Raw genomic sequence first — 57,671 nt, 5'->3', positions numbered from 1 at the left:
TTGCAACAACCAACAGAGGAAAAATGCAAAAGGGAGATAATTTATATCTGATAAAACGTGATCATATAATTGCAAATTGGGAAAACTTTCAACTAAAATATTTTTTTAGCAGATGATAGATATAAATGAAATTAAAATAAGACTGGCAAAACGTGAGGATGCTGTTGCTGTTTCGGATCTATTAAACAGGCTTGGATTAAATTTACCTAACAAGAACGAAATAGAAAAAATAAATACTCATTGGAATAGATTGTGGGATAATAATCCATATTATCAACAATTTGATGAAGATGTTTTGTATGGGTGGGTAATGGAACATAACAATACTATAGTTGGTTTTTTTGGTTGCTTTCCAAGAGTATATTATTACAACAAAAAAATTTTTCCGATAGCCATTGCAAGTCAATGGGGTGTAGAAAAGGAATACAGGACATTTACCCATCTGCTGTGTGATATATTTTTTAATCATCATCCTATTTCTACCAAACTTGTAACAACAGCAATAAAGCCTACCGGTAGGATATTTGAAAAATATAATGGAAAAAGAGTACCAGATCCCGACCTGGAGACAGTTTATATGGTGCCTATTAATTTACTTAAACTAATAACGCATAAGTATAAAGAAAAGCTGGATAATAATAGTATTTTGAAATTTGCTTTTAAAGCGGCAAATTTTTTACTTCCCTGGAAACTGCAGTATAAATTAATTGCAAAAAACAAGCGACTTAAAGAAGTTGACGTGAACACACTTTCAGTTGACTTTGATAAGTTTTGGGAAAGATATCTGCAGTCAAGCAAAGGACTTATAGCATCCCGAAGTTCAAATATTTTAAAATGGTATTATACTGGCGGAAGCAGAGGGCTTACAAAAAAGGTTTTTATATACATGTCAGAAACTGATGAGATAATTGGCTATGCTTCTATAATTGATGAACCGGTGATAGAAAATAAAGAATTAAAGAGATATAAAATAATTGACCTATTAGCAGAAAACGAAAAAGTAAAACAAAAAATCATTAAAGAACTTGTAAGATATTCTTGTGAACAAAAAATGGATATTTTAGAATTTCATCTTCCCGGAACAATCAAAAAAAACGACATACCTGTATTTACGTTAAAACGTAATGTTCCTCAGTTTCCGGTATTTTTTCAAACATCTGATACAGAAATGAATAAGATCCTGCAGGAAAAAAATGTCTGGCAAATTTTACCTTTTGATGGAGATACTTGTTTAGGATAAATTACATGTAAATTTTTCATACGATAGTTAGATAAACAATCCCTTGTAGGTTAATTTTATAGGATGTATATTTATACGTCTTTTCATCAAAAAAACAGAAATTGAAACATACACTTTTACTAGTTGTAGGCTTAATATTTACCACTTCAATTTTTGCTCAAAAAAATGTACCCGATACTGTTAGTACCGGTATTTATATTACCAGTATACATGATATAGACTTTAAACAAAAAGAATACACTATTAAGTTTTGGTTATGGCTGAAGTATAAAAATAAAGACTTTGATTTTTTGCAAAACCTGGAGGTACCACAGGCAAAATCTGTTGATAAATCTTTTTCAACAATCGATACTTCTAACGGAAGGGTGTATATTTTAATGAAATTAGACTGTGTGATGAAAGACTCCTGGAAGATCAATAATTTTCCCTTCGACAGGCAAAAACTGAGACTTTCAATAGAAAATTCGCAGTTTGATTCGAAGTCCCTTGTTTTTGTAGCAGACACTCTTGGTAAGCATTTTGATCCTCGTTTTACATTAAGGGGCTGGACCATAGACAGCTTTGATATTTCCACAGGTATTAAAGCTTATGAGACAACTTTTGGAGACGAGAGTGTTGATACTCCACACACCGAGTATAGCACATTTAAGGTAAAGGTTGGTATCAAACGTGATGCTATGGGATTATTCTGGAAAATGTTCCTGGGTATGTATGTTGCCTTTCTGATTGCCTATGTGTGTTTTTATATACATGCAGATGGTATTGACTCCCGTTTTGGATTAAGTGTAGGAGCCCTGTTTGCTGTAATAGGAAACAAGTATATTATTGACTCTTCATTGCCGGAGTCTGTTTCCTTTACGCTCGTTGATACATTACATGGAATTACGTTACTGTTTATTTTATTAGTGGTGTCTGCAACTGCACTGTCATTAAAAATGGTTAAAAAGAATAAGATCAATCAGGCACATAAGTTTGATATAACTACGGCACAAATTTTATTGTTTATCTATGTTGCATTGAATATGTATTTTATTTTGCAGGCTAATGGCTAATATTTACGGTAAAAAAATTCGAACATTTTTATCTATTGGTCGTTATATGAGATAGATCTCAACATAAAAAAAGGTATATTATGAAACGTATCAATGTTTTACTTATAATTTCCGTTACAATAAGTTTATTATTTATAGCTTGTAATAATCAGCCAAAATCAGCAACACAAAAAGAAGCAGCTGTATTAAAAGAAGAGAATACCACTTATGCCGGAGATAGTATTACCATGAATGCTTTTGTGGTTTATGATGAAAATATTAAAGGCAAACGTCCTGCTGTTTTAGTTGTGCCTGAATGGTGGGGAATGAACGAATATGTAAAAAGAAGAGCCAGAGAGTTGGCAAAACTGGGTTATATAGCCATGGCTATTGATTTGTATGGTAATGGTAAATTATTAGAAACACCAGACAGTGCCGGCGCTTATGCAGGGCAATTATATAAAGCACCCCAAAAAGCAAAGATCAGGATTGAAGCAGCAATCGATAAACTAAAAACATACGAACAGACTGATGCTGCAAATGTAGCAGGTATAGGATATTGTTTTGGTGGAGGTATGCTATTGAATGTAGCAAGACTAGGTACAAACATAAAAGGAATTGTCAGTTTTCATGGAAGTTTAATAGGTACACCGGCAAATAAAGATTTACTGAAAGCTAAAATTCTTGTTTGCCATGGAAGCGCTGATTCCTCTGTGCGTAAGGAGCAGGCGGATCTGTTTAAAAAACAAATGGATTCTATTGGCGCAAATTCTACTTTTAAAGAATATGCCGGGGCAACACACGCCTTCAGTAATCCGGATGCAACGGCCACAGGTGAAAAATTTAAAATGCCGATCAGGTATAATGCAGCAGCAGATACTGCATCATGGAATGATATGAAAATATTTTTTGAGGATCTGTTTAAAAGATGATTATAGCTTAATTAATCTTTCAACCGCTTTATACAGCGTGTCTTCTCTTTTGGCAAAACAAAAGCGAACCACGCTGTTTTCGTTTTCATTTTTATAAAATGCTGATGTAGGAATAGTTGCCACACCATATTCTTTCGTTAATCGGATGGCAAAATCTTTTTCCTTTTCTTCGCTGATATTTTTATAACTATATAATTGAAAATAACTACCATGAGAAACCAGCGGAATGAATTTGGTTTGGCTCATCAGTTGCTGAAAATAATCTCTCTTTTGTTGTAAAAAATTACCCAGTTGCAGATAAGCATCTTTCTGATCAAGATAATTGGCCAGGGCAAATTGCATTGGGCTGTTACAGCTAAAGCAATTGAACTGATGCACTTTCCTGAATTCATTCATTAGGGTTGGAGGTGCGATACAATACCCTAATTTCCATCCGGTGCAATGATATGTTTTACCAAAAGAAAAACAAACAAAACTTCTTTCCAACAGATCAGGATAACGCAAAATACTTTCGTGCAGAAGACCATCAAAAATAAGGTGTTCATACACTTCATCGCTGATAATAAAAATATTAGTGTCCTTAACAATATGCTGTAATTGCAACATATCATTTTTGCTCAACACACTACCGGTAGGGTTATGAGGAGAGTTAATGATAATGGCTTTTGTTCTTTTGGAGATCTTTTGTTTTACCATTTCCCAATCAATACTATAATCAGGATAAACAAGTGGAATTAAAACAGGAACAGCTTTATTTATTTCAATATTGGGAATATAGCTATCATATGCAGGTTCAAAAACAATAACTTCATCACCAGGTTGCAAAATGGTAGTGAGTGCTGTATAAATGGCGTAGGTGCCACCCGGGGTAACTGTAATTGCTGTATCAGGATCAATATTGGCAGTATAAAGACCTGCAACTTTTTCCGCTATTCTTTGTCTCAACAAAGGCAATCCATTCATATGCACATATTGATTATTGCCCTTGTGCATAGCCCTGTTTACCAGTGCGATCAATTCTTCACTCATCATAAAATCCGGAAACCCCTGGCCCAGATTAATAGCGCCGTGTTCAGCTGCCAGAGAACTCATTAACGTAAATATAGTAGTGCCTATATTAGGAAGTTTGCTGTTAATTATCTGCTGTTTCAAATTAAAAATTATTTATTACCAAAAGTACAATTATACAGGTGCTGCAGTAAAATATTTTATATCGATATAAAAAAACCCTTCGTTTTACGAAGGGTTAGCAAACCAATTATAAAAATTTATCGCCTTTATTTCTTTTTACCTCGGCAACATATTCTTTTATCTCCTGTTCTTTATCTTTTTTACAGATGAGTAATACATCTTTTGTATCTACCACAATAAAATCATCTAACCCCTGTATCAGTACAAGCTTTTTATTATCGGCGTGTACCATATTTTTTGTAGCATCTATGATCATTACATTATGGCCGGCAACAGCGTTGTCTAAATAATCTTTTTCTAAATTATCATAAGCACTAGCCCATGTACCCAGGTCGCTCCAACCAAAAGAAGAAGGGATAATATATACATTATCTGCTTTTTCCATTACACCATAATCGATAGAGATATTTACACATTGCGGATAAATACGTTCGATGGCGGCCTTTTCTCCAGATGTACTGAAATTACTTTTTTCTGCGTCAAACACTTCATGCATTTCCGGCAAAAATTTTTCAAAAGCTGCCAGAATATTTTTAACCTGCCAAACAAAAATACCTGCGTTCCATAAAAAATCTCCACTGGCAATAAATGTTTCAGCTAAGGCTTTGTCTGGTTTTTCTGTAAAAGTTTTTACTTTATACACATTATCACTTACAGACTGTTGCTCGTATTGTATATAGCCATATCCGGTATTAGGATGTGTTGGTTTAATACCAAGTGTTACCAGTGCTTTAATATGTGCGGTAAAATGCAAAGCATCGGTACATATTTTTTTAAACCCTTCGGGTTCAAGAATAATATGATCGGCCGGCGCACATATTAAATTAGCTTCCGGATTCATTTGGATGAGTTTATAAGAAATATAAGCAACGCATGGAGCTGTATTTTTTCTAGATGGCTCACATAAAATATTTTCAGCCGGCAATTCGGGTAACTGTTGTGCAACAATGTCTCTGTATTGTTCAGACGTAACTACATAAATATTTTCTACAGGAATAAATAAAGCGAATCGATCGAAGGTTCCCTGTATTAAAGTTCTGCCCGTATTTAAAATATCTAAAAATTGTTTGGGAAAATTTGTTCTGCTCATTGGCCAAAACCTGCTTCCAATACCCCCAGCCATTATGGCTACATAATTATTTTTGTTCATACTCATAAATTATAAAATGCCTTCTCTAACCAGATCCTGTAAATGTATAATACCAAGGTAAGCAGTATTTTCAACTACTATAAGTTGGTTGATGCCTTTTGTTCTCATAATACTCATTGCATCCGAAGCCAATACATCTGCGTCCACTGTTTGTGGATTAACAGTCATAATATCTTTTGCTTTAAGTGTATCAAAGCTATTTGTTTTAGACAACATCCTGCGTAGATCTCCATCAGTAATAATCCCTGCAATAGAATTATCATTTCCCAATACTACTGTTGCCCCTAATCGATTTTTTGTAATTTCAATAATAACCTCACTGATAGAAGCATTTTCAGCAACTACAGGTTTTTCGTTCTGCGAACTCAGGTCGTCAACTCTCAGGTAGAGTTTTTTTCCTAATGCACCACCAGGGTGAAATTTTGCAAAATCGGTTGAATTGAATTCTTTCATTTCCATCAGGCAAACAGCCAGCGTATCACCCATTACCATTTGGGCAGTAGTACTTGTAGTTGGCGCTAAATTATTAGGACATGCCTCCTGTTCAACAGTTGTATTCAACAAAATATCACTTTGCCCCGCCAGAAAAGAATCTGTATTCCCCACCATTCCGATCAATAAATTACCAAAGCTTTTTATCAGCGGTACCAAAGCTTTTATTTCTGGACTGTTACCACTTTTACTGATCAATAGTACAATATCATCCGGTTGTACCATACCCAGATCTCCATGAATGGCATCAGCACCATGCATGAATATGGCCGGCGTTCCGGTGCTATTAAAGGTTGCGGTTATCTTTTGTGCTATAACAGCACTTTTACCTACACCACTTATCACCACCCGGCCCTTAGAAGAAAAAATAGCGGTGAGCGCATTTTCAAAATCTTTATTGATAAATGCCTTTAAACCAAGTATAGAGTCTGCTTCTAACTGAATGGTTGCTAATGCGGTTTTTAATATAGCTGTGTTGTTCATTTTTCAGCCGCAAACCTACTTTAATTACCCGACAACACAAAGCCTGCATTTTTAATTAAATGATAAGCGGTTTTGTACACAAAACCGGTCTTTTCACTCAATCGGCGGTAGTAAAATGGCCAAATGCAGAATTCGCCAAAAGGCTTTGACTTTCAGAAATTAATGATTATCTTAAAGCGTAGTTAAATAAACCAGCAATTTGTAAGTAAGGTCCAGTTAAGTTAACTTTACAACCCTTAAAGAGTTTGTATGAGTTTCAGACTACGTCAGATAACACAAAATCAACTATTTACATTAATAAACTCAGTGTGAAGGAAAAGAAAGCCATGGCGACAGCAAAAACAAAATCCGGTATTGCAAAATCTGCTACCAAAAAACCAGCAAAAAGCATAACAGCTATCAGTAAGACCAAAAATCTCAATTTAACCGCCCAATTACAGGATTATTTTGGATTTAATGCATTTAAAGACCCCCAGGAAGATATTATTAAACATCTTTTAGGCGGCAATGATACATTTGTAATTATGCCCACAGGTGGCGGAAAAAGCTTATGCTATCAATTGCCGGCGATTATTAGTGAAGGTTGTGCCATTATTGTTTCGCCGCTGATCGCTTTAATGAAAAACCAGGTTGATCTGGTAAGAAGTTATAGCAGTAAAGATGATGTAGCTCATTTTTTAAACAGTACATTAAATAAAGGACAGCAAAAGATAGTTAAAGATGACCTTACCTCCGGTAAAACAAAAATGCTGTATGTAGCACCGGAAACATTGACCAAAGAAGAGAATATAGAGTTTTTTAAAGACCTGAATGTTTCTTTTTTTGCAGTAGATGAAGCCCATTGTATCAGTGAGTGGGGGCATGATTTTAGACCAGAGTACAGAAGACTGAGAGAAATGATGGAGCTGATCAGCAAGGATGCTCCCATGATTGCACTAACGGCAACAGCTACCCCAAAAGTGCAAAGCGACATTTTACGTAATCTTGGTTTACGCAATCCTAAAGTATTTATTTCTTCTTTTAACAGAGCTAATTTATACTACGAGATTTTACCAAAAGTAAAAAAGGATCAAACAGCTAAAAGTATTGTTCGCTTTATCTCACAAAACAAAGGCAAGAGTGGGATCATCTATACACTCAACAGAAAAACGACAGAAGAATTAGCGGATATGCTGATGGCCAACGGCATTAAAGCAGTAGCGTATCATGCAGGCCTGGATTCTAAATTAAGAGCAGAAAGACAAGATCTTTTTTTAAATGAAGATGTGCAGGTGATCGTTGCTACCATAGCGTTTGGTATGGGTATAGATAAGCCGGATATTCGTTTTGTAATACATTATAATATACCCAAATCAATAGAAAATTATTACCAGGAAACAGGCCGTGCCGGCAGAGATGGTATGGAAGGAAAATGCATCCTATATTATTCACATAAAGATGTTGCTAAGTTAGAACATCTGATGAGAGATAAGCCTTTAAGCGAAAGAGAAGTAGGCGCTCAATTGATCAATGAAACCGTTGCCTACTCTGAAAGTTCTGTTTGCAGAAGAAAAATTTTATTGAACTATTTTGGTGAAGAGTATGATACCAAACAGTGTAATAAAATGTGCGACAACTGTAATAATCCTAAAGAATTGATAGAAGCAAAAACAGAAGCGAATATCGTTTTAAAAATCATTAAAGGGTTGGATGAACAGTTTACGATGGAATACCTGATGCATATTATAAAAGGTAAACCTAATCCGCAGGTAAAAATGTTCAGGCATGAAGAAAGAGATTTTTTTGGTGCAGGAAAAGATAAAGACGAACATTTCTGGAATTCATTGATGCGACAAATGTTGCTGGAAAGATTATTGCAAAAAGATATTGAGGAGTATGGCGTATTAAAAATTACCCCAAAAGGGCAGGCTTTTTTAAAGAAACCAACATCTTTTAAAATTGCATTGAACAACTTATTTGAAGGAGCAGATGCGGATGATGATGAAGGAAGCCCGGCGGCAACAACCGGAGGAGCTGCCGATGAAAAATTACTGGAAATGTTGAAAGAGCTTCGTAAAAAAGTTGCTAAGGAGAAAAACCTGCCTCCATTTGTTATTTTCCTTGAAGGAAGTTTGGAAGATATGGCAACACTATATCCTACCACTATAGAAGAATTGGAAAAATGCCAGGGTGTAAGTAAAGGAAAAGCAGTACGCTATGGTAAAAAGTTTGTTGATCTGATAGCTACTTATGTAGAAGAGAATGACATTGAACGTCCGGATGATTTTGTAATGAAAGGAGTAGTAAACAGAAACAATAATAAAATTTTCATTATACAAAACGTAGATAAAAAGATACCACTTGAAACCATTGCTAAAACCAAGGACCTGCGTATTGATGAATTGTTGGAAGAAATGGAGACCATTGTAGCCAGTGGCACCAAGCTCAACCTGGATTATGCCATTGATGAATTGGTGGATGAATATGAGCAGGAAGAGATCATAGATTATTTTAAAGCCTGCGAAACCAGCAGTCTGCAATTAGCGCAGGAAGAGCTTGCTGATAGTGGCTTTAACTGGGAGCAACTTAAAATAATGCGTATCAAGTTTTTGTGCGTATATGGTAATTAGCAGAATATTTTCTTACTAAAATTGAATATTTGAGCAATATTCCCTTATTTTTGCAGCCCCGAAAGGGAACGGTGCGGTAGCTCAGTTGGTAGAGCAAAGGACTGAAAATCCTTGTGTCGCCGGTTCAATCCCGGCCCACACCACAAGTAAGAAGCTCAGAATATACGTTTGGCGTAAATTCTGAGCTTTTTTATGCCCGGAGATAACCCCGACTAGGCCTGCTGGCAGGCCGTAGCGTTCGATAAAATAATTTCGATCACCTTCCAATAACCCTCATTGTGGCACTCGTTCAAATTAAAACATGTTAACTTATTTAAGTAGATACAAGTTGATTAAGGTCGATTTTCTTTTTATGCATGTTCAATTATATACTTAAACGATGTGGCATATTCGTTAAATAAATATCAGGCTCTTATCGGATTATAACCTGTGAATGTTGCAACTCTTTTCCCTAATTGTGTAATACTAATCAATGTAAGAGTATACAACTTTACAACAGAAATAGATTTTAATGCTGAGTCATTTAATGCAGAAATAAATAACCCCATTGTATGAACACAGAAAAACAACTTACTGAAACGATCTTAAAAACAACTATGATGATAAATGAAAAATATCCGGAATTATCAAAATACATAACGGAGATGCCAGTAACAGTGCCCGATGAAGAGAGCCCGGAAATTACAATTAAGAATTTACAGGACTACTCCGATTCATTAAATAATTTAATAAAAAAATATTCTGCAACTTAATATGTTACTACAATGACACCCAAAAAATTTTTAGGTATTTGTTTGGATCATGCATTAGCTCATTTAATGGAGTTAACAACAGGCCCGATGGAAACGAAAACTATCGAATCAAAGTTTACAAATGAAGAAAAAGAAATCACGCTAAACAAAAGTGAAAAAGGAATGCATAATAAAGAACAACACCTTAATTCAACCTACTATAAGGAGTTGTGTAACATTATCAAAAACTATACAGATGTTATTCTCTTTGGTCCGACAAACGCCAAAAATGAATTAATGAATATTTTAAAAGAGGATCATTTTTTTGATACGATCAAAATTGAAATAGCACAAGCAGATAAAATGACAGAAAATCAACAACACACTTTTGTTAAAGAATATTTTTCAAAACATTAATATTTAACGGTAACAATTTTTTCTACAATCAATCCAAATAAAACTAATAGTATGAGCCAGGCAGCAAACAATTTTGGAAATGGAATTTATTTAATGGGACACACTCCTATACCATTCAGTGAAGATATTTATGATAAAAGTATCGAACAGACTGAAGTAGATTCCGAAAATATTTCTCAAAAAAAAGCGCCAAATGAAAACAATGAAATTATCACAAACACAGGTGAAGGAGATAACGAAGGTTCGGTCACTGATTTAGATGTACCCGGATCTGAACAGGACGACGAGCAAGAAGCAATTGGAAGTGAGGATGAAGAAAATAATTATTACAGCATAGGAGGAGATAATCATAACGACTTGGAGGAAGAGGCATCAGACGCTGTTATAATTTAATAAATTCTTATGAGGATTGGGCAATAATCTAATTTCTATTAAAGCCAGTAAGTATTACAGATCTAATATTTGTGGTTCTTTTTTATTCCTGCTATAAGGATAGCCGATCAAATATCTACCTCCCAAAAATTAACCACAATCAATCAAAAAACTGACTAATGTCATTCTTGTACTAACAGGTGCTGTATACTTTTATATGCACAATAGCAACTAGCAATGGAACAGGTATTTACGAAGGTTGAAGAGTTGGCTGACCATGTGAAAGAGTATGTGAATAATCATATAACATCGGTAAAACTATCTGTAGCAGAAAAAAGTTCTGCAGTGATAGCCGCAGCCATCACGATAATTGTACTATTAGTGGGATGTATGTTTTTCATTACATTAATAAGCATTGCCCTTGCATTTGCATTTGCAAAACTAACAGGTGAATATTATTGGGGTTTTTTAATTGTAGCCGGAATTTATTTACTCATTGGTGTGTTCATCTGGAAAGCCAGAGAAAAAATCATCCGGTTACCTATCATGAATGCCATGCTGAAAAAATTATTTAAAGAAGAAGAGAACGAAAGTGGAAAAGATCAATAGCATACAAGAATTAAAAAATAAAAAAGAACAATTAGCACAACGAAAAATTGAGCTGGAAAAAGCTATTAAATATGATTGGCGGGATGTAAAAGAAGCAGCGGCGCCTGTAAAAATTGCGGGGCAAATGATTTCGAAGCTATTTAGTAAAAAAGAGAAAGAAGAAAAGAGTACACTCTTTGCAGATGGCGTATCATCCATTCTCTCAGTTTTTGCAGGAAAAATGGTTGATAAAGCTGGAGCCATGATGGGCAAATGGTTTACGAAAACTAAATAAGAGTTCTAATTTTTAAAATCTTAATCATGCAACCTACATTATACTGTCAAAGCTGTACAATGCCCATTGATAATATCGAAGACAGAGGTACAGAAAAAGACGGTTCAAAAAGCAATGATTATTGTAAATATTGTTATCAGAAGGGCGCATTTAAAAAGCCTGATGAAACACTCGAACAAATGCAGTCAACAATTACTTCACAAATGCAAAAGATGAATTTTCCAAAAGACATATTAAAGAGGTCATTGGATATGCTGCCGCATTTAAAGCGCTGGCAAAAAAGCATATAACAAAAAGTATATGAGATCGTAAATGTAGATTTCTGATACCTGTTAGCGAATACAAGTAATAAATAGTTGGTTTACGTTTGTTTATATATGGAGTTGATCAACCATTCGGAAGATCAACTTTTTTTATTACTAGCGTATAATTTCTTAAAATACAGCTTTAACTGAATAAACCAAGTTGCATAGGTTTTGAAGAGATAATATGTTCGGCTTTTTCATTACCGGTAATGGTAATTACATCTGTAGCCTGGTAACGGGATGCAACAATAATATTTGTGTCACCGGCATGTTTTTTAAACAGCTCTTCTGCAAGTTGTGGTGAATTATTGTCTTTCGATAAATGTGATAATAACAAATGCGTCATAAAAGACGGCCGATGTTCTATAAACAGCTCTAACGCTTCTTTGTTAGATAAATGCCCCTGTCCTCCTCTTATCCTGTTTTTTAAATAGATTGGGTAACCTCCATTTTCCAGTAATGTTTCATCATAATTAGCTTCTAAAAAAACAGCATGGCATTGTTTGAAATACCGGATCACTTGTTTGCAAACAGTGCCAATATCGGTAAATACGCCAACAGTTATTTCATTGTGTCGTATAATAAAACTATGTGGGTCGGCGGCATCATGTTGTTTGGTAAAACCGGTGATTTCTAAATTACCAACAGTAACAGGTTGATCAGCAATAAATGGTTTAGAAAGATGTTTGATCAATCGGGGACCATTTTTTGCAGTTGCATCTGTAATGTAAACAGGCACACTGTATTTATGTGCTAAAGTAGAAACACCTTTAATGTGATCTGTATGTTCATGCGATACGAAAATGGCCTTTATTGTTTTTAAGGAAAGCCCTAATTGCTTCATACGGATTTCTGTCTCCCTGCAGGAGATACCAACATCTATCAATACAGCATCTGTTGCATTACCAACGTAATAACAATTACCATTGCTGCCTGAGTTCAATGAGGTGATATGAAGTGCCATTCAGGCAAAGAAAATCAAAAAAAAGCAAACAAAAGCAATTGCCTTTGTTACATACTTTTAAAATACATCAACAAACCGGATCAGGGTTTAATAGAAACATCAACCTTCTTTGTTTCAACCTGCACTCCTTTTTTATCCAAAATTACTGTTGTTGATTTTGCAGGAGGATCTTTTACAATGATGGTTTGTGTTGGTGGAGCCGGCGTGGCAGGAATAACGATCACATCTTTGTTAGTTTCTTTTGGATCATTTGTACAGGCCATTGCTACAACAGCCAGCGACAAAAAAGCAATTACTTTTTTCATAAATAAAATTAAACGGTTAAGTGCTGCATTTTGTTGAAGTACATTTTGTACCATGTAGCTTTCAGTATGAAGTCAAATACCATACCTCAAGCACTTAATTAACGTAACTGCAGGTTTACCGCCGTATTATATGTTATGAAGAAAACAGATAAGCATTTTTCTACCATACTGGTGTGTAAAATATTCCTCATGCATAGTTAACCACCGCAACAGAAATATATAATACAACATGAATTACCGGATCATTATATCTTCCGGCAATTCATGTTATACTTTATTTTACTGCAACAAGGTCATATCCTTTAGATGAAGCCTCATTAACATTAAAAGTATAAGTAACTACTTTGTTAGTAGAAACATTTCTTACTTCAATGGTGATTTGTTCATCTTCGTTATCAGATCCACTTTCATTAATGAACTGATATTTGCGAAGCAGTGTTTTGCTTGTACCTTTTAATTTTTCAAAATAAATGGTGTTTTCTTTGTTTTTGATAGTAATAGCAAATGTTTCAACCTGCTCATTACTAAAAGACAATTGAAATACAGGTGCATTGTTTGCCGTTCCTACGTATTTCACTGCTACGGGAATAAAATCTTTTCCTGCTTCAGCTTTTACGTTGTTAGCTGCCGTTAGCGAAAATATAAGTGCAAAGGCAACTATTAATGTGCGATGTGTGTTTTTTAACGTTTTCATAATCTTAATTTTTAAATGTTAGAAAAAAAGTCCTCTTCATTTTCATAACAACAAGTTCTCGGTAAGTACGTACAAATAATTTTTTTCTAAGCAGGCAATGGTAGGTAAACGCCTTTGTGAGTAATTTATAAACGGGTCACATTGGATTGATAAAGCAAAAGTACAGCGGCTTCAGACGCCCTGCAAATCAAAATAAGAGTCGTTTCATTGCGGTTAAAAAGTTAAAAAAATTTTAAAAGCCTTTATGGATAAGGGTTTTGTGTAATTATAAATATGATGTCCAAACATCGTATTTGATTATATATCCCCTTGTCAGAAGTGTCTTTTAGGGTTAAAAAGAAGATATCCCTTTAATAAATCTTAATTTTAATAATTATTCATACGTCAATATTTTTTATGAGATCAATTGGTTGCGTTATTATTTGCATTTTATTTTTTCAAAATATAAAAGCACAAAATGATCGGGTAAATATTTCGTTACCTGATACAACAAAAAAAATTGAAATAGTAGAAGTTTCTTGTGGGCAATGTCAATTTCATTTGCCTGGCAAGGGATGTAATTTGGCAGTTCGTATAAATAAGAAAGCTTATTTTGTTGACGGAACGAATATCGACGATCATGGAGACGCACATGCAAAAGAAGGTTTTTGTAATGCTATCAGAAAAGCGGCAGTACAGGGAAAGATTGTTAATCACCGATATAAAGTAACCTACTTTAAATTAATAGAATAATAAAAAAGTAAACCTACTTTTATCCTATAAAAAATAATATATGCTAAGCAACAATGATATTCTGAAAAAACTACGTGTGGCGCTGTCTTTAAGAAATGATGATATAATTGAGATCCTGGCATTGGTTGATTTTGAGATCAGTAAAGGAGCGCTCGGAGATATTTTTAGAAATGCTGATCACCCTGGTTATGTAGAAGCAGGAGATCAGATCCTTCGTAATTTTTTAAATGGGTTGATTATTTACAAACGCGGTAGACTTACCGAGCCCAAACCAAATACAGATAGAGATATTGATTAGATCTTTTTCTTACTCACTCAGCTTTTTTATTTCTTTCAAATAATCGTATTGCAGGTCTTCGTGCATTGTGGCTACCGCTTTGTTTATTTTCTTCAATTGATTTTGATAAATATTATTAATGACGGGATTGTTATTGATAGTACTACCTAAATTTTTTACTGACGCACAAAAGTAGATCAGTAATTCAGTTTCTACCGTGGCCGAACTGCTGTACCGAATAAATTTATTGGTGATGCGTAAAATTTTACGCAGTGTTTTTTTTACAAAGTATACATTACTTTTATTGATTATCTCAAATTCTCCGTCCATTTCTTTCTTTACACTTTGGATATAAGCGTCCGTATCATGTGCTTCAAAAAGCAAATATGTAAGCAGCTCTTTATTCTCTTTTTTAAAACGGGCAAGTCGCAGGCAAAGCTCCGTTACCTGTGTAGGCGATATATTCAATAACTCTTGTTTCAGTTCGCTGATAGTGGCTGCTTTCATCCTGCTAAAATACAGATTAGGGATGAGTTGACTCCGGTACTATTATCATCCTTTTAACAAATGTTATTGTTATGTGAAAACAGTCCTTTTGGTAAGATTATTGTACTATTTAATAGTCTATTCTTAAAAGAATTATGAATTTTTTTTACAATTAAAAAAAACCAGATGAAAACAAGTAATTTATTTATAACCTCTGCTATAAGCAGGCGTTATGCAACTGCAGTAACAGTTGCACTTTTGTCGAGTTGGTTGTTTGCCGGCTCTGCAATTGCCCAGAGAGATCGAGGCAGAGAAAGAAATGCAACAGTACGGGAAACTACCCCGAGACAGAACCAGGTAAGGGAAATGCCGCCACGTATCAGACAAAATAATGATGTGGTGATCAATAGGGGTAACAATAATCCTTCTAGAGATTTTAACCGTGGGCAGAACAATGTTAATTTTGATAGAAATAATAATCGTGGAATTAACAATACACCTGCTCCCGAAAGAAATGTTAATAGGGATATAAGTCGTGACAGAAATATCGATCGTAATACAGACAGGATCCCACAAACAAATCGTCCGGCAACAAACAATAACTTTAACAGACCCGGCAACAATAATTATAATAACAGACCTGTTATAGGCACCCGGGACAGGCCGGCTTATCGTCCTGAGTACAGGTATGATCGAAGACCAATATATAGTCCATATAACCCCGGCTGGAGATATGATTATCTGCCAAGGCGTAACAGCTATTTTTACAGTCTGCCTTCAACCTATATCAATATTAATTTTGGCGGCTTTGGCTACCATTATTGGGATGGAGTTTTTTATCGACCATATAACAATTTGTTTATTGTATGTGCTCCACCGATAGGTATTTATATTAATGTATTGCCGGTAGGTTACAGAAGAATATATGTGCGTAATTACCCTTATTATTATTTTAATGGCACTTACTACGATCAAAGAGGGGCTAATTATTTTGTCGTATCACCCCCTTTGGGTGCGATAGTAGAAAGCTTACCGGAAGGATATCAAACAGTAGTAATTGATGGCGAAACATATTATACAATAGATGGAGCCCAATATAAGCCTGTTATACAACAGAACGGAGAGATCTGGTATGAAGTGATCAAAGCAAATTAAAAAAGTTAGCGTATATGTGAATGAACCGGAAAGGGATTACCCTTTCCGGTTTTTTATTACTTGTAAAACAAAAAACCCTCATTACTGAAGGCTTTTTATTGGTAAACAGGGTTTAAGGTAGTTTCTTTTTATCACTACTTGGTCAATTTTCATGGATACGGATCTGGATATTGTTTGGTTTGGATAGTTGGATAATTGACAATACAAAGATCGGTTTGATTCAAAGGATTAAATGTCATTAAAACAATGCGATTGGGGTAGAAATTATACTATTTACCGGCAATTTGTAAAATAAAAAACCCTCATTGCTGAAGGTTTTTCTTAGAACAGGATTTTGGTAGTCTCATTTTCTACTACATCGTCAATTTTCAAGGATTTGGATTATTGCGTTGTTTTCATTTGGATAGTTGGATAATTGACAATACAAATATCGGCTTGGAACAAAAGAAAAAATGTAATAAAAATGATGAGATTGTTGTAGAAATTGTTCGACATTGTTTGAGGAAGAATTTCTGTTTAATGTATTTTCAACCACCCGGTAATACTCAGTCTGGGCTTATTGGTGATCATAACTTCGTGAGGAAGTTCATTGCTTTTGAAGAAAACTATTTTTCCGTTTTCTGGAGATATGTCTTGAAAACTATCACTATGGTGTATACGCAATTTTCCGCCGTCTTCATCCTGCCAGTTATCATTAAGATATAGTATCATTGAATATTGCCTGCTGTCATTATTTCGAAACTGGTCCAGATGTTTTTTATAAAAACTTCCCGGTTCGTACATAGTATAATGAAATTCATATCCTGTAATACCAGTGTAACAGGTACTGTTTAAAAAGGAAACAAAATTATCCATCAACTCAAAAAATTCATTCTCATACTGGTTATTATGCTTACGGTCTAACCAATAAATAATATCACTTCTCATTAATTTATTATGTACTACAGTGGTATCATTCCCGGTTCCGGCTTGCTGCAGTTGTTTTTCATTATAGAGTTTGATCAGGTTCTCTTTTAGATTACCGGCAAGCATGGCAGGTAAAAAATTTTCTGCCACCCCCACTTTATTATCAATAAAACTATCTACGAGTGTATTAAAACTATCTTTCAATAAAAATGATTGGGAAGCTGAATTTGGCAATTTGCCGGTGTTGAGGTGAAGGTAGCTGTTATTGCCGTTTATCTTCTTTTTATTACAATAGATAATAATTTATTTAAATATCTGGTTGATAGTTGTTATCATTGATATGTCAATCGATCGTATGTTATCTGCATTCAATTCACAAAAATTCAGATTTTGGGCTTTTGTATCTATGGTGCTATTGGTTTTTGTACATGGGTACAATCTCGATTTGAATTATTTACAACCCTGGACACTTCCGGGAGAACCGCTATCATTCACCACTTTTACAGAATACTGGCTGGCGAATGGATTATTTCGTTTCCGTATACCCATGCTGTTTATCATCTCTGGTTACTTATTTGCCATGGGAGATAGTAAACCTTATAAAGAAAGAACTGGCAAACGGGTAAAAACATTACTTTATCCTTACCTGATATGGAGTGCCATAGCATTGATACTGACCTATGTATTGGAATTTTTTTATTTCGGTAAAAATATAATCATCGCAACACGTATGATGCAAATAGATAACACCAGAACATTGTTGCATCAATATCACTGGTATGAGGTATTGGCACGATGGATCTTTTTTCCTGCCAGTTATCAGTTGTGGTTTATTCGGGTGTTGTTTTTTTATAACCTGGCGTATCCGGCGTTGCGTTGGTGTGTAACGCATCGTATTGCAAAATGGATATTCTTCTCCTTTGCAGTTTTAGCCTGGTTGGCCACTGTTGGTATTGTGTTTGTGGAAGGAGAAGGACTGTTATTTTTCTCCCTTGGTATCTGGATGCAGAAAACCAATTTTGATATTGATAAACCCGGAAAATGGTTACAACCGGTATATTGGTTTATTGTTTTTGTTGCGCTTTCTGTGGTAAAAACACTGCTAGCTTTTTTGCCGCATTTTAATGGCATAGAACACATTTTATTGCTTTGCCATAAAATAGTTGTTATAAGCGGATTGATCGTTGCCTGGTACGGAGGCAATGCTATGGTGAAATACTGCATGGGCAAGGCCTGGTTTGTACAGCTGACCGCATTCTCATTTATGATATATGTGCTGCATGCGCCGCTTGTTCTATATGCAACCAAAGCCATTTTCTTATATATAGATCATTATCCGGGGTACAGGCTCGTTACTTTCATTGTATTGCCATTATGTATCATAATATTTTCCATAGGTTTCGGGTATCTGTTACGGAGGTACCTTCCTGCAATTTATAGTATTGTAACCGGAGGAAGAGGGCTTTGACTAATAGGCAGAATACCCTGGTAGTGGTATTGTAAAACATATTGATAAGGAGTAACTTTATTACATGAAACAAGTGTTCTCTATCCCTGTCATTTTGCGATGTTTTTGTTGGATGGTGATCTTTGGGAATGGTCAAAATCTTTTTGCACAATCTCCTTCATTGTCTGTTGAACTTACGATGGATTCTATCAAAAGAGATTTTACAAATTATAAGATAGAGATGAAGATATGTGAGCCAAAAGTGAAAACCAATAATACAGACTGGTTCAACCATGATACGTCTAGAATCATTTTTGATTCGTTAAAAGCGGCAGATATTATGTGTGATAATTATTTTGAAAGCGGAGAAGGTATAAAAGAGCTCTCTGATAAGATAGCCTTTCAAAAATACAATAGCTTCAGATACAGTAACCAGCTATTTGCCTGGGAAAAAATACTGATTTATAAGATTGCCAACTACTCATCAAGAGCCTGGTATCCGGAAATGTACATAGTATTGCCAATAAGGTATAAATCCTTCGTTACAAAAATTAACCTTACCAGTCTTGTGTTTGAGTCCGGTAAGGTTATATATCTTGATGGAAAAAATGCGGTGCAAACTTCCGATGCATTGAATATATCCTATTCATTAAAAGATGAAAAGGGTATAGATGCGAATGAATTTTTACAGAAAGAACTATTGAACTAAGTGATATTACTTTAACAGTTTCACATTAGTAGCGCTGGCACCCTTTGGTCCCATCTCTACTTCAAAAGTCACCATATTATTTTCTTTGATAGCTTCTGATAATGCATTTATATGAACAAAAACACTTTCTTGTGTTTCTGTATCTTTTATAAAGCCATATCCTTTAGCATCATTAAAAAATGTAACTACGCCTTTTCTGATAAGGTCTTCGGGGTTAGTTGGTTCGTGTTTAGGTACACCAATCTGAATATCTTCTACATTAACAACTATCTTCTTTCTCGGATCTGGAGGTTTAGAGGTAAAATTGCCATTTTCATCAAGGTACATAAGCATACTCTCCAGACTTGTGTCGCCACTGCTGTTTTCTTTACGCTCTTGTTTCTTTTCAGCTTTTTCTTTGCGTTCTTGCTTTTTTTTCTTTTCTCTTTCCTTTTTATTCCAGGTTTCCGCCATAGTGCTTTTCTCTTTTTGTTTTAAATAGTTCCATTAATCGGAACAATGAAGTTGTTGTAAAAAACCTGTTGAAAAAAGTGCTAATTGTTTCGGCAGATTCGGTTAAAGGTACACTAAAAAATCCCGTTAACCATAACAAGCTTTTGAATGGTGTGTTTTAGCGCATTTTGCTGATGAAAATCATTGATTCAAAATCTTTTTTGCCTGTAATTTGTATTGTGGGGTGTTTTAATAAAATAGCGTCGCTTTTTTTGATAGCCATTTATCTGGTATCAGCAAATCCATGTAAGGAATTGATGAAATTACCTTTGTTGGTAGCGCATTTCTATGACCATAAGGAAGAAGATAATAAAACTAAACTCATCGCTTTTCTAATTCAGCATTACTACACCGAAAACGGAACAGACAACGATGCAAACGAAGACAATAAGTTACCATTCAAGTCAGTGGAAAATATTACTTCAGCACCAGTATACTTATTACCAGCTTTTCAGTCGAGCATTTTTTTTACTGCTATTCAGGTAAAAGATATGGGATTCTTTATACGAAATGATTCATTTATTCATTCACAATATCTGGCTGCTATCTGGCAACCTCCCCGTTATTGTTGATCTTTTATAGAACGATATTTTTTCAACAATAAAATTTTAGCAATGAATACAACACATCTTCATTTGCTGCTCAATCATTTTCCAATTATAGGAACTTTGATTGGCAGCGGCCTTCTGTTATGGGGGCTCATTAAAAATCAAAACAATATCAAAATAATTTCCTCGGTAATATTAGCATTGATGGCCATTATTGCTATACCTGTTTATTTAACCGGAGAACCAGCGGAAGAATCTGTAGAAAAGCTGCCGGGTGTAGTGAAAACCATGATCGAGCTGCACGAAGATGCAGCAACACTCGCTATCTGGTTAATGGGACTTACAGGAGTATCGGCTTTGTTGGCATTATTTCTAGAAAGAAAAAAAACAACAATGGCAAAAACGGCCTTTATGGCCACTTTTCTTTTCTCTGCTGTGTGTTTTGCGGCAATGGCTCGTACGGGTTATTATGGTGGCCAGATTCGCCACACAGAAATAAGCGCAGGTGCCGCAACAGTTACACAACAAAATGCGAATGAAAAAAATATAGAAGGAAAAGAGAATAAAAAAGAAAAAGACGACGATTAAATTGTTTTGATATAAGGTGATGATTTATGCAAATCGTCACCTTTATTATTTAATCTTCTTTACCCCCCTTCTCTCCTACAAACCAATCTTCCTTATCTTTAAATAAAACGTTGAAAGTAGTGAGAGAGCCGTAACAACGGGTAATATATTGCTGAATGTTTACTTTTTCTTCATCGCTCAGTTTTTTATTACTGTTGATATTTTGTTCGAGTACTCTTAGCCTGTCTCTGAGCATTACTATTTTGTGAAAAAAATCTTCAATGGGAATTTCTTTGGGCTTTAAGGTTTTATCCGCAGCTTGCAGCAACATAGTGCCCCCTTTCCATTTATCTCCCAACGGAACCACTTCGCTAACACCATTCCATAAACGCAATATTTTTAATAAAGATCTTTCTACATCGCTGGTAGTTTCTAATTCTACTGTCGCATTTTCAGCAATGATCTCCTCCAAGTGCGTATCCGTTTTGTCAATTTCTTTGATACCATAATTAATGAATGAGATAATGTACGTGGCATATTTTACGCCGATGATCACACCGGGCCCGTGTTGAGTATGTTGTAATCTTGTACCTATACCTAATGTTGTTTGATTCATAAAAATAGTTTCAACAAAAATAGTTCTAATTTGGAGATTTGAAAATTTGGAGATGAGGGGTTGCTCAATAATCTCCAAATTTTCAAATCATCAAATCAAATGTGTATTTTTAAATCTAAACCGAAACCAAATTGAAAAAACTTCTTTTCATCCTCTTTTTTTGCTCATTCAATCTGATTGGGAAATCACAGGTAGATACGCTGTTATTAAAACAAGCAACCGAATTGTTCAGTACCGGAGATTATGAACAATCTTTAACGATCTTTCAAAAAACACTTACTCAAGCATTACAAAACGGCGATAAAAAAAGAGCCATTCGTATTTATTTTAACATCGGTAAAATTTACGGGCAATTAGGCAAACCGTTAGAGTCTTTACAAAATTATCAGTCTTCAGAAAAATTGGCGGAAGAAACCGGTGACCGATCTTCCAAAGCCAAAGCGCTGAATAATATCGGGGCTTTATACAGAGAGCAAAAAAATTTTTCGAAAGCGTTGGTGTATCATGCCAAAGCCGAAGCCATAGCGTTAGAATTAAAAGACTCTCTTACCATTGCAGATTGTGCAAACAATACAGGCATTGTGTATGAGATGCAACAAAAGTTTGACACTGCGGTACACTATTACGAGATAGCATTGGACATTTATAAGAAGATACAAAATGACCAACGAATATCTATCGCCTTGAATAATCTTGGGGTAATGTATAAGAACATGGATAAATATCCCCAGGCAATTGATTATTACAAACAGGCTCTGGTTATTGCAGAAAAATTGGGAGATCAGTTTGTAATAGCAGCTAACAATGTAAATATTGCCAGTGCATTGAATAAAACTAACGGTTATGCTGAAGCGTTAGCGTATAATGTAAAAGGATTTGCTATCGCAGAAAAAATTGGCGCACTGGATATTCTGGTTGCATCTGCAGATAATATGGCAGTAGAATATGCCGGTTTAAAAGATTATCCAAAGGCATATGAATGGCAACATAAATTCTCCCTATATAGCGACAGCCTGATAAACATAGAAAGAAATAAACAAATGGCGGATGCTGAAGCAAAGTATCAAACAGCGCAAAAGGAAAAACAGATACAACAACAAAAATTTGAGCTGACGAAAAAAAACTACTGGCTTTTTGGGTCTATCGGATTGTTTATTTTATTGAGTTTGCTGAGTTATAGTTTTTACCGCAGATATAAATTAAGACAAGAGACCAAATTGAGAGATGCCATCATAAAACAACAGGATCTTTCTACAAAAGCAGTATTAGAAGCAGAAGAGAATGAACGTAAACGAATTGCCCAGGAATTGCATGACGGGGTTGGGCAAATGATGAGTGCGGCGAAAATGAATCTGTCTGCTTTTGAATCTGATCTGCAATTGAAAGACAAAAATCAAAAAATGGCGTATGATAAAATAGTATCGTTGGTAGATGAGAGTTGTAAGGAAGTAAGAAGTGTAAGCCATCAGATGATGCCAAATGCCTTGCTTAAAAAAGGATTGGCAAATGCTATCAGAGAATTTATTGATAAGATCGACAGCAGAATATTAAAAGTAGATCTGTTTAGTGAGGGATTGAATGAAAGGATAGATAGTAATGCAGAAACTGTTTTATATCGGGTGATACAAGAGTGTGTAAATAATGTAATTAAACACAGTGGTGCTAATCAGTTGGATATTTCTCTGATAAAAGATATTGATGGGATCAGCATTACGATAGAAGACAACGGAAAAGGGTTTGATATATCTCAAAAAGAAAATATAGAAGGTATCGGGTTAAAAAATATGCGAACCCGGATAGAGTATTTAAAAGGCACTATTGAATTTGATAGTACACCGGAAAAAGGCACTTTAGTGGCAATCAATGTGCCGGTGTAAAACTGATATGATTACTTGTTTAACAGGAGATCTCTTTTAAATTGATAAGACGAGTTTAATATGTATTGATAAAAATCTACCGTACTACTGGCTATTGTGAATGCATAATCGGGTCGGTATTTTTGCATGAATGTGTCTAATTCTTTCCCATCGAGATGCGTTATTCTTTTTACCATCATTTTATTAAAACGATAGTTGATGTAATTTTCCTGCTCCTGTTCCAGCAACCTGTTTTGCATATTGCGGAGTTGCCTGTTCCTCTTAAATCTGAATATGTTTATAAATTCATCCAGATCCATCCCCGGAACTCCGGAATAAGTAGAGGTTGTGGTACTAATGCCCGGTTTAGTATGATTAAAGATCTTGGCATACCTTTCCCTGTTTTCAATGGAGTCTTGTTTATATGTTTTGCTGAAAACTTTTACTTCTCTTAGCGATTTGTATTTTTCATAAGTACGTATGCGTAAAGAAATATCAAAGCTGCTGATGTTTTCTATCTGTCGGACAGAAAATTTTAGAGAAGGCTTGTTATTATAAATGAAGGTCAGAGAATCGGCATCATCTGTAACAATCTCATAATGGCCGGCAGAGTCTGTAATAGCAGTTCTACCGCTACTGCTTTGTACAATTACATCTTTTACAGGTATAATTTTTGTTGAATCATAGACAGTGCCGCTTACAGTAAGTTGTGCTGCACATATATTTGCGATCAATAAAAAGAAAGCAACGCAGAAGTATTTTTGTACATATTGATGCAATACACTTGAATATTAGCTACAATATTAACCCAAGTATTGTTCTTTTATAAGATAACCTGATTCTTTTAACGCTGATTTTGCATTTGTTGCAAAACCAGGGCAATCACTTTAGGATAATGTTGATGCTCGAGCACATGAATTTTCTGAGCCAATGTATCAGGGGTATCATCATCACTTACGGGGCATTTTGCCTGAAAAATGATGTTCCCATGGTCATATAATTCATCAACATAATGAATTGAAATGCCACTTTCCTTTTCTTTATTAGCAATAACGGCAGCATGTACGAAACCGCCATACATTCCCTTGCCCCCGTAATTGGGTAATAACGCCGGATGGATATTAACGATCTTACCCGGATAGGCACCGGTGAGTTTGGCGGGGATCTTCCATAGAAAGCCTGCCAATATAATGAAGCCGATAGAATGCTTTTTGAGCTCCTCTAAATAGGCATCTCCCCTAAAAAAACGTTCTTTTTCTATTAATAAGACAGGAATATTATTATCTGTTGCTATTTTCAGCACCCCAGCGCCGGGTTTATTGCAAACAACTAGGGCAATCTTTATATATGGATGATCTTTAAATTCTTCTATTATCCTGGCTGCATTGCTGCCTGCTCCGCTGGCATATATTGCCACAGAAATAGAAGCATTATTCTTATTCTTTCCATTCATTCTTTTCCAGATTTTAGACAAATAGCGGGTAAAAAAATTGAACTGCCCCAGGGGGATGCTTATTAATAATACACAGAATGGCCACAAGATGGTGATCAGTATTATATATAGTAATACCCAAAGAAAACCTTTGTCGATGTCAAAAAGGACCAATAATCTTCTGCCGGTATAGCCACAAAGGCTCCCGCCGAGGGCAAAGGTGCAAATTATCAATATCAGGTTTAGTTCGTTTACACCCCAACGTTGTTTTAATTTCTCCAACATTTGGCAAAAGTGACGCAAAAATTTGTGAAATACTAACCAATCTTTATAAATCTAAAGAAGCAAAAAACTGTTTACATAAATATGACAATAGGAGGTTGCTAAAATCAACAATTCGCTGAAACCCACGTCCAATGGGCAAAAATTTTTTTTCGAAATGTTGATATATTGTCAATATCCTGCCTTATTTTTGCAGCCAAAGAAGGAAATTTTTCCACACCAAGACATCCGCTATTATCTGTATGAGTCGTTATAGAAAAAACTTTTACAAAATTCTTGCAAGTTTACTATTCGTTGCACTTGTTTCTTTTAATAATTCAATTTTTGCCCAAGATGGCGAGGCGCTTTTTAAAGCAAATTGTGCCAACTGTCATAAACCCGATGAAGACTACACAGGTCCGGCGTTGAAAGGTGCAAGAAAGAGAGAACCAAGTCCTGATTGGGTATATAAATGGGTATATAATACTACCTCAATGGTAGAAACAGACCCTTACGCAAAGGCTTTGAAAGCCAAATACGGCTCTGTGATGACGGCTCAAAGTGAAGCTAATATCAGTAAAGCTGATATTACTGCTATATTGGATTGGGCAGATAAATATGAGAAAAAAGCACCTGCAGTTAGTGCAACAAACGGAGAAGCACCTAAAGAAGACAATTCGCTTTTATTTGGAATCCTTACCATTATTCTTGCTGTAATTGCATTTATATTATTACAGGTAAACAGCAGCTTACGTAAATTATCAGATGAAAAAGAAGGTATATTAAGAAGTGAGCCGGTGCCATTCTACCGCAATAAAAGCTACCTAATGTTAGGTGTTTTAGCGTTATTTTTTGTAGGAGGTTACATTACAATTAATGCAGCTATTGGTTTGGGTAGAATGAAAAACTATCAACCAGTACAACCTATTTACTATTCACATAAAGTACATGCCGGCACTAACCAGATCAGTTGTTTATACTGTCATGGAGGAGCTCAGGATAGCAAACAAGCAAGTATTCCTTCAGTAAATGTTTGTATGAATTGCCACAAAGCCATTAAAGAGTACAAAGGAGATCCTATTGTAAGAGAAGATGGTACACAGGTAAACGGTACTGCAGAAATTCAAAAACTATATCAATACGCAGGTTGGAATCCTGATTCAAAAACTTACGATAAACCAGGCAGACCAATCGAATGGGTAAAAATTCACAACCTGCCTGACCATGTTTACTTTAACCATAGCCAACACGTAAAAGTAGGTAAACAACAATGTCAGACCTGCCATGGCCCTATACAGGAAATGCCTGAAGTAAAACAATTTGCTGACCTAAGCATGGGCTGGTGTATCAATTGTCACAGAGAATCAAAGGTTAACTTCTATAACAAAGAAACCGGAGAAGGAAACAAATTTTACAGCATTTACGAGAAATTCCACAATGATATCAAAGCTGGTAAAATGGACAGTGTAACAGTTGAAAAGATCGGTGGAACAGAATGTCAAAAATGTCACTATTAATATTGATTTGAAGATTAGCTGATTTGGAGATTTGAAAATGTATGTAAGTTTTTCAATTGCCAAATTATCAAATCGCCAAATTATCAAATCACCAAATTATCGAACTATCATATTATGAGTAATAAGAAGTACTGGCAAAATTTTGGAGAGCTAAATCAAACAGAAGCTTTTGAAAAGTCGGCAAAAAACGAATTTCAGGAAGATTTGTTGCCATTGGAAGAATTGGACAATGGTATGCTGAATTCAAAAACTCCTCGTAGAGATTTTCTTAAATATTTAGGTTTTAGCACTGCTGCGGCAACATTAGCTGCAAGTTGTGAAATGCCTGTACGCAAGGCTGTGCCTTATTTACATCGTCCGGATAATATCATTCCGGGTGTTGCAAATTATTATGCTTCTACTTATGTAAATGAAGGTGATGTTATTCCGGTTGTTGTTAAACAAAGAGACGGAAGACCAATCAAAATTGAAGGGAACGAATTATCTACTATTACAAATGGAGGAACTAGTGCACAAGCACAGGCTTCTGTTTTAGATCTATACGATACCACACGTTTACGTTACCCACAACAGAACGATGGCAAAGGATTTAAAGAAGTAACCAGTTTTGATGCGTTAGATAAATTAGTAGCGACTGCAATGGCAGGCGTTGCCGGAAAACCGGTTATTATTTTATCTTCAACGATCAATTCTCCAAGTACTGAACAGGTTATTACTGAATTCCTTGCTAAACAACCTGCCGGTAGCCGTCACGTGCAATACGATGCGATCAGTTACAGCGGTATGTTATTAGCCAATGAAGCATGTTATGGTAAAAAGGCTATTCCTTCTTATCATTTTGATGCGGCTAAAGTAATTGTAAGTATAGGAGCAGATTTCTTAGGAACCTGGTTAAATCCGGTTGAGTTTAGTACTCAATACGCAAAAAGCAGAAAGATCTCAGGAGAAAAACCTGAAATGAGCCGTCATATACAGTTTGAAAGTACAATGAGTCTTACAGGTAGTAATGCCGATGATCGTTTTGTACATAAGCCATCTCAAAAAGCAGCAGTAGCGTTAGCATTGTTAGCAAAATTGGGTGGCGCTGTAACAGCTCCTGCTATCAATGATGCGGCCTTGGTTAAAGGAATTGAAACCGCCGCTGCTGCATTAACTGCTAGTAAAGGTGCAGCATTAGTTGTTTGCGGAAGCAATGATGTAAATCTTCAGATCATTGTAAACGCAATTAATGAAGCGATTGGAGCTAATGGTAAAACAATTGACTGGTCTGCAACTTCTAACTATCGTAAAGGGATAGATGCAGATATTACCAAATTGGTAGACGAAATGAATGCAGGTGCGATTGGTGCTTTATTGGTGTACGAATCAAACCCTGTATATACTTATTATGACAGCAAAAAATTTGCTGAAGCATTGAAAAAAGTACCTGTTACAATTTCTTTCAATGGCACAATGAATGAAACAACGGAATTGTGTAAATTCTCTATTCCGTCTCACCATTGGTTAGAAAGCTTCGGTGATGCTGAACCAAAAACTGGTTATATCAGTTTGATCCAACCAACGATCAATCCATTATTTAAAACAAGAGCGTTCCAAACCTCTTTATTAAAATGGTCTGGCAGTACAACTGCGGATTACGAAACATATTTTAAAACATATTGGACTGCTAAATTAGCCGGAGAAGATGCTTATAATAAAGCATTACAAGATGGTGTAATTGAACCGGCCACTCCAGCTGCTGCCGGAGGGGCAACTTTTAGTGGAGCTGCACTTGCTGCTGCTGCTGCAAAAGCAACTGAGGCTAAAGGTGGCAAATATGAATTGGTTATTTATCAAAAAGTATCAATTGGTAGCGGTAAACAAGCCAACAACCCATGGTTGCAGGAATTACCTGATCCTATTTCTAAAGTGACTTGGGATAACTACGCAATGATGAGCCCTGCATTGGCCAAAACTATTTTGGGTATCGATGTATTGGGTAATCAACGTCAGGGAGATGGTTATGAAGTACAACCTGAAAAACCAACTGTAAAAATTACAGTTAACGGAAAAAGTATTGAATTGCCGGTATTGATCATACCTGGTGTACAATCAGAAACTGTAGCAGTTGCATTAGGTTATGGTCGTCAAAGTACAGATAAAAATAAAACAGCTGAATACATCGGACTTTCGGCCAATGGGGCAGGTGCAAATGCCTATCCGCTGGTTGGGTTTGATGGAACAGGCTTCAGATATTCTGCTGCTGCAGAAATTACCAAAACAGGTAACACTTACGCTGTAGCACAAACGCAGGTACACGGATCTTCAGAAAGCCGTCCTGTTATTTATGAAACTACTTTAGCAAAATTCATTGCTAATCCTGAAGAAGTATTAGAAGAGCCAAATACAGAAAGAGTTAAACTACTTCCTTTTGGTGGAAAAGATTTTAGAAAAGATGCTACCATTTATCCTGATTACGAAAAACCGGGAATCAAATGGGGAATGAGCATCGACTTAAATACCTGTACCGGTTGTAGTGCCTGCGTAGTTGCATGTACTGCAGAAAACAACGTTGCTGTTGTAGGTAAGACTCAGGTAATGAGAGCCCATGAAATGCATTGGTTACGTATCGACAGATATTTCACCGGTGATATGAACAACCCTGATGTGGTGTTCCAGCCGATGTTATGTCAGCATTGTGATAACGCTCCTTGCGAAAACGTTTGTCCGGTTGCTGCAACTAACCATAGTAGTGAAGGATTGAACCAAATGACATACAACAGGTGTATCGGTACAAGATATTGTGCTAATAACTGTCCGTTTAAAGTGCGTCGTTTCAACTGGTTAGATTACACTGGTGCTGATAGTTTTGGTGATAATCAAAATCCATTGATCGGTGTTGACTTAGATGAGACCACACTACAAATGAATGACGACCTTACAAGAATGGTGTTGAATCCGGATGTAACTGTTCGTTCAAGAGGTGTGATCGAAAAATGTTCTTTCTGCGTACAACGTTTACAGGAAAATAAATTAATTGCTAAAAAAGCAGAAGATCCAAGTTTGGTAAGAAACGTTAAGACTGCTTGTATGCAAGCTTGTCCTACACACTCTATCACTTTTGGTAATGTAAATGATAAAGAAAGTGAAGTGTCTAAATTAAGAGAAGACGAACACCGTACTTTCTATGTATTGGAACAACTGCACGTTTTACCGAATGTTAGCTATCAGGTGAAAATTAAAAACACCGATAGAAATGTAACAAACGAAAAAGAAGCAGAAGGACATGGCGAAGCAAAAGCGGAAGAGAAAGCAGAAGCGGCACATCATTAATTGATTTGAAGATTGTGTTGGTTCAATAGAGAACAAATGTTGAAGAGTGCGACGCCACTGAAGTTGAATAAAGAACAATAGTTCGTAACAAAAGAATAAGTAAAAATTTAAAAATATAAAAGAGAAAGCGACAAAGGTTTCACTTTTCACTTTTCACTTTTCACTTTAAAAGATATGTCATTATTAAAGTACGAGTCACAAATCAGGGAACCACTAGTTGATGGTAATAAAGATTATCACCAGGTAACGGAAGATATTATACGTCCGATTGAGATGAAACCAAGTCGCCTTTGGTATATTGGTTTCTGGATCAGTGTTGGATTGCTGTTATTTGGGGTGTATAGTATTTACAGAGAGGTTACCTATGGTATCGGTCAGTGGAACCTTAATAAGACCATCGGTTGGGGTTGGGATATTACCAACTTCGTATGGTGGGTAGGTATTGGTCACGCCGGAACGTTGATCTCTGCGATTTTATTATTATTCAGACAAGGTTGGAGAACAGGTGTGAACAGAGCTGCGGAAGCGATGACAATTTTTGCGGTAATGTGCGCCGGTCAGTTTCCTATCTGGCATATGGGTCGTGTGTGGATGGCATTCTTTGTATTACCTTATCCAAATACCCGTGGTCCTTTATGGGTTAACTTTAACTCTCCACTACTTTGGGACGTATTTGCGATATCAACTTATTTCACTGTTTCATTATTATTCTGGTACTCTGGTTTGTTACCAGATCTGGCAACAGTAAGAGACAGAGCTAAAACTAAATTGCGTAAATTATTATATGGTGTTGCTTCTTTCGGTTGGACAGGTAGCACTAAGCACTGGCAACGTCACGAAAGCTTGTCGTTGGTATTGGCAGGTTTAAGTACGCCGTTGGTACTTTCTGTACATACGATCGTATCCTTTGACTTTGCAACTTCGGTTGTTCCTGGTTGGCACACCACCATCTTCCCTCCTTACTTTGTGGCGGGTGCGATCTTCTCTGGTTTTGCAATGGTGCAAACGCTGATGATCATCTTAAGAAAAGTATTTGCATTAGAAGATTATATCACATTAGGTCACATCGAAGCAATGAATAAAGTAATTGTATTGACAGGGTCTATCGTGGGTATCGCTTATATCACAGAGTTGTTCATCGCTTGGTACGGACAAAATCCTTACGAGTGGTATGCATTTAAAGAAAACAGAGCTAACCTGTTCAGTCCTTATGGATGGAGCTATTGGTTAATGATGTTCTGTAATGTGGTATCTCCACAAATGTTCTGGGTAAAAAAATTAAGAAGAAACGTTGCGTTTACTTTCTTCATGAGTATTATCGTAAACATAGGTATGTGGTACGAAAGGTTTGTAATTATCGTAACGTCTACTTACAGAGATTATCTTCCATCAAGCTGGAGTACTTACTATAGTCCTTCTGTTTATGAGATCGGGTTTTATCTGGGTACGTTCGGATTGTTCTTTACCTGCTTCTTCTTATTTGCTAAATACTTCCCTGTTATTGCGGTTGCGGAAATTAAGAGTGTGTTGAAAACAACAGGAGAAAGTTATAAACGTAAAATGACCGATATAGAAAAAGCAGATGCTGAAAAATTCTATATCGAAGAAGTTGAGCATGCTCATTAAAACGTTCAAGGTTTAAAACGTTAAGGGTTTAACAGGTTTAAAGAAATCGTAAATCAAAAATCGTAATTCGTAAATATAATTAAGATGGCTGGAGGAATTAAAAAATTTGTAGTTGGGTGTTTCGATGATGAACATGTATTGTTCCCTGCGGTAAAGAATGTACGCAAGGCCGGATACAAAATTCATGATGTGTACACACCATTTCCTGTACATGGTCTAGACCATGCAATGGGATTAAGAGAAACCAGCATACATACTGCAGGGTTTATTTATGGTATTACCGGAACAACAACAGCATTGAGTTGCATCAGTTGGATCTTAACAAAAGACTGGCCATTGAATATTGGTGGTAAACCGCATTTTTCTTTGCCTGCCTGGATACCTATTACATTTGAGTTAACAGTATTATTTGCTGCTGTAGGGATGGTATTGACCTTTTGTTATTTGTGTCAGCTATCTCCGTTTGTGAAAAAGCATCATTTTCATGCAAGAGCAACAGATGATCTTTTTGTGATGGCTATCGAGTGTACAGATAAAACAAACGATGCAGAAGTTCAGGCGTTTTTACAAAATGCCGGAGCTAAAGAAGTAAACGTTCAAAATGCAGAAACAGGTTGGTGGATTGGAAGATATGACAGAGAACAAAAATTATACAGAGACGACGAGAAAGGATACTAAGACACCCCCTCCGCCTCCTAAAGGGGGAACTGGGGAAGAGTAAAATAAAAAATACGAACTTTTAAAATTAAAAGAAGTAAAACAAATTTTATAATCTAACAAAGGGAAGCCCCTTCAGGGGTTTGGGGTAAAATTTAATAAATGAAACGAATTACTTATTTAACCGCCGTATTAATTACAGCAATTATTGTAACCATAACAAGTTGCGATAGCAAGCGTGAGCCAGGAAAAATTTATATGCCTGATATGGCTTACAGCCGTGCAGTAGAAAGTTATGCATTGCTTGACTCTACCATTTTTACGGATGATGTAACTAAAGCAGGAAGTAAAATATTTTACAACCGTGTACCGGTACTTGGTACAGTTGCAAGAGGAGAGATGTTTCCATATACACTTCCGAATGATTCTGCCGGGTATGCACAAAGTGCGTCGGTAAAAAATCCACTTACAACACCATTGGTTGGTGCTGATAGTGCGGAAGCTGCAAGATTGTTCAATATTAATTGTGCAATATGTCATGGCGCTGATGGAAAAGCAACCGGTCCTTTAGCAACCTCAGGTAAAATTGGTGGTGTGGCAAACCTTACTACTGATGCGTATATCAAAATGGCTGATGGTACCATGTTCCATTCTATATATTATGGAAAAAATAACATGGGAAGCTATGCATCTCAGTTAAGCAGAAAACAACGTTGGGAATTAGTTCAATACATCAGAACATTACAACCAAAAGCAACAACTGCTGCAGTTATTCCTGCAGCTGCGGCATCAGATTCAACTAAAAAAGCAAAATAAGCATTCATTCAAAATAATATTTAGATGACGACCACGAACACATTCGAATTACCAGGCAGCTACAAAAAGTGGACAATAGGACTAATTGCCGCAGGGGTAATTGCATTGCTATACGGAGTATTTATGTTTCATCCATGGGAAGTTGGCCACGGAGGCGAGCACATACAAAGCACACGTTTTTGGTCAGTGCTATTGCAAAACAGTGTCTTCTTTTTATTGATTGTAAATGCAAGCATGTTCTTTATAGGTGTAACAACATTGGCACAAGGTGGCTGGCAGGTTGCTTTAAAAAGGGTGCCGGAAGCAATTTCAAGTGTAGTGCCGGTTTTAGGCTTAATCGCATTTGTAATTCTAATGTCTATTGTTTGGGGCGGACATCATGATATCTATCATTGGGTAGATAAAGATGCTGTTGCACATGATCATATATTAAATGGTAAAAAAGGATTTTTAAATCCTGTATTTTTCTCGGTTTGGAGTGCTATCACTGTATTGGTTTGGTGGTTATTGGGTAAAAAATTACGTCAATTAAGTTTAGATAGTGATAAAGGAGGAACAATGGATTATGAAACAGGTAAAAAATGGATCGATAAAAACTTTTTATATTCTTCTCTATTTATCGTCTTCTTTGGGTTAACAGTTGGATCTACTATTCCATGGTTATGGATAATGAGTATCGATGCTCATTGGTATAGCACTATGTTTAGCTGGTATACATTTGCAAGCTCATTTGTATCAGGAATGTCGCTGATCGCAATTTTTGTTATCTTCTTAAAAAACAGGGGTCAATTACCATATGTTACTGACGAACATATTCATGACGTGGGTAAATTCATGTTTGCATTCTCTATATTCTGGACATACCTGTGGTTCTCTCAATATATGTTGATCTGGTATGCAAATATTCCCGAAGAAACAGGGTATTTTAAAATAAGAGTACAAGGACCATTCCGTGGAATATTCTTCTTAAACCTTATTATGAACTTCGTTTTGCCGTTCTTAATCTTAATGAAAAAAAGTACCAAAAGAAACTGGACGATACTTACTGTAACGGCAGTATTGATCATTTTTGGTCACTGGATAGATTTTTGGCAAATGGTAATGCCTGGTACATTAAAAGATCATGCAGAATTAATGCCTTTTGAATTTGGTATAGCTGCACTTTTCATTGGTATTATTATGTGGAGAGTGGGTGCTTTCTTGACCAAACATCCATTAACAGCTAAAAACCATCCTTATTTAAAAGAAAGTATGATACATCATACATAAAGAAGAGCGTGGTACTGAATTTGTGGTAAAATTGAATAAAACAGAGGATTAAATAAAAAAGTTAATTCAAATAAAAACAAAAAACCTTTTGTCAAATCCGGTTCAAACCTTTTAAAGGTAGAGAACGAAAGCGGCGAAAAAATAATTTTATATGACACCGATTTTGTTGATAACTATTGTAGTAATGATTTTCGTAATCATCTTTCAGATTGCGAAAGCCAGTGAGTATGTAAGTGTATTAAAAGGAGAAGAAAAATCCCGTAAACAAAACAATAAGATCAATGCTTTTTTATTGGTCGTGTTTTTAGTATTGGGATTGATTGGTTGTTGGTGGTGTAATGAAATGTTTTATAGCAAAACATTATTCCCTCAGGGAGCAGCATCGGAAATCGGTCAAAAAATTGATTTGATGTTGTACATCACTATTGGCGTAACAGGTGTGGTATTTGTTATCACTCAGGTATTGCTGTTCTGGTTTGCATTTAAATATCAGGAAAATGATGATAGAAAAGCTTTTTACTTTCCACATAATACAAAATTGGAATTATTGTGGACAACAGTTCCTGCTATATTCTTAACTGTTCTGGTAGTATTTGGTTTAAAATATTGGTTTAAGATGACAGGAGAAGCGCCAAAAGAATCTGTGGTAGTAGAAGTTACCGGTCATCAGTTTGGTTGGGAATTCCGCTATCCGGGTGCTGATAATGTATTGGGTAAAAAGAATTATAAATTAACTAAAGGGGCTAATAGTCTTGGTGTTGATTTTGAAGATCAGGCAAGTTTAGATGATATTCACGTAGGAGGTACGATGCATATCCCGGTTGGTAAACCTGTTAAATTAGTGATCAACGCACAAGACGTGATTCATGATGTAGGTTTATCTCATTTCAGATTAAAAATGGATGCAGTACCAGGTATACCAACAACTATGTGGTTTACTCCATTATATACAACAGAAGAAATGAAAGTACGTTCAGGAAATCCAAATTTTGTATACGAACTAAGTTGTGATCAAATGTGTGGTAAAGGTCACTTTTCTATGAGAGGAGTGATAATTGTAGAAAGTGAATCAGATTACAAAAAATGGTTATCTACACAAAAGCCAGAATACTACACAGTTTTTCCTGATAAAGATCCGGCGAAAGCTGTAACTGATAGTGCATCAGCAAAAACACAGATTACTCAGGTATTACCTGCAAAAAATTAATATTATTTAGGGAATAGAAAAATTATCTAGAACAATGAGTACAGTAGCGTTACACGGAGCAGATGTTCATTCAGCACATGATGCACATGGAGAACATCATCACCACGAGACATTTATCACTAAATACGTATTTAGTCAGGATCATAAAATGATTGCCAAACAATTCCTGATTACAGGGATGATATGGGCAATTATTGGAGGTCTGTTTTCGGTGTTATTCCGTTTACAATTAGGTTATCCTGAATCGACTTTCCCTTGGTTGGAAGATATTTTAGGCCACTGGGCTAAAGGTGGTAAAATTCAACCTGAATTTTATTATGCCTTGGTAACTATGCACGGAACTATCCTAGTGTTCTTTGTATTAACTGCAGGTTTGAGTGGAACTTTTGCCAATTTCTTAATTCCTTTACAAATTGGTGCAAGAGATATGGCCTCTCCGATGCTTAACATGTTAAGTTACTGGTTTTTCTTTTTGGCTTCTATTATCATGATGTCTTCTCTGTTTGTTCAAACAGGACCGGCAAGTGGTGGTTGGACAATTTATCCTCCATTAAGTGCATTAGGTGATGCGTCGAGCGGATCTAAGATCGGTATGGATCTTTGGTTAGTGAGTATGGCTATGTTTATTGTGAGTTCATTATTAGGTGGGCTGAATTATATCACTACCATTCTTAACATGCGTACTAAAGGTATGAGTATGACAAGAATGCCATTGACTGTTTGGGCATTGTTCTTTACTGCAGTGTTAGGGGTATTATCTTTCCCTGTATTATTATCAGGTGCTATATTATTATTGTTTGATAGAAACTTAGGTACTAGTTTTTATTTAAGTGATATCGTTGTTAATGGTAAAATTTTACCAAACGAAGGCGGTAGTGCTATTTTATTCCAACATTTATTCTGGTTCCTTGGTCACCCTGAGGTATACATCATCTTATTACCGGCTATGGGTATGTCGTCAGAAATTCTTTCTGTTAACAGTCGTAAACCGATCTTCGGGTACATGGCGATGGTTGGATCAATGTTTGCCATTGCAATTCTTGCCTTCTTGGTTTGGGCGCATCATATGTTTGTAACCGGATTGAATCCTTTCCTTGGAGCATTCTTTGTATTGCTTACATTATTAATTGCGGTGCCTTCAGCTATTAAAGTATTTAACTGGTTAACTACATTGTGGCGTGCAAATATCAGGTTTACTCCTGCAATGATGTTCGCTATCGGGTTTGTAAGTTTATTTATCAGTGGAGGATTGACAGGGATCTTCTTAGGAAACTCTGCATTGGACATTCACTTACATGATACTTATTTCGTAATTGCTCACTTTCATATAGTAATGGGTGTGGCTTCATTCTTTGGAATGTTTGCCGGCGTGTACCATTGGTTCCCTAAAATGTATGGCAGATACTTAAATACTACACTTGGTTATATCCATTTTTGGGTAACTATCATTGGAGCGTATTTGATCTTCTGGCCAATGCACTACGAAGGATTGGCGGGTATGCCTCGTCGTTATTACGATTACAGTGGATGGGAGTCTTTCAAAATGTTTGGTGGCTTAAACGAATTCATCAGCTTTGTTGCGATGGTTGTTTTTGCTGTTCAATTATTATTTGTGTTCAACTTTTTCTATAGCATTTTTAAAGGAAGAAAAGTTACTACTCAAAATCCTTGGGGTGCAAATACTTTGGAATGGACTACACCTATCCGTCCGGGACATGGCAACTGGGTGGGAGAAATTCCTGAAGTACATCGTGGAGCTTATGATTATGGAAAAGACGGAAGAGAATTTATTCCGCAAACAGAACCGATCGGAGAACACGAAAGTAAAGATCATTAATTTCGATTTGAAGATTTGGTGATCTGAAGATTGGAGGAAATTGAATTAAGTTTTTTGAAAATAAAGATTGGTGTTTTTGGAAAGTGGCAAACCATTAACCATTAACCATTAACTAAAATGCAGGAGGATAAAACAACCATAGCCAACTCAACCTCGTTTGGGGTGGCAAGTAAAGTGAAAGATTACTTTCAGTTGATCAAGTTCACTTTAAGCTTTATGGTCGTATTTAGTACAGTGGTGAGTTTTTTAATTGCGCCTAATGAAGATCATTATAGCCGCAATAAAATAATATCAGTTCTTTTACTTTTTGTAGGGGGTATGTTAATTACCGGTTCTGCAAACGCTATTAATCAGGTGTTGGAAAAAAAATCCGATTCTTTGATGAAGCGTACAGCAAAAAGACCGGTGGCCAGTGGCAGAATGAGTACAACAGAAGCTTCAGCTTTTGCAATAATAGCCGGAGCGCTAGGGGTTTTCATTTTGTGGTATTGGTTTAACAGCGCAAGTGCTCTGGTTGGATTATTTAGTTTGTTTTTATACGGGTTCATTTATACACCGTTAAAAAAAGTAAACTCAATCGCAGTACTTGTTGGTGCAATTCCGGGAGCTTTACCTTGCCTTATTGGTTGGGTAGCAGCAACAGGAGGATTTGAAATTGGCGGCTGGGTGCTTTTTGCAATACAGTTCCTTTGGCAGTTTCCGCATTTTTGGGCAATTGCCTGGCTGGCACATCAGGATTATACTACCGCCGGATTCAAATTATTGCCTAGCGATAAAGGACCAACAAAATTTACTGCACTGCAATCTATTATATACAGTGCATTAATGATACCGGTTGGATTGTTGCCATACTTTGTAGGTATTACAGATGTTGGAACAAGAGGGATTATAACTATGGTCGTTTTGTTATTGTGCAATTTGTGGATGGTGTATGTGAGCGTATTGTTGTTTAAAAGAATGGATCTTGGCAGTGCCAAAAAAGTAATGTTCAGTTCTTATTTTTATTTGATGATCGTGTTGTTGGCGTTGTTTGTTGGCAGAGCGTAAGAATCGTTTAAAGATTTAAATAGTTGAATTACGCTGAGATAAAAGTTGAATATAGGTATGCGGTACAAGGGAGTGACACAACGATGTTGAGTAATGGATCTTGGCTGGTTATAAAATAAAAATTTGTGTAATAAAAATAGTAGAATGAATACCGTGGCGATGGAACAAAGGAAAAGAATACATCCGCATAAGTTTACCCTTTGGGTAGGCATTGCAAGTATTGTAATGATGTTTGCCGGATTAACAAGTGCTTATATTGTAAAGCGTAACCAGGTAAATTGGATAACGTTTGAGATACCAACGGTTTTTTGGGTGTCGACAGTAGCGATCGTAGCAAGTAGTGTTACAATCTGGATGGCTCAGAATGCGTTCAAAAAAAGAGCAATGGCTCAATATAGAACGCTTATGATAGCTACATTAGCGCTGGGAGTTCTTTTTCTTGGATTACAGGTAGTTGGATTCAATCAATTATGGGAAAGTGGAATGACGCTTACAAAAAATGTATCGTTTTCCTTTTTATACATAATTGTTGGTTTGCATGGTTTGCATGTAATAGGCGGCTTAATTGCTTTGTTGATTTTATTTGCTAAAGCATTCAGCAGCAAAATGAGGAACTACGATATTGTACCGGTAGAAGTAATGGCTACTTACTGGCATTTTGTAGATCTTTTATGGATTTATTTATTGATTTTTTTAATAATGATAAAATAGAGTTCATAGTTTATAGTTCATAGTTCATAGTTGTTCAAGATTATTACAACACAGAACTAAAAACTAAGAACTGGCAACTCAGAACTTTAAAAAATATGTCTACAGCAGCAGCACAACAAGGAACAAAATGGTGGAGTGGCGGAAGAAGCCCCTTCAATGCCAGCTATGGTAAGGTAATGATGTGGTACTTTTTAATGAGTGATGCATTTACATTTGGTGCATTTCTTATCAGCTATGGTACTATTCGTTTTAGTGTAAATAGTTGGGCAGATCCTAACCATGTGTTTAATTCATTCCCTTTTGCAGGGCATGCAAATTTACCATTGGCATTTGTGAGCTTGATGACATTTATTTTGATCTTCAGTTCGGTTACAATGGTATTGGCGGTACATGAAGGACATAAAATGAATAAGGCCGGCGTTGAAAAATATATGCTCTGGACCATCCTGGGGGGATTAGCGTTTTTGAGCTGTCAGGCTTGGGAGTGGACGCATTTACTAACAGGCGATCATGCAGTTTTGGTAAACGGTCAAATTGAACATTGGAATACAACAGTATCTCACAATCCATTTGGCCCCGAAGTAATGTTTAATGGACAGGAAGTTGCAACACCGGGTCCGATTGCTTTTGGCGGATACTTTTTTGGCATCACAGGGTTCCATGGTTTTCACGTATTCAGCGGTGTGATCATTAATCTTGTAATGTATATTAAAACTAAATTGGGTCATTTTGATCAACGTGGTCATTATGAAATGATAGAAAAAGCTGGACTATACTGGCATTTTGTGGATCTGGTTTGGGTATTTGTATTTCTTTGCTTTTATCTTATATAACAATTTGTTTAGGTATTCCTAAACGTCAAAACTTCTAAACATACTAAACGATATTTAAAATGAGTGCACACGCTTCTTCACCGGAAATTACTTTTCATCCTGAGCATGCTTCAGGTACAGGTAAAATATGGAAAACATTTTGGCTGCTATCTGTTATTACAATTATTGAATTGGCAATAGGGCTGGCTATCTATAATATACACAAAGGAGAACACCCTAATGCAAGTTTAGTGTTAGGATTTAAAGGTGCGGTTTGTATCTTAACGCTGGCAAAAGCCTATTATATCGTTTCTATTTTTATGCATTTAGGAGATGAGATCAGAAACTTTATGATGACTATTATTGTTCCGCTTTGTTTATTTATCTGGTTCATCGCTGCATTTTTGTGGGACGGAACCAGCTGGAGACATTTACGTAACAGGTATAATCGTATCGAAGTAAAAACAGAACATGTTGCTCCTGCTTCAAAAGAAATAATGGAAAAACATTAATCAATAAAAAACGTTTTTTATGCTAAAACCATTGCACCTTTGCAGTGGTTTTTAGTTTTAGGGAAGTCTTCTTTCAGGAGCCTGATTACCTTAAAAAAGCAATATGAACAAAAGAGCAATTTTAGGAGTATTACTGGCAATGGTATTGCCTTTTACAGGATATTTTCTGGTAAAATATTATAGTGAAGCAGCTGTGGATATGCCTCATCGTTATTTTTATGATAGCGTAGCTACAGTAAACAATAACGGGAAGATAAGTGTTGATACTATCTGGCACAAAGCGAAAAATTTAAGTTTTACCAATCAATTAGGAAAGACAGTAGACCTGGACTCTTTAAAAGGAAAAATATTGGTGATCGATTTTTTCTTTAGCAGATGCCCAAGTATTTGTCCGGGGCTTGCTAAGAGCATGCAACGGTTACAAAATTCATTTGGAGACGGTAAAGACAGTATTGTTCAATTTATTTCAATCAGTATTGATCCTGAATACGATTCTGTACCGCAACTGAGAAAGTTTGCAAACAGGTACACCAGTAATCATGATAGCTGGTGGTTTTTAACGGGGAATAAAAAGGAGATATATGATTTTGCTTTTAATGAACTAAAGGCAAGCATTGCAGATACAGAAGTGGATACTGCGTTCATTCATACGGAAAACTTTTTTCTGCTGGACAGAGACAGAGTTGTAAGAGGTTGGTATAACGGTTTTGATACTGTGAAACAAGCCAAACTTGTACGAGATATTCCGCTACTTATGCTGGAAAAAAATAAAAAAAGAACGTTCAAAGATTTTTTAAAAGAACTATTTGAAAGGAGTTAAAAAATGAGATACAAGAAGCAGCCAAATTTGCTTTGATTGTATCTTTAATTAAATTGCGTGTATGTTAGAACCAACAATGATTAAAAATGACAGAGGGGCCAAGTCGGTGATATGGGTATTGTCTGTTGTAGTTTTTGGAGCTGTGGCTATTTTGTCAAAATATCATCTGGATATTGACCTTGGATTCAATCCGCATGTGTTTGCACAGGCAAACGCAATTATAAACTCTATCGTAGCATTTTTATTAATTGCCGGCATTATCGCAGTAAAACAAAAAAGCTATTTGCTGCACAAAAAAATAATGCTTGTTGCCATCGTGCTATCAGTGTTGTTTTTGATATCATACATTTGTCATCATTTATTAGCCGGCGAAACAAAGTTTGGTGATATCAATCATGATGGATTAGTAGACGCCGATGAAAAATTGCAGGTAGGAAGGTTACGTATATTGTATTACATTTTATTGATCACACATATTCCATTAGCGGCCATCATACTTCCTTTTATTTTATTTACAGCTTATCGTGCCTTAATTGGAGAATATGAAAAACATAAAAAACTTACAAGGATCACCTGGCCGGTTTGGTTCTATGTTGCTGTTACAGGAGTGATTATTTATCTGATGATAAGCCCTTACTATTTATAGAACTCAATTAAGCTTTTTCAACTATAATTTTTGTACTTCCAAGATAAGTGATCCTGATTTTTATTGTATCTCCAATATTAACTGCAGCCTCATCTTTATTAACAGGGATCTTTGCCTGAATTTTATCTCCTATTACATTTACAAAAATACCATGTGGCGTTACTTTATAAACAACGGCATCTATTACTGTCTTATTTTTAAAGTGTTGCATCGCTGCCGTATACTCTGGTATATATACACTTTTGTACATAGAGGCAGTTGCTTTATCGGGCTTATCAATATTTTCCAGTTTAAAAAATATGGGCTCGTTTAATTTGTCTTCGTGAGGAACTTTTTCCCAGGGGGATAATATCAGCGGGAACAACACATAGCTTCCTGTTTCTTTTACAAAATAACCGGCATCTACTTTTTTTAAGTATCCTACAAAACGGTTTTCAATTGCAGCTTTATTAATTAAATTATCTAAAGGATTATTGTATTTGAATTGGATATGGTCGGCTATCATTTTGTCCCCACGTGGAGATAGAACAATAATAAAAGTTACGGTGTCGCCGATATGAAATTTATGTTCTTTCTTAATGATCCTGGCAGCTTTTAATTTTGCCTGCGTTTTTTCATCAATATACCCATTGATACTTTTTTTCTTGCCATTGAGTTCGTATTCAATAGTAGCGTACTGTTTATCATGATGGATAAAAGTGATGGTACCCATTATAGTTTTTTCATCCATAGTAATAATTTTACAGACCTAATTCTTCCGAGGGGTCCCAGTATATTTTTTTGAAATCCACAATTGTATCTTCTTTGACGAGGATCTTTTCTTTTTTTAACAATTCTTCCATTAAAGTAGGTGTGGCAAAATGATGTTTGCCGGTGAGCATACCATTTCTGTTCACCACTCTGTGAGCTGGCACTTTTGGGGTAGCACTATGTGCGGCGTTCATTGCCCATCCTACCATACGTGCCGATAATTTTGTGCCGAGGTAATTTGCAATTGCTCCATAGCTGGTTGCTCTTCCTTTGGGTATTTGTCTTACCACATCATATACATCTGCAAAAAAAGAATATTCTTTTACTGTACTTTTTGCTGTTTCTTTAGCGGCAATCTTTTTCACAGCTTTCTTTTTCATACGATAAGTTACAAAAATATACGGAGGTTATTGTGGTTATTTAGAGGCTTGTTGAATGGCCAGCAATTTACTCCTTTTCGGCTCCGGAACATTTTTATATTCGTAAGGGCAGTTTCTGCAGCCATTGCCACAACAATAGCCTCGCTCTAACAAATACTCTGCAGTAAAAACGATCAGGTCATCTTCATTACTGAATCGTTCTTCCTGGTCAGTTTCATTATTGGGCTCTTCTCTTTTCAGTATCTCCTGCAATTGTTCATCCATATCAGCAATTACTTCGGGCAACTGAAATTTAAGGTAGAATATCTTATTGCTTTTTGCTATATCTAAACTTTGATAATGGGTAATTATTTTTAATTCTTCTTTATTACTTTTTGCGTTCACATCATCGCAATCTTCCAGCAAGGTTAATCCATACATATCAATAACCCTTTTGGTAAATGTATACAGATCCGGAGAATCGGTTTTTAAATGAATACATCCTTTTGTTGATAGTACTTTTTGATACAATCTTAAAAATCTTGGATGTGTTAATCTTTTTTTGGCCCGGGACGTTCTTAATTGCGGATCTGGAAAAGTGAGCCATATTTCACTTACTTCATCTTCACTGAAATAATCTGCTAATTTTTCTATTTGAGTACGTAGAAAAGCAGCATTGTGCAGTTGCTCATCCAGGCATTTTTTTGCACCAATAAATATCCTGTTACCTTTTATATCTACCCCGATAAAATTTTTATCGGCAAACATTCTCGATAAACCTACCGTGTACTCCCCTCTTCCGCAAGCCAATTCCAACACGATAGGATTGTTATTTTTGAAAAATGTATTCCATTTACCCTGCATATTTTCCGGATACTCCAGAACGTTGGCAAATGTTTTTATAGCCGCAAAGCGAATTAATTTTTTCTGACCCATTAGCCGGCAAAGATATTGTAAAATAAAAATCCGGATAGAATTGGCTGAAGTAAAATTATTAGGTAACCCGGTCCAGTATATGTGTAAGGACCCTGGAAGCATCAAAATGATCTTCTGCCATCTCTCTGGCAGATCTGCAATGGAGTGCATATTGCTCATTAATGATACGAATAGCTTCTTCTGCTTCTTCCATTGAAGTAAAAATGAGCAATCCCTTTCCGGTTGGTAACACTTTTGAAAATCCTGTATCCTGAACAAGTACTGGTTTTCCGCTGGCAAGATAGCAGGCACTGCGTTCGCTGAACCAACCACTGTTGGAAAGTACATAACCATGTTTAGCAATACTCCATTCTCCTTTGGATGATTGAATATATTCCTGGTAGCTCTGTGCGGTTTTAGTGGGAACCAAAGAACTAATTAAATCCCATCCATTCTTTTTCAATTCTTCTCTTGGAGCAGAAACTCCTCCCAACGCTATTTCAAATACTTCATTAGTAAAACGACCAGGCAATGTCATATAGTCTTTAAAAGATAAAGATTTCATTCCATAGAATCGGCCATCATATTCTTTCGCCTGATAACTATCCCATTGCATGACAGTAGTCCATTTCTCTAAAGGGCTAGGTTCGCAAATTTTCCACGCTGGTATATAGATAGGCTGTCTTGTTGGTATCCAGGTCAGATCTGCTAGAGGGACACTACAATATTGTTGCCCAATATTTTCTGCAAAAGAAAAAAATACAGTGTGTGCATTTGCCAACGCTTTATAAGCAGTGTCGGTTAAAATTTTTATTTGCGTAAATCCGGGGTCCGTATCAATAAATACCCGTGACGGAATATTAACCCACCAGTCTCGTAAAGGATTAACGCCGGAAATATTTAATACGATATCAGCAGATGAACTAAAATCAAATACATATTGTTTGTCTCTTCCATACCATCTGTTGGTATGTGCATCATAATAAGCCCATTGAGATTGGAGATTGTAGTAATTGAAAAGATCGTTAATAAAACGAAGCCCGTAAGCCGGATCTTCTGTAACTAAAGAAGTTTGTGGATCGTAACAGGCGGGGTAATCTTCACTGTCTTCTACAAAAAGAACTTCGTGGCCTAATTGTTTTAGTCCTAATACGTATTGTAAATGATGCCATGCTAATCCGCCCAATGGCCCACGTATGATATATCCCAGCACAAGTATACGCATCAGGAAATTTTTTCAAGGAGTTGATTTAATATTTTATTACTATCAAAATATTCCCGTGCAATTTCTATTGCCGCTTTCGAATGTTTCATATAATTCTCTTTCAGATCATTTACAGATGTAATGATTGACTCTGTATCGGTAAAGGCAAATAAACCATTACCTGTAGGAATGTATTTTGACCATTGCGTGTCTTGTGCGATCACCGGTTTTCCTGCTGCCAGATAACAAGCAGACCTGCAGCTAAACCAGCCACTATTGGATTTTACATAAGTATGTTTCGCTACAGAGAATTCTGCCATAGCAGTAGTAATAAATTCTTTATAACTTAAGGTATCCGTGATCGTTTTTAATGGGTCCAACGTATTCCATCCGTGTGCTTTTATTTCATTTCTTTTTTCATCGGTTAAACCTGTAATGATTATTTCAAAGGATATGTCGGTAAACAATTTTGGGATACCGATGAATTTTTTAAATTCAATATTTTTCTGTCCCCAGTTCTCGTTGTCGAAAATAAGATCCGGTCTTACTGACCAATTCATCACTGTAGAAATGATATTTGATTTTTGCGGATTGATTGTATTCCAACAATCAATGCAGATGGGTTGCCTGGTTGTATGCCAGTTAAATCCTGCAAGAGGAATCCTGCAAGAGGCCTGCCCAATATTTTCTCCAAAGCTGAAATGATAATTGTGGTTATCAAGAATGAATTTCATTCCGGAAGGATCTTTACCACCTGTTTCAGTAAGATAATCAACCTGTGTGAACATTGGGTCCGAATCTATTAAGACTCTTTTTGGAATGGCAAGATATTCATCCCGTAAAAAAGTAGAAGCGGAGATATTGATGAACACATCTGCCGTTCTGCATATTTCTTTTATTTTATCAAGAGACATACCAAAACAATTACCACTGGCCACATCACGGTAAGCCCATCTGTTTTGCAAACCGAATTTTTCCATTGTGTTTTTGAGATACTCAATACTATCCGAAGGATCATTCCATTCTTTGCCTGCAGATTGAAATTTTGGAAATTGACAAGTATCTTCTAAGTAAAAAACATCATGCCCCAGTTGTTGTAACCCGATAACATACTGGATATAATCCCAGGTAACGCCACCGGTAGGATACAGCCCGATAAATCCTCCAACCACTATCCTTAACTTTTTCATTTAGTTTTTTAAGTGTTGATACTTATATAAATTGGCGTATACCTTATCCAATTTTAATAATGATTCATGTGTTCCGGTTTCTACAATTTCTCCGTCTTGAATAGTAATGATCATATCCGCCTGCCTGATAGTAGATAAGCGGTGAGAGATAATAAAAACAGTTTTACCTTTTGCATATTCCGCAAGTGCATCAAACATTTTTGTTTCTGTTTGTACATCGAGTGAAGATGTTGGTTCATCAAGAATCAATATCGGCGCTTTTTTAAGAAAGGCTCTTGCCAGTGCAATTCGTTGCTTTTCTCCGCCGGATAAAGATACTCCCCCTTCACTGACCAAGGTATGGTATCCATCCGGTAGCTTGCTGATGAATTCATGTGCCTGAGCAACTTTTGCTGCAGCAATAATTTCATCCATCGTTATATCAGGATTTCCGAATGTTATATTTTCTGCAATGGAAACAGGGAACAGAAAACTATCCTGCAATACCATCGAGATATTATTGCGGAGAGATTCCAGTTTAACATCAGCGATATCAACTCCATCTACCATAACTTTTCCATTCCATGGATCATAAAATCTAAGTAAAAGCGAAACAAGAGAAGTTTTACCTGCACCGGTAGAGCCAACAACAGCCACTACTTCTCCGGCGTTTACCCGAAGGTTCATGTTTTGCAGGATGGTTCGTTTGTTACGGTCATACCCAAATGTGATATTATGTAGTACTACATCTCCTTTAACATTTTTCAGTTCTATCGCATGCGGCTTTTCATATACTACTTCATCACTGTCCAATATTTCAAAGATCCTTTTTCCACGGGCAGCAATGGTTACTGCATTTGCGATGGTAGAAGAAAGAGAATTGACCGGTCCGAATAAAGCACCGATATACCCCAGGAAAACAAAAAGATCACCAATAGATATTTTACCTTTTAATCCCAGGTAAGCTCCAATGCCAACTACCAGTGCTCCGGCGATAGCTGTTACTACACCTGTAAGCATCACATAGGATACAGATATTTTGGTAGATCGAATAAAAGCATGACTGTATTGGTTACTATGTTCACTGAATTTTTTATGTGTATACTTTTCTCTTGCATAAGCCTGTACAATTTTGATAGAGCTAAGTGTTTGTTGTGCAAAAGAAGATAATTCTCCTAAAGTTGAATACTGTTGGGTGGTAGATTCTGTAATTGGTTTGTTGTAAAAAAATAATAACAATGCCAAAGCCGGCACTGTTGAAATAGCAATACAGGCCAGAAGCAGATTGATATGCGCCATGATATAAAACATGGCTACCAATGAAGCCATCGCAGTTACAAATGGAATGATGATCTGTGCTACCATTGCATAAACAACATACACATCAGCAGATAGCCGTTGCAACAATTCTCCAATATTATTTTTTGAGTAGAAAGAAAGAGATAGCCGTTGCATCTTATCAAACAGGTCTACCGAAAGATCATGCACTAGCCGTTGACAAAATTTGGTAGTGTAATGCGATACCAACATAGAGATGCAGGCCGAAATGATAATGATCGCAATAAGTGCAAATACCAGCATAAGCAACAAATTGGTTTTGTCTGTGGCACTACTCGTTGGTCCGAAAAAATTTGATATAAAGGGATTGTTGTTATTTGAAAGCACATTATCAATGATGTATTTTACAGGGAGAGGTTTCATCACTTCGAAACCTACGCCGATAAATGACATAGCTAACAGGAAGAATAGTTTTCCTTTATAACGGGTAATGTACCCCAATAGCTTTGTAATTATTTTTACCTGCTGCATTTTCTGGTTCAATAAAATGAAGAAATGATCAATTCTGTGCAATTAGTGCTGATTCAGTTGAGGGCTCAAATATTAATTCAACCTCTTTCGGCAATACTTTCTTGTGTTGTATTATTTTGAATTCAGCGCTTCGCAAAACACTTGTAGATAGCATAGTGAAACCAACATGTAAACTATTTAGAGAACGGGCTGTTTCTACCAGAAAACGTGCTATAAAGAGTATTTCCAAAGATGCGAATACGATACTCGCTACCCATTGCTCTGTGGCTACAGCTATACCTCCTAATGCCAATAGTATTAGCATGATCATCCATACAGTGGATGAATAGCAGGGCCAGCATTTGAATTTGAGGTATTGTTTTTGCGCCCCATGCTCTTCTATAGTTAAGAGTCCGCGGCTTTTTGAAAATAATCCGTTTCTTACCTGTATATCCCAGCGGTCAAATTCACCACCACGTTTACTACATGTTTTCATTGCAGCAAGATTACCTTCAATTGCGGTGAGCCATTCTTCTGTAGATTTCCATTGTTGATCTGACCAGTGTAAAAATGTTTTCGGAAAAAAAGTAAAAAGAAATCCTGATTTAAATGCAGCCCCTCGTTTACGCCATGGCGTAAGTCCGTGTTTGATACGGCCATATAACCTGGCAACAGGCTGAATGATGTGTAAGAAAATGATCATTAAACGATACCTCGGATCTTTTCTTTGTGCAGGAGTAAGCGAAGATTTTTTTGAAGCACTGATGGCGGCTTGTATTATTACGATCAACATTGCTGCTGCAAACGCCAACCAGCACCAAAGTAATTGTGGCCAGATAAAACCAAGGCTTCCTAAAACAGCGAACAGGCCCATTCCTAAATACCATTCCGGCATCAGAGGTAAACAGCTTAGTAAACCATTGGCAGGCTGATAAACAGATTGAAATAATGCAGTTCCCCACGTGCCATGGAATACTTTATCTTTTTTTGTTTTGATAGGAATGGTCAGGCCGTTACCATATATTCTTCCTGCCCAGGCTAAATGACCAAAGGCGTTATACTTTTCGGGCCATTTTGCTTCCAGCAATGCCTCCGCTTTTCCATATCCTTTTTGCTGACGCCAAAATGCTTTTAATGAGTTTCTTCTTTTGTGCCATACCAATGCAGCCGGATGAAAACCTACAGTACGTCCGGATTCCTGTATTCTCCAGCAAACATCTACATCATCACCGGCGGTTCGGTAAACAGGATCAAATCCGTGGATCTGCATCAATGCGTCTCTTCTAAAAGTCATATTACATCCGGGAACATGTTCCGCTATCTCATCATTCAATAATACATGAACAGGACCTCCGGGTGCATTTGCTACGCAGGTGGCTAAAAACCCTGAGCCTTCAGGAGAAATATTAGGACCGCCAATACAGCCATGATCAGATGTTGCGTAGGCATAAGCCAAATAAGTAAGCCATTGTGGATCGGGTGATGCATCATCATCAATATAAGCAAGTATCTCTCCCTTGGCTGCATACATACCCGTATTTCTTGCGTTGCTTAATCCTTTGTTAGGGGTGGTTATTAATTTTACAGGAAATTGTGCTGCAATTGTTGGTACATCATCTGTTGATCCATCATTTACCACAATTACTTCGTAGTTAGGGTAATCCAAACTCAATACACCTTCCAATGTATCTTTTATAGTAGCCCCACCATTGTATGTGCAGATGATCACCGATATCATTGGCATCGGATCTTTTGATGCATACGGTATATTATTCATCGCATTTTTTACTGAATGCATGGCCGGTTTTGGATTACGTTCTCTGTCAACAATACCAAAATCCCAATCATCAATTTCAAATCCTCCTCTCCACCATTCATCTGTCCATGAAAAAATAAATATGCCGGCACAACCTTTTTCGAACACCGTTTTTACCTGCCAGGACAAAACCTCTCCTTGTAATTCGATGCCATTCCGTTTACTGTCTAATCCTATTTCTGCCAATACCAGCGGCCTGTCGCCGGATAAATTGTGCAGGCGTGAAATATAAGCGCCTAATTTTTCAGGAGTTTCGAGATAAACATTAAAACAATCGAAATCTAAAAAACTAAGATCGAGATATTCTGTAGTAGGATAGTTTACATAGGTAACAAGGCCATGCGGATCAACCTCTTTAACGGCGGCATACAGGCGCTTTAAAAAGTTTTCTATTTTTCTTTTTCCGTACCAACGCACAATGCCCGAAGGAATTTCGTTACCGATCGTATAGCATAAGATGGCCGGATGGTTCTTACAGGATTGAACAGCTTCTTTCACCCTTTTTATGATGTCTTTGCTATTGTCGAGAAAGGTGATATGTTGTTCCCATGGCAAACCTACCATTACATGTAAATTCAACGACGCAGCAATATCAAGTAAGTATGTAGGAGGAACAGTGTATGTTCTGATACAATTGAATCCATTGGCAGCCATTAAGGTGATATCCTTTTCCACAATGTCTCTTTCCGGAAACTGAGAGCCGTCGTCCTGGGGCTTAAAAGTACCGTAGGTAACACCTTTCAAATAAATTTTCTCTCCATTTTTATAGATGAATTTACCCTTAACAGTAGGCCTTTCAGAGAGAAGGTGATTGTCTGTTTTTGCAATGAAATTTCCCATATACCGATTTTTTAAGTTAAAAAATTGGATTTCATTGGCCTTCCGTGGGGAAGATTGCAATCATTTAGGAAGTTAATATGGGATTGGGATTTTTAGGAGGTAAACAAATATATGTGATTTGATTAAAATATGCAATAGTCAAATACTTTTAGAGCATATATTTAATTATCTATAGATATTTTAAGTAATGAGGAAGAATACTGTTTTAGTTAAGCTGCTTCAAGACAAATTTGGTGCAGGTAAAAAAATGTCCGCTTAGACAAGCGGACTCTTGGCTGTACATATTACCACGTGTGATTGCAAGGATACCCTTTAAAGCATTGTCACGTAGCAGATCAAAATTTTTCAGCTCTTGTGTAAGAGCGCTGCCGAGGGGTATTTTAAAGAGTGATTCTATTTCCTGTGCTATAGCTATTAATGCAGTTAATTGTGGCTGAACCTGCAGATCAGCAGGGTTATTTTTGTTGACGATTTCGATAACATCCTGTAAGAATTGTGAATATTCACCGTTGCGGAGTTTATAGAGTTCTATACTATTGATCATGGGGTGTTTTTTAATGTAATTCATTGATTATCTGAGTTTAATGTTGATTTTTAACTTTTTTATCTCTGGAGGGAGCCGGTACGATACCGGAAGGTCGCCGGAACTCAGGGGAAGCTTCCGGTATCGTACCGGAAGGCTGCCGGAACTCAGGGGAAGGTTCCGGTATTGTACCGGCAAGCTGCCGGAATGCCAGGGAAGCTTTCGGGGTAAAAAACCGGTTTTGAGTAATAATAGGGCGGCAAGATGCCCGCCACCGGTTTGCAAACGATCAAAAAATGACATGCTGTTATATTTTAATTGTTGTGCAATAAAAATGTAAACAGGATGAGGTTGTAATGGGGCTTTTTAAAAAGAGAAGGTTGAAAACAAACTATGTAAAAGATAGCTGCATGTTGTTGAAATGAAGATAAAATGTTTGTGGAATATGGGTAAAAAAAATTGTTGATTTTTTTATGGAGAATATTTTTCGGGTGTTGGGTACAGTTAGAAATTAAAAATTTATTGAGGAAAATTTTTTTTTGGGGGGAGGGTTTGTTATGTTGTGCAACTACTTAAACACCTAAACCAGATAGAATGCTACTATTACCAAACGAACGTCAGATCGTTACAGCGAATGATGATAAGATCATTTTGACCAATCAGCTAATTCAATTAAATGACAAGTCTTCGGGAAACTCTTACCAGATTACTATGTTTTTAGAGAATATTAGCTCATTTGAAAAAAGATATATAAGCTATCCATTTCTTTTAATTCTTAGTGTATTGGCTATTTTATTTGGAGCAGCTACTTATATAAATGGTGCTGGGGGTGATCGTGAAGAAAGTCCGTTTATTATAGTTGGAGGAATAATTCTTCTTATCATATGGTTCTTTACAAAAAAGCATATAATAAAAATAAAGTCAGACGGAGGATCTTCTTTAGATTTCGTTATTTCTAAAATGTCTGACGAATTGGTGGAGGATTTTCTATATAAAGTTTCTGTCGCTAAATTAAATAGGGTGGCGAATTTAAATATTCTAGCGGAGGTAAGCTAAGATTTGATTGTGTTTTGTTGTTTTTAGTCTCCGCCTTGTTTCGTGTGCCACGAAACAAGGCGAAGATCATGCTGGAACATAATAGTAAAACTTTGGTTGTTGTGCTGATTATTTTTGTCCCGTTATTGTTAAAGTAGTATTAGGAGCTATAGTAACAGCGTGCCCCAGGGCTGATAATGATTTGCAGGTGGCGTTACTATCTATCGTAATATCATATTTCAAAATGATGGTCTGATCAGAATCAGGTATTTGGTTATTCGACCAAACTGAAGGATCGCTCCAGCTGCCTGCCTTAATATTAAACAAAGGGGGTGAGGCGTAGGTAATTTTTCGTACCACATTATTATTACCATCTGCCATATATATGTTGCCATAAATATCTAATGTGATGGAACTTGGATTAATATTTGCATTTAAAACAGAACCGCCATCGCCAGTGCAACCGGGAGTCATAGTGCCTGCAATTAAAGTGATGATATTTGTAACTGGATCGATTCTCCGGATATTCCCATTTATATCAGCAGAGAGATACACATAATCAGAATCATCCACCCAAATATTAAAGGGCTGCATTGTAGCATTAATGGCGAGGCCTCCGTTGCCTGATGTACCTTGCCTACCGTTTCCTGCAATTGGTGTAATAATATTAGTACTTGCTTCAATTTTTCGGATATATACAGAATCGAAAAGTTCAGCAATAAAAATATTGTTATGCTTATCTACAGAAATATCATAGGGATCAATGTTTGCTGCAGTAGCTATTCCTCCATTGCCGCTGTATCCATCAATGCCTGTTCCTGCAATCGTGGAAATAATCTTTGTTGCAGTATCAATTTTTCTAACTCTATACTCACCTGTTATATATAGATTGCCAACTTTATCCATAGTGATACTTCTTGCATTAATATTTGCTGCGGTAGCTATTCCTCCATCGCCGGAATACCCTTTAGTGCCGGTACCTGCAACAGTAGTTATGATATTTGTAGCAGCATCAATTCTTCTAACCATTGCAGAACCGTTATCTATGAAATAAATATTTCCTGAATGATCGCTTAAAATATTATGGCCCATATAGCTTGAAGGAATATTGATCTTGGCTTCAGTGGCTAGTGTACCATCTGCTGAAAAACCTATTGAGCCAACGCCAGCAATAGTAGATATAATGCCAGAGATGGGATCAACCTTACGAATCCGATAGTTGTTGATATCGGTAATATACATATTGTATGCCGGATCTATTGCCAGCCCCATTGGCATATTAAGCAATGTATTGGTGGCAACAACTCCATCGCCGGTATAACCTCCATTTCCTGCGCTTGTGCTAATGATCTGCGTTATCGGATCTATTTTTCTGATTCGTCGGGAGTTGTCATAAAAATAAATAACTCCGCTTTGCGAAGCAGTTAAATGCCGTTGTGCCATGATACTTGCATTTGTTGCTAAGCTGTCATCTCCATAATAAATAAATTTATATGGACCGGGGCCTGCAATGGTAGTAATGGTATTGTCAGATGCATTTATCTTCCTGATGCAAAAATTTCCATCGTCAACCATGTACACATTTGCTGATGAATCGGAAGATAAAAAACCGTTGACAATAGCGAGAGAAGAAAGATTTGCAGGGCCATTGTTACCGGCATACGCATAAGTACCTGCGATACCTGCTACTTTATTAATGATGTGTGTTACCGGATCAATTTTTCTTATGATGAAATAATCGGCATCTGAAAAATAAATAGTTCCGTTCTTATCAACAGTAATGCCGTAAGGAGAACCAACCTGTGCATTGGTGGCAACGCCGCCATCACCTGAATTGCCGCGGATACCCGTTCCTGTAACTGTAGCAACAATGCTTGTTGTATCTATTTTTCTGATTCTCGATTTATGAGGTTCTGTAAAATAGATTGTCCCGAATGAATCTATGGCGATTTGTCGTATCCTGTAAAAATAGCCTGTTTTAGCAGATGCTCCATCTTGGGTAAGAGGTGAAAATGGAGTAGAACCGGCAATGCCAGCCAATGTTGTAATAATATTGGTGATTGCATCAATTTTTCGGATTTGGTCACCTGCATTATTAATATAAATATTATTGTTTTTATCAATCGCCAGACTGATGGGGTTGATCTGGGCATTTACAGCCAAGCCTCCATCTCCCGAAGAGCCGGCAACGCCGGTTCCGGCAATTGTTGTGATAATATTTGTTGTAGCATCTATTTTTCTTATCCAGTCATTACTGGCAATGTACAGATTATTCTTATTGTCCATTGCCATTCCTCCACTTGCATTCAGAGATGCCAATAGAGCATCTCCATTATCACCAAAAAACATAGAGTTTTGAAAATTTCCAGCTTTAGTTGTAATGATCTGCCCGTTTGAAATAGAAAAAGTAATAATAGCAGAGAATAAAAATATTGTAAATTTCATTTATGGGGTTTGATTTTTTTTAATCACGATTGTTGTGCAATATGTTGCAACAATTATAAAGATAGTGTTATTAGCATTAGAACTTTACACCCTCCTCCGCCTTGTTTCGTGGCACACGAAAACAACCTTTCTTATACCCCATCGAATACATCAAATAAGTTATTTAAAAATCCAAATTCATCAATGCCGTATTCATAAAACCGGGCTGAGAATTACAACTGCCGGTTACAAAAAAGATCAAACAAGGCGGTGGTGCTTTTGACTTTGAAAAATGTTAACGCCTATGTTTAATGCTTTTATTAACATAGCTTTACTTTACCAATTCAAGAAGGGGTATACATCACAATCCACGATAGTACCCCTAAATCCCAATATTTTAAGTGAGATCCACATTGTTTAAGCAATAGTACACACTTATAAATAATTTAACCGGGAATGAAAAAAGTTTACAAGAGCAAATTGACCTTCAGGTTGGTATTTACCGCCTTTTTATTTTTAAGTATATCCAACGTATATGCACAGCCGGCTAATCTGCCGCCATTTATCAAATACCTGGTAAACAATTATTCCAGTATTACAAAAGCTGCCTGTGATACCTGCACGCCGGTAATAGGTTCGCCATTAGAACGATTCAAACCTATTCCGTTTCCTGAAGCAGGTGTTATTAAATTGGCCACCGGTATTGATGTGTCAGATGTTCCCGGATTAATGACGCCCAATTTTTGGGGTGGAGGTTCTCCTGAAATAAAAGGATACACTAAACCAATTGCCGGCATGCTCGATGTAACTGCCGAAAATATACGTAACGGAGAGCTGCTTTATTTTAAAGGAGCTAAAGGGGTTGCCATTTCTAAAGAATCGGGAACTATTTATACCAGTGCTCCTACTGTTACACTAGGGGGGAGTCCGCAAAGTGCTAATGGATTTTTTACATTCAAATCAACACCGGCAATAATGCCGAAATTCAATGATGTTTCTGATAAGACTTTTGCGGAAGCTCCGACCACGGTTAAATTATATCATAACGGAGATCTGCAGGATCTAAGCAACGATTGCACACAAACAATCTATTTCGCTATCGACCCTAATCATGAAAAGATCATTTATGCAAGTATGGTAAATCCTGCAGATACGTCCGAGAAAGTGTTGCTCAGGAAAAATGCTGATGGAGATTGGTATTTATTAGATTGGACGGTAGGAGGTGTATTGACAGGGGATGTATGGGGTGCACTAACGGTAGACAATAATGGTAATTTATACATAGCTGATCCCAGAAAAAATATCATTGTAAAAGCTACATTTGATAGTGATGGCCATGCCAGCAGCTGGAAAATTATTGCAGGAAAATCAGGGGTGGCAGGATTTGATAATGGTGGTAATGGTCATGATACCTTGTTTAATCAGCCCAGTGGTATTTGTTTTGATAATACTACGGGGAATATTTATGTAGGCGATGCCGGGAACAACAGGGTGAGAAAGATCGACCATAATGGCGAAGTAACTACCTATGCCGGTAATGGTGATCCGGGTTTTAGAGATGACGACAATGCCAGTAATGCAAAGTTCAGTAGTCCTACAGCTCTGGCATTCAATGAAGACTCTAAATCATTATTTGTTGTTGATTACAATAACAACACCGTTAGGGAGATCGATAAAAACCAGCATGTTACTACACTGGCCGGGAATCCGGGATCTTATAACCCATTGAACCCTGCAGAGTTTGCCATGCAGTTTTATTATTTATTGGCCAAGCTGAACCTTGATCCTGATGAATCAAAATTGGTTAAACCGACTGGTATTGCGATCGACCCTACGGGGCATGGTATATATGTGAGTGATTACAATTATGTTAGGTATATAAGCACTTTTCCGGCACAATTTGTTATAACATCTGCTTTCAGAGAATTGGATCAAACTCAATTGCCCATTCCTATATTACCTCTGGGCATTAGAATGAACGAGAATAATGGTTCTTTTTATGGCATTCCACTGGTGGCATGGCCTCCCACAACGTATGCCATTTCAGCGATCAACAGTCAGGGTGCTTGTATAGTAAACGGGGTTATTACGATCGAAGTGGTGGCTTGTCCGAAAGTGCCCGATACCGCTTATGAGAATATAACCATCTCTACTGATCAACTGCCTTATCGCTGGAATGGACAGACTTTGAACAATTCCGGCACGGCAACGGCTACCCTCCAAAGTTCCGTTGGTTGCGATAGTGTAGTGGTGCTCACCCTAAATGCAAAGCCGGATTTTCATTACAGCAGCGAACCTTATTTGCTTAGCCAGGGAAAGGAAATAACACCTATTGTTCCTACCACAGCAGGCTCAACAGTGGATGCATTTTCCATTAGCCCTCCACTTTCTGCCGGGCTTACTTTCAATGCTCAAACAGGCGTAATTACGGGTACACCAACAACATTGACCAACCAGCTCTTACCTGCCATTGGTCCAAGAACCGCACCTACAACGGTTGCTCCATGGACGCTGAAAGCAGATGAGGGGGCAGATCTTACAGGAGTTAAAATATCGGATGGTAATAAGAATACCATTTTTGAAAACAACTCCGCCTTTAAGAGTTTAGTGGGCAGTGCCGGCACGGGCACGGGTACACCGGGTGCTTATACCGATTTTAGCGGATTGGGGCCGATCAAAATGTTTACGAACAGTCCTTATTCAATCAAATTGTCTAATGCCCTTGGGGTGCCAAGTTTAAATGCATACGGTTCGTTCCTGAATTATATGAATTCCT

The 57,671-nt window shown here is 36.6% G+C and carries 56 protein-coding genes and 1 tRNA gene (2 of these 57 running past the window's edge); 36 read left to right on the top strand and 21 right to left on the bottom strand.

Translation table 11 applies throughout. The features are described from left to right. From LK994_RS04500 to LK994_RS04485, 4 genes are all read left to right on the top strand, one after another. Positions 1-116: the final stretch of a polysaccharide deacetylase family protein gene (locus LK994_RS04500; protein ID WP_229761694.1), read on the top strand. It extends 724 nt beyond the left edge of the window; the window shows 116 of its 840 coding nt (coding positions 725-840); its start codon lies off the left edge, out of view; it ends in the stop codon at positions 114-116. Then, the gene (locus LK994_RS04495) at positions 113-1,240 is read left to right on the top strand and encodes a hypothetical protein (RefSeq protein ID WP_229761693.1); all 1,128 of its coding nucleotides are present in this window, start codon (positions 113-115) and stop codon (positions 1,238-1,240) included. Before LK994_RS04500 ends, LK994_RS04495 begins: the two co-directional genes overlap by 4 nt. Positions 1,241-1,341: 101 nt before the next feature. Then, positions 1,342-2,292: a ligand-gated ion channel gene (locus LK994_RS04490; protein WP_229761692.1), complete on the top strand. Its 951-nt coding sequence runs from the start codon at positions 1,342-1,344 to the stop codon at positions 2,290-2,292. A gap of 80 nt (positions 2,293-2,372) precedes the next feature. Next, a complete protein-coding gene (locus LK994_RS04485) occupies positions 2,373-3,203 on the top strand; it encodes a dienelactone hydrolase family protein (RefSeq protein WP_229761691.1) in 831 nt (276 codons plus the stop codon). Here the strand turns inward: LK994_RS04485 and LK994_RS04480 are convergent, their stop codons facing one another. The 3 genes from LK994_RS04480 to LK994_RS04470 all read right to left on the bottom strand — a co-directional run bounded on the left by LK994_RS04480 (position 3,204) and on the right by LK994_RS04470 (position 6,519). Continuing rightward, positions 3,204-4,355 carry a methionine aminotransferase gene (locus tag LK994_RS04480; RefSeq protein WP_229761690.1) on the bottom strand — a complete coding sequence of 384 codons (1,152 nt, stop codon included), beginning with the start codon at positions 4,353-4,355 and terminating at the stop codon, positions 3,204-3,206. It lies immediately after the preceding gene. A 106-nt stretch (positions 4,356-4,461) separates the two neighbouring features. Further along, entirely contained in the window at positions 4,462-5,544 is a 1,083-nt protein-coding gene (locus LK994_RS04475) for a mannose-1-phosphate guanylyltransferase (protein WP_229761689.1), read from the bottom strand. A gap of 9 nt (positions 5,545-5,553) precedes the next feature. Further along, on the bottom strand, positions 5,554-6,519 hold the full coding sequence (locus LK994_RS04470; RefSeq protein ID WP_229761688.1) for a KpsF/GutQ family sugar-phosphate isomerase: 966 nt from the start codon (positions 6,517-6,519) through the stop codon (positions 5,554-5,556). Positions 6,520-6,827: 308 nt separating this feature from the next. On the opposite strand from LK994_RS04470, the gene recQ reads away from it, so the two are divergent. The 8 genes from recQ (at position 6,828) to LK994_RS04430 (ending at position 11,821) form a co-directional block, all read left to right on the top strand. Next, positions 6,828-9,128 (top strand): DNA helicase RecQ, encoded by a 2,301-nt coding sequence (recQ, locus tag LK994_RS04465; protein WP_229761687.1) that lies wholly within the window; start codon positions 6,828-6,830, stop codon positions 9,126-9,128. Positions 9,129-9,198: 70 nt separating this feature from the next. Continuing rightward, a tRNA-Phe gene (locus LK994_RS04460) sits at positions 9,199-9,271 on the top strand. Between the two features lie 408 nt (positions 9,272-9,679). Next, positions 9,680-9,880 (top strand): hypothetical protein, encoded by a 201-nt coding sequence (locus LK994_RS04455; RefSeq protein WP_229761686.1) that lies wholly within the window; start codon positions 9,680-9,682, stop codon positions 9,878-9,880. A gap of 12 nt (positions 9,881-9,892) precedes the next feature. Further along, the gene (locus LK994_RS04450; RefSeq protein ID WP_229761685.1) at positions 9,893-10,276 is read left to right on the top strand and encodes a hypothetical protein; all 384 of its coding nucleotides are present in this window, start codon (positions 9,893-9,895) and stop codon (positions 10,274-10,276) included. Between the two features lie 51 nt (positions 10,277-10,327). Next, a complete protein-coding gene (locus LK994_RS04445) occupies positions 10,328-10,669 on the top strand; it encodes a hypothetical protein (RefSeq protein WP_229761684.1) in 342 nt (113 codons plus the stop codon). 216 nt (positions 10,670-10,885) lie between these two features. Beyond that, positions 10,886-11,257 (top strand): phage holin family protein, encoded by a 372-nt coding sequence (locus LK994_RS04440; protein WP_229761683.1) that lies wholly within the window; start codon positions 10,886-10,888, stop codon positions 11,255-11,257. Continuing rightward, complete coding sequence (locus tag LK994_RS04435) at positions 11,241-11,531, top strand: hypothetical protein (protein WP_229761682.1); 291 nt, start codon at positions 11,241-11,243, stop codon at positions 11,529-11,531. Before LK994_RS04440 ends, LK994_RS04435 begins: the two co-directional genes overlap by 17 nt. Positions 11,532-11,557: 26 nt before the next feature. Then, positions 11,558-11,821, top strand: coding sequence for a zinc ribbon domain-containing protein (locus LK994_RS04430; protein WP_229761681.1), 264 nt, complete (start codon positions 11,558-11,560; stop codon positions 11,819-11,821). 157 nt (positions 11,822-11,978) lie between these two features. Here LK994_RS04430 and LK994_RS04425 read toward each other — a convergent pair whose 3' ends face one another. The 3 genes from LK994_RS04425 to LK994_RS04415 all read right to left on the bottom strand — a co-directional run bounded on the left by LK994_RS04425 (position 11,979) and on the right by LK994_RS04415 (position 13,799). Next, the gene (locus LK994_RS04425; RefSeq protein ID WP_229761680.1) at positions 11,979-12,800 is read right to left on the bottom strand and encodes an MBL fold metallo-hydrolase; all 822 of its coding nucleotides are present in this window, start codon (positions 12,798-12,800) and stop codon (positions 11,979-11,981) included. Positions 12,801-12,880: 80 nt separating this feature from the next. After that, a complete protein-coding gene (locus LK994_RS04420; RefSeq protein ID WP_229761679.1) occupies positions 12,881-13,105 on the bottom strand; it encodes a hypothetical protein in 225 nt (74 codons plus the stop codon). 274 nt (positions 13,106-13,379) lie between these two features. Further along, complete coding sequence (locus LK994_RS04415) at positions 13,380-13,799, bottom strand: hypothetical protein (protein WP_229761678.1); 420 nt, start codon at positions 13,797-13,799, stop codon at positions 13,380-13,382. A gap of 396 nt (positions 13,800-14,195) precedes the next feature. On the opposite strand from LK994_RS04415, the gene LK994_RS04410 reads away from it, so the two are divergent. Both LK994_RS04410 and LK994_RS04405 read left to right on the top strand, forming a co-directional pair. Continuing rightward, complete coding sequence (locus LK994_RS04410) at positions 14,196-14,531, top strand: DUF6370 family protein (RefSeq protein WP_229761677.1); 336 nt, start codon at positions 14,196-14,198, stop codon at positions 14,529-14,531. A 40-nt stretch (positions 14,532-14,571) separates the two neighbouring features. Continuing rightward, positions 14,572-14,829: a DUF1456 family protein gene (locus LK994_RS04405; protein ID WP_229761676.1), complete on the top strand. Its 258-nt coding sequence runs from the start codon at positions 14,572-14,574 to the stop codon at positions 14,827-14,829. A gap of 9 nt (positions 14,830-14,838) precedes the next feature. Here LK994_RS04405 and LK994_RS04400 read toward each other — a convergent pair whose 3' ends face one another. Then, positions 14,839-15,315 (bottom strand): hypothetical protein, encoded by a 477-nt coding sequence (locus LK994_RS04400; RefSeq protein WP_229761675.1) that lies wholly within the window; start codon positions 15,313-15,315, stop codon positions 14,839-14,841. A 165-nt stretch (positions 15,316-15,480) separates the two neighbouring features. On the opposite strand from LK994_RS04400, the gene LK994_RS04395 reads away from it, so the two are divergent. Beyond that, a complete protein-coding gene (locus LK994_RS04395; protein WP_229761674.1) occupies positions 15,481-16,449 on the top strand; it encodes a DUF6515 family protein in 969 nt (322 codons plus the stop codon). 516 nt (positions 16,450-16,965) lie between these two features. Here the strand turns inward: LK994_RS04395 and LK994_RS04390 are convergent. Next, positions 16,966-17,589 carry a 2OG-Fe(II) oxygenase gene (locus LK994_RS04390; protein ID WP_229761673.1) on the bottom strand — a complete coding sequence of 208 codons (624 nt, stop codon included), beginning with the start codon at positions 17,587-17,589 and terminating at the stop codon, positions 16,966-16,968. A gap of 106 nt (positions 17,590-17,695) precedes the next feature. On the opposite strand from LK994_RS04390, the gene LK994_RS04385 reads away from it, so the two are divergent. Together LK994_RS04385 and LK994_RS04380 are read left to right on the top strand one after the other, a co-directional pair. Beyond that, on the top strand, positions 17,696-18,823 hold the full coding sequence (locus LK994_RS04385) for an acyltransferase family protein (protein ID WP_229761672.1): 1,128 nt from the start codon (positions 17,696-17,698) through the stop codon (positions 18,821-18,823). 64 nt (positions 18,824-18,887) lie between these two features. After that, on the top strand, positions 18,888-19,511 hold the full coding sequence (locus LK994_RS04380; RefSeq protein WP_229761671.1) for a hypothetical protein: 624 nt from the start codon (positions 18,888-18,890) through the stop codon (positions 19,509-19,511). Positions 19,512-19,517: 6 nt separating this feature from the next. Here LK994_RS04380 and LK994_RS04375 read toward each other — a convergent pair whose 3' ends face one another. Next, a complete protein-coding gene (locus LK994_RS04375; RefSeq protein WP_229761670.1) occupies positions 19,518-19,964 on the bottom strand; it encodes a cold-shock protein in 447 nt (148 codons plus the stop codon). A 251-nt stretch (positions 19,965-20,215) separates the two neighbouring features. Here LK994_RS04375 and LK994_RS04370 point away from each other — a divergent pair, with 251 nt between their 5' ends. Together LK994_RS04370 and LK994_RS04365 are read left to right on the top strand one after the other, a co-directional pair. Continuing rightward, positions 20,216-20,575: a hypothetical protein gene (locus LK994_RS04370; protein WP_229761669.1), complete on the top strand. Its 360-nt coding sequence runs from the start codon at positions 20,216-20,218 to the stop codon at positions 20,573-20,575. A 42-nt stretch (positions 20,576-20,617) separates the two neighbouring features. Continuing rightward, the gene (locus tag LK994_RS04365) at positions 20,618-21,139 is read left to right on the top strand and encodes a hypothetical protein (RefSeq protein ID WP_229761668.1); all 522 of its coding nucleotides are present in this window, start codon (positions 20,618-20,620) and stop codon (positions 21,137-21,139) included. A 49-nt stretch (positions 21,140-21,188) separates the two neighbouring features. Here the strand turns inward: LK994_RS04365 and LK994_RS04360 are convergent, their stop codons facing one another. Beyond that, positions 21,189-21,734 carry a hypothetical protein gene (locus LK994_RS04360; protein WP_229761667.1) on the bottom strand — a complete coding sequence of 182 codons (546 nt, stop codon included), beginning with the start codon at positions 21,732-21,734 and terminating at the stop codon, positions 21,189-21,191. Positions 21,735-21,865: 131 nt separating this feature from the next. Between LK994_RS04360 and LK994_RS04355 the strand changes: the two genes are divergently transcribed. After that, on the top strand, positions 21,866-23,611 hold the full coding sequence (locus LK994_RS04355) for a tetratricopeptide repeat-containing sensor histidine kinase (RefSeq protein ID WP_229761666.1): 1,746 nt from the start codon (positions 21,866-21,868) through the stop codon (positions 23,609-23,611). A gap of 11 nt (positions 23,612-23,622) precedes the next feature. Here LK994_RS04355 and LK994_RS04350 read toward each other — a convergent pair whose 3' ends face one another. Together LK994_RS04350 and purN are read right to left on the bottom strand one after the other, a co-directional pair. Further along, the gene (locus tag LK994_RS04350) at positions 23,623-24,369 is read right to left on the bottom strand and encodes a hypothetical protein (RefSeq protein ID WP_229761665.1); all 747 of its coding nucleotides are present in this window, start codon (positions 24,367-24,369) and stop codon (positions 23,623-23,625) included. 65 nt (positions 24,370-24,434) lie between these two features. Further along, complete coding sequence (gene purN / locus LK994_RS04345; RefSeq protein ID WP_229761664.1) at positions 24,435-25,307, bottom strand: phosphoribosylglycinamide formyltransferase; 873 nt, start codon at positions 25,305-25,307, stop codon at positions 24,435-24,437. A gap of 239 nt (positions 25,308-25,546) precedes the next feature. Here purN and LK994_RS04340 point away from each other — a divergent pair, with 239 nt between their 5' ends. From LK994_RS04340 to LK994_RS04275, 14 genes are all read left to right on the top strand, one after another. Then, a complete protein-coding gene (locus tag LK994_RS04340) occupies positions 25,547-26,800 on the top strand; it encodes a c-type cytochrome (protein WP_229761663.1) in 1,254 nt (417 codons plus the stop codon). A 114-nt stretch (positions 26,801-26,914) separates the two neighbouring features. Next, the gene (locus LK994_RS04335; protein WP_229761662.1) at positions 26,915-30,112 is read left to right on the top strand and encodes a TAT-variant-translocated molybdopterin oxidoreductase; all 3,198 of its coding nucleotides are present in this window, start codon (positions 26,915-26,917) and stop codon (positions 30,110-30,112) included. 174 nt (positions 30,113-30,286) lie between these two features. Next, on the top strand, positions 30,287-31,738 hold the full coding sequence (gene nrfD, locus LK994_RS04330) for an NrfD/PsrC family molybdoenzyme membrane anchor subunit (protein ID WP_229761661.1): 1,452 nt from the start codon (positions 30,287-30,289) through the stop codon (positions 31,736-31,738). Positions 31,739-31,822: 84 nt separating this feature from the next. Beyond that, entirely contained in the window at positions 31,823-32,416 is a 594-nt protein-coding gene (locus tag LK994_RS04325) for a DUF3341 domain-containing protein (protein ID WP_229761660.1), read from the top strand. Between the two features lie 141 nt (positions 32,417-32,557). Further along, on the top strand, positions 32,558-33,211 hold the full coding sequence (locus tag LK994_RS04320) for a c-type cytochrome (protein ID WP_229761659.1): 654 nt from the start codon (positions 32,558-32,560) through the stop codon (positions 33,209-33,211). A gap of 24 nt (positions 33,212-33,235) precedes the next feature. Next, the gene (locus tag LK994_RS04315; protein ID WP_229761658.1) at positions 33,236-34,480 is read left to right on the top strand and encodes a quinol:cytochrome C oxidoreductase; all 1,245 of its coding nucleotides are present in this window, start codon (positions 33,236-33,238) and stop codon (positions 34,478-34,480) included. Positions 34,481-34,631: 151 nt separating this feature from the next. Further along, complete coding sequence (locus LK994_RS04310) at positions 34,632-35,687, top strand: cytochrome c oxidase subunit II (RefSeq protein ID WP_229761657.1); 1,056 nt, start codon at positions 34,632-34,634, stop codon at positions 35,685-35,687. A 34-nt stretch (positions 35,688-35,721) separates the two neighbouring features. Continuing rightward, a complete protein-coding gene (locus LK994_RS04305) occupies positions 35,722-37,524 on the top strand; it encodes a cytochrome c oxidase subunit I (protein WP_229761656.1) in 1,803 nt (600 codons plus the stop codon). Between the two features lie 117 nt (positions 37,525-37,641). Further along, positions 37,642-38,571 (top strand): heme o synthase, encoded by a 930-nt coding sequence (cyoE, locus tag LK994_RS04300; RefSeq protein WP_229761655.1) that lies wholly within the window; start codon positions 37,642-37,644, stop codon positions 38,569-38,571. A gap of 144 nt (positions 38,572-38,715) precedes the next feature. Further along, positions 38,716-39,282 (top strand): cytochrome c oxidase subunit 3, encoded by a 567-nt coding sequence (locus tag LK994_RS04295; protein WP_229761654.1) that lies wholly within the window; start codon positions 38,716-38,718, stop codon positions 39,280-39,282. 95 nt (positions 39,283-39,377) lie between these two features. Then, a complete protein-coding gene (locus LK994_RS04290; protein WP_229761653.1) occupies positions 39,378-40,115 on the top strand; it encodes a cytochrome c oxidase subunit 3 in 738 nt (245 codons plus the stop codon). Between the two features lie 59 nt (positions 40,116-40,174). After that, positions 40,175-40,606, top strand: a complete 432-nt coding sequence (locus tag LK994_RS04285; RefSeq protein ID WP_229761652.1) for a cytochrome C oxidase subunit IV family protein — start codon at positions 40,175-40,177, stop codon at positions 40,604-40,606. Positions 40,607-40,709: 103 nt separating this feature from the next. Continuing rightward, complete coding sequence (locus LK994_RS04280) at positions 40,710-41,426, top strand: SCO family protein (RefSeq protein ID WP_229761651.1); 717 nt, start codon at positions 40,710-40,712, stop codon at positions 41,424-41,426. Between the two features lie 61 nt (positions 41,427-41,487). Then, positions 41,488-42,072, top strand: coding sequence for a DUF420 domain-containing protein (locus LK994_RS04275; protein WP_229761650.1), 585 nt, complete (start codon positions 41,488-41,490; stop codon positions 42,070-42,072). 7 nt (positions 42,073-42,079) lie between these two features. Here LK994_RS04275 and LK994_RS04270 read toward each other — a convergent pair whose 3' ends face one another. The 8 genes from LK994_RS04270 to LK994_RS04235 form a co-directional block, all read right to left on the bottom strand. Continuing rightward, complete coding sequence (locus LK994_RS04270) at positions 42,080-42,802, bottom strand: hypothetical protein (protein WP_229761649.1); 723 nt, start codon at positions 42,800-42,802, stop codon at positions 42,080-42,082. Positions 42,803-42,812: 10 nt separating this feature from the next. Then, a complete protein-coding gene (locus LK994_RS04265) occupies positions 42,813-43,202 on the bottom strand; it encodes an MGMT family protein (protein WP_229761648.1) in 390 nt (129 codons plus the stop codon). Between the two features lie 36 nt (positions 43,203-43,238). Then, positions 43,239-44,117, bottom strand: a complete 879-nt coding sequence (gene trmB, locus LK994_RS04260) for a tRNA (guanosine(46)-N7)-methyltransferase TrmB (protein ID WP_229761647.1) — start codon at positions 44,115-44,117, stop codon at positions 43,239-43,241. A gap of 58 nt (positions 44,118-44,175) precedes the next feature. After that, positions 44,176-45,321: a glycosyltransferase family protein gene (locus LK994_RS04255; protein ID WP_229761646.1), complete on the bottom strand. Its 1,146-nt coding sequence runs from the start codon at positions 45,319-45,321 to the stop codon at positions 44,176-44,178. Beyond that, positions 45,321-46,490 (bottom strand): glycosyltransferase, encoded by a 1,170-nt coding sequence (locus LK994_RS04250; RefSeq protein WP_229761645.1) that lies wholly within the window; start codon positions 46,488-46,490, stop codon positions 45,321-45,323. Before LK994_RS04250 ends, LK994_RS04255 begins: the two co-directional genes overlap by 1 nt. Continuing rightward, positions 46,491-48,320: an ABC transporter ATP-binding protein gene (locus tag LK994_RS04245; protein ID WP_229761644.1), complete on the bottom strand. Its 1,830-nt coding sequence runs from the start codon at positions 48,318-48,320 to the stop codon at positions 46,491-46,493. It abuts the gene before it with no gap. Further along, on the bottom strand, positions 48,307-50,913 hold the full coding sequence (locus LK994_RS04240) for a glycosyltransferase (protein WP_229761643.1): 2,607 nt from the start codon (positions 50,911-50,913) through the stop codon (positions 48,307-48,309). Before LK994_RS04240 ends, LK994_RS04245 begins: the two co-directional genes overlap by 14 nt. A 205-nt stretch (positions 50,914-51,118) precedes the next feature. Beyond that, entirely contained in the window at positions 51,119-51,481 is a 363-nt protein-coding gene (locus tag LK994_RS04235) for a hypothetical protein (RefSeq protein ID WP_229761642.1), read from the bottom strand. Between the two features lie 549 nt (positions 51,482-52,030). Here LK994_RS04235 and LK994_RS04230 point away from each other — a divergent pair. Beyond that, positions 52,031-52,492 carry a hypothetical protein gene (locus LK994_RS04230; protein WP_229761641.1) on the top strand — a complete coding sequence of 154 codons (462 nt, stop codon included), beginning with the start codon at positions 52,031-52,033 and terminating at the stop codon, positions 52,490-52,492. Positions 52,493-52,600: 108 nt separating this feature from the next. On the opposite strand, the gene LK994_RS04225 is transcribed toward LK994_RS04230, so the two are convergent. Then, positions 52,601-54,916 (bottom strand): NHL domain-containing protein, encoded by a 2,316-nt coding sequence (locus LK994_RS04225; RefSeq protein ID WP_229761640.1) that lies wholly within the window; start codon positions 54,914-54,916, stop codon positions 52,601-52,603. Positions 54,917-55,351: 435 nt separating this feature from the next. Here LK994_RS04225 and LK994_RS04220 point away from each other — a divergent pair, with 435 nt between their 5' ends. Beyond that, positions 55,352-57,671, top strand: partial view of a LamG-like jellyroll fold domain-containing protein gene (locus LK994_RS04220; protein WP_229761639.1) — the 5' end (the start) only. Its footprint extends 5,012 nt past the window's final position; only the first 2,320 of its 7,332 coding nucleotides appear in the window; it begins with the start codon at positions 55,352-55,354; its stop codon lies beyond the right edge, outside the window.

Source organism: Ferruginibacter lapsinanis (genome assembly GCF_020783315.1).
GTDB lineage: Bacteria > Bacteroidota > Bacteroidia > Chitinophagales > Chitinophagaceae > Ferruginibacter > Ferruginibacter lapsinanis.
The sequence above is the reverse complement of the archived record's forward strand: the minus strand, read 5'-3'. Positions and strand labels throughout refer to the sequence as shown.

Bases quoted from the DNA above. Each gene is read 5' to 3' on its own strand.
- LK994_RS04235 (WP_229761642.1), bottom strand. From the start codon at position 51,481: ATGAATTACATTAAAAAACACCCCATGATCAATAGTATAGAACTCTAT.
- LK994_RS04470 (WP_229761688.1), bottom strand. From the start codon at position 6,519: ATGAACAACACAGCTATATTAAAAACCGCATTAGCAACCATTCAGTTA.
- LK994_RS04240 (WP_229761643.1), bottom strand. From the start codon at position 50,913: ATGGGAAATTTCATTGCAAAAACAGACAATCACCTTCTCTCTGAAAGG.
- LK994_RS04395 (WP_229761674.1), top strand. From the start codon at position 15,481: ATGAAAACAAGTAATTTATTTATAACCTCTGCTATAAGCAGGCGTTAT.
- LK994_RS04495 (WP_229761693.1), top strand. From the start codon at position 113: ATGATAGATATAAATGAAATTAAAATAAGACTGGCAAAACGTGAGGAT.
- trmB (WP_229761647.1), bottom strand. From the start codon at position 44,117: ATGGGTCAGAAAAAATTAATTCGCTTTGCGGCTATAAAAACATTTGCC.
- LK994_RS04270 (WP_229761649.1), bottom strand. From the start codon at position 42,802: ATGGATGAAAAAACTATAATGGGTACCATCACTTTTATCCATCATGAT.
- LK994_RS04485 (WP_229761691.1), top strand. From the start codon at position 2,373: ATGAAACGTATCAATGTTTTACTTATAATTTCCGTTACAATAAGTTTA.
- LK994_RS04295 (WP_229761654.1), top strand. From the start codon at position 38,716: ATGAATACCGTGGCGATGGAACAAAGGAAAAGAATACATCCGCATAAG.
- LK994_RS04255 (WP_229761646.1), bottom strand. From the start codon at position 45,321: ATGCGTATACTTGTGCTGGGATATATCATACGTGGGCCATTGGGCGGA.
- LK994_RS04420 (WP_229761679.1), bottom strand. From the start codon at position 13,105: ATGAAAAAAGTAATTGCTTTTTTGTCGCTGGCTGTTGTAGCAATGGCC.
- LK994_RS04425 (WP_229761680.1), bottom strand. From the start codon at position 12,800: ATGGCACTTCATATCACCTCATTGAACTCAGGCAGCAATGGTAATTGT.
- LK994_RS04305 (WP_229761656.1), top strand. From the start codon at position 35,722: ATGAGTACAGTAGCGTTACACGGAGCAGATGTTCATTCAGCACATGAT.
- LK994_RS04415 (WP_229761678.1), bottom strand. From the start codon at position 13,799: ATGAAAACGTTAAAAAACACACATCGCACATTAATAGTTGCCTTTGCA.
- nrfD (WP_229761661.1), top strand. From the start codon at position 30,287: ATGTCATTATTAAAGTACGAGTCACAAATCAGGGAACCACTAGTTGAT.
- LK994_RS04445 (WP_229761684.1), top strand. From the start codon at position 10,328: ATGAGCCAGGCAGCAAACAATTTTGGAAATGGAATTTATTTAATGGGA.
- LK994_RS04225 (WP_229761640.1), bottom strand. From the start codon at position 54,916: ATGAAATTTACAATATTTTTATTCTCTGCTATTATTACTTTTTCTATT.
- LK994_RS04340 (WP_229761663.1), top strand. From the start codon at position 25,547: ATGAGTCGTTATAGAAAAAACTTTTACAAAATTCTTGCAAGTTTACTA.
- LK994_RS04280 (WP_229761651.1), top strand. From the start codon at position 40,710: ATGAACAAAAGAGCAATTTTAGGAGTATTACTGGCAATGGTATTGCCT.
- LK994_RS04290 (WP_229761653.1), top strand. From the start codon at position 39,378: ATGTCTACAGCAGCAGCACAACAAGGAACAAAATGGTGGAGTGGCGGA.
- LK994_RS04360 (WP_229761667.1), bottom strand. From the start codon at position 21,734: ATGAATCAAACAACATTAGGTATAGGTACAAGATTACAACATACTCAA.
- LK994_RS04405 (WP_229761676.1), top strand. From the start codon at position 14,572: ATGCTAAGCAACAATGATATTCTGAAAAAACTACGTGTGGCGCTGTCT.
- LK994_RS04285 (WP_229761652.1), top strand. From the start codon at position 40,175: ATGAGTGCACACGCTTCTTCACCGGAAATTACTTTTCATCCTGAGCAT.
- LK994_RS04430 (WP_229761681.1), top strand. From the start codon at position 11,558: ATGCAACCTACATTATACTGTCAAAGCTGTACAATGCCCATTGATAAT.
- LK994_RS04475 (WP_229761689.1), bottom strand. From the start codon at position 5,544: ATGAACAAAAATAATTATGTAGCCATAATGGCTGGGGGTATTGGAAGC.
- LK994_RS04250 (WP_229761645.1), bottom strand. From the start codon at position 46,490: ATGAAAAAGTTAAGGATAGTGGTTGGAGGATTTATCGGGCTGTATCCT.
- LK994_RS04325 (WP_229761660.1), top strand. From the start codon at position 31,823: ATGGCTGGAGGAATTAAAAAATTTGTAGTTGGGTGTTTCGATGATGAA.
- LK994_RS04385 (WP_229761672.1), top strand. From the start codon at position 17,696: ATGTCAATCGATCGTATGTTATCTGCATTCAATTCACAAAAATTCAGA.
- LK994_RS04275 (WP_229761650.1), top strand. From the start codon at position 41,488: ATGTTAGAACCAACAATGATTAAAAATGACAGAGGGGCCAAGTCGGTG.
- LK994_RS04400 (WP_229761675.1), bottom strand. From the start codon at position 15,315: ATGAAAGCAGCCACTATCAGCGAACTGAAACAAGAGTTATTGAATATA.
- LK994_RS04380 (WP_229761671.1), top strand. From the start codon at position 18,888: ATGAAACAAGTGTTCTCTATCCCTGTCATTTTGCGATGTTTTTGTTGG.
- LK994_RS04410 (WP_229761677.1), top strand. From the start codon at position 14,196: ATGAGATCAATTGGTTGCGTTATTATTTGCATTTTATTTTTTCAAAAT.
- LK994_RS04365 (WP_229761668.1), top strand. From the start codon at position 20,618: ATGAATACAACACATCTTCATTTGCTGCTCAATCATTTTCCAATTATA.
- LK994_RS04375 (WP_229761670.1), bottom strand. From the start codon at position 19,964: ATGGCGGAAACCTGGAATAAAAAGGAAAGAGAAAAGAAAAAAAAGCAA.
- LK994_RS04335 (WP_229761662.1), top strand. From the start codon at position 26,915: ATGAGTAATAAGAAGTACTGGCAAAATTTTGGAGAGCTAAATCAAACA.
- LK994_RS04315 (WP_229761658.1), top strand. From the start codon at position 33,236: ATGACGACCACGAACACATTCGAATTACCAGGCAGCTACAAAAAGTGG.
- LK994_RS04230 (WP_229761641.1), top strand. From the start codon at position 52,031: ATGCTACTATTACCAAACGAACGTCAGATCGTTACAGCGAATGATGAT.
- purN (WP_229761664.1), bottom strand. From the start codon at position 25,307: ATGTTGGAGAAATTAAAACAACGTTGGGGTGTAAACGAACTAAACCTG.
- LK994_RS04455 (WP_229761686.1), top strand. From the start codon at position 9,680: ATGAACACAGAAAAACAACTTACTGAAACGATCTTAAAAACAACTATG.
- LK994_RS04265 (WP_229761648.1), bottom strand. From the start codon at position 43,202: ATGAAAAAGAAAGCTGTGAAAAAGATTGCCGCTAAAGAAACAGCAAAA.
- cyoE (WP_229761655.1), top strand. From the start codon at position 37,642: ATGCAGGAGGATAAAACAACCATAGCCAACTCAACCTCGTTTGGGGTG.
- LK994_RS04440 (WP_229761683.1), top strand. From the start codon at position 10,886: ATGGAACAGGTATTTACGAAGGTTGAAGAGTTGGCTGACCATGTGAAA.
- LK994_RS04310 (WP_229761657.1), top strand. From the start codon at position 34,632: ATGACACCGATTTTGTTGATAACTATTGTAGTAATGATTTTCGTAATC.
- LK994_RS04450 (WP_229761685.1), top strand. From the start codon at position 9,893: ATGACACCCAAAAAATTTTTAGGTATTTGTTTGGATCATGCATTAGCT.
- LK994_RS04320 (WP_229761659.1), top strand. From the start codon at position 32,558: ATGAAACGAATTACTTATTTAACCGCCGTATTAATTACAGCAATTATT.